This is a genomic window from Bradyrhizobium algeriense (assembly GCF_003062295.1).
GTDB classification, from domain to species: domain Bacteria; phylum Pseudomonadota; class Alphaproteobacteria; order Rhizobiales; family Xanthobacteraceae; genus Bradyrhizobium; species Bradyrhizobium algeriense.
In genome coordinates this window covers 399,051-456,122 of record NZ_PYCN01000003.1, presented here as the reverse complement: position 1 = coordinate 456,122, position 57,072 = coordinate 399,051, and the positions used below count along the sequence as shown (strand labels likewise).

Annotated in this window: 54 protein-coding genes and 2 pseudogenes (2 of these 56 running past the window's edge); 40 read left to right on the top strand and 16 right to left on the bottom strand. The window is 60.9% G+C overall.

What is annotated here, in order from left to right; genetic code table 11:
* The 4 genes from C7G61_RS09755 to C7G61_RS09735 form a co-directional block, all read right to left on the bottom strand.
* On the bottom strand, positions 1-549 hold the 5' portion of the coding sequence (locus tag C7G61_RS09755; protein ID WP_244608218.1) for a response regulator transcription factor. Its footprint begins 222 nt before the window's first position; only the first 549 of its 771 coding nucleotides appear in the window; its start codon is at positions 547-549; its stop codon lies beyond the left edge, outside the window.
* 200 nt (positions 550-749) lie between these two features.
* On the bottom strand, positions 750-1,358 hold the full coding sequence (locus tag C7G61_RS45945; protein WP_244608217.1) for a hypothetical protein: 609 nt from the start codon (positions 1,356-1,358) through the stop codon (positions 750-752).
* Positions 1,359-2,206: 848 nt separating this feature from the next.
* A complete protein-coding gene (locus C7G61_RS09740; protein WP_108513865.1) occupies positions 2,207-3,214 on the bottom strand; it encodes a hypothetical protein in 1,008 nt (335 codons plus the stop codon).
* An 11-nt stretch (positions 3,215-3,225) separates the two neighbouring features.
* Entirely contained in the window at positions 3,226-6,090 is a 2,865-nt protein-coding gene (locus C7G61_RS09735; protein ID WP_108513864.1) for a penicillin-binding protein 1A, read from the bottom strand.
* Between the two features lie 147 nt (positions 6,091-6,237).
* Here C7G61_RS09735 and C7G61_RS43860 point away from each other — a divergent pair, with 147 nt between their 5' ends.
* The 3 genes from C7G61_RS43860 to C7G61_RS09715 all read left to right on the top strand — a co-directional run bounded on the left by C7G61_RS43860 (position 6,238) and on the right by C7G61_RS09715 (position 8,538).
* Positions 6,238-6,816 carry a hypothetical protein gene (locus C7G61_RS43860; RefSeq protein ID WP_145963591.1) on the top strand — a complete coding sequence of 193 codons (579 nt, stop codon included), beginning with the start codon at positions 6,238-6,240 and terminating at the stop codon, positions 6,814-6,816.
* Between the two features lie 379 nt (positions 6,817-7,195).
* Entirely contained in the window at positions 7,196-7,915 is a 720-nt protein-coding gene (locus tag C7G61_RS09720; protein WP_108513861.1) for a CapA family protein, read from the top strand.
* Between the two features lie 290 nt (positions 7,916-8,205).
* A complete protein-coding gene (locus C7G61_RS09715; protein ID WP_145963590.1) occupies positions 8,206-8,538 on the top strand; it encodes a hypothetical protein in 333 nt (110 codons plus the stop codon).
* Here C7G61_RS09715 and C7G61_RS09710 read toward each other — a convergent pair.
* Positions 8,528-8,734, bottom strand: a complete 207-nt coding sequence (locus C7G61_RS09710; protein ID WP_420836745.1) for a DUF2905 domain-containing protein — start codon at positions 8,732-8,734, stop codon at positions 8,528-8,530. The two genes, C7G61_RS09715 and C7G61_RS09710, sit on opposite strands and share 11 nt — an antisense overlap.
* Before the next feature lie 154 nt (positions 8,735-8,888).
* Between C7G61_RS09710 and C7G61_RS09705 the strand changes: the two genes are divergently transcribed.
* The 9 genes from C7G61_RS09705 to C7G61_RS09665 all read left to right on the top strand — a co-directional run bounded on the left by C7G61_RS09705 (position 8,889) and on the right by C7G61_RS09665 (position 19,889).
* Positions 8,889-9,617 carry an SAM hydrolase/SAM-dependent halogenase family protein gene (locus C7G61_RS09705; RefSeq protein WP_108513859.1) on the top strand — a complete coding sequence of 243 codons (729 nt, stop codon included), beginning with the start codon at positions 8,889-8,891 and terminating at the stop codon, positions 9,615-9,617.
* Positions 9,618-10,424: 807 nt separating this feature from the next.
* Positions 10,425-11,924: an amidase gene (locus C7G61_RS09700; protein ID WP_274542268.1), complete on the top strand. Its 1,500-nt coding sequence runs from the start codon at positions 10,425-10,427 to the stop codon at positions 11,922-11,924.
* Positions 11,925-12,088: 164 nt separating this feature from the next.
* Positions 12,089-12,445 carry an Mth938-like domain-containing protein gene (locus C7G61_RS09695; RefSeq protein WP_108513857.1) on the top strand — a complete coding sequence of 119 codons (357 nt, stop codon included), beginning with the start codon at positions 12,089-12,091 and terminating at the stop codon, positions 12,443-12,445.
* A gap of 262 nt (positions 12,446-12,707) precedes the next feature.
* Complete coding sequence (locus C7G61_RS09690; protein ID WP_108513856.1) at positions 12,708-14,678, top strand: AMP-binding protein; 1,971 nt, start codon at positions 12,708-12,710, stop codon at positions 14,676-14,678.
* On the top strand, positions 14,675-15,460 hold the full coding sequence (locus C7G61_RS09685; protein ID WP_108513855.1) for an ABC transporter ATP-binding protein: 786 nt from the start codon (positions 14,675-14,677) through the stop codon (positions 15,458-15,460). Before C7G61_RS09690 ends, C7G61_RS09685 begins: the two co-directional genes overlap by 4 nt.
* Positions 15,461-15,470: 10 nt before the next feature.
* Positions 15,471-16,400, top strand: a complete 930-nt coding sequence (locus C7G61_RS09680) for a branched-chain amino acid ABC transporter permease (protein WP_274542263.1) — start codon at positions 15,471-15,473, stop codon at positions 16,398-16,400.
* Between the two features lie 15 nt (positions 16,401-16,415).
* A complete protein-coding gene (locus C7G61_RS09675) occupies positions 16,416-17,543 on the top strand; it encodes a branched-chain amino acid ABC transporter permease (RefSeq protein ID WP_108513854.1) in 1,128 nt (375 codons plus the stop codon).
* A 108-nt stretch (positions 17,544-17,651) separates the two neighbouring features.
* On the top strand, positions 17,652-18,971 hold the full coding sequence (locus C7G61_RS09670; protein WP_108513853.1) for an ABC transporter substrate-binding protein: 1,320 nt from the start codon (positions 17,652-17,654) through the stop codon (positions 18,969-18,971).
* A gap of 78 nt (positions 18,972-19,049) precedes the next feature.
* Positions 19,050-19,889 (top strand): ABC transporter ATP-binding protein, encoded by an 840-nt coding sequence (locus C7G61_RS09665; RefSeq protein ID WP_108513852.1) that lies wholly within the window; start codon positions 19,050-19,052, stop codon positions 19,887-19,889.
* Positions 19,890-20,557: 668 nt separating this feature from the next.
* On the opposite strand, the gene C7G61_RS09660 is transcribed toward C7G61_RS09665, so the two are convergent.
* Genes C7G61_RS09660 through C7G61_RS09650 form a run of 3 tightly spaced genes read right to left on the bottom strand, consistent with a single transcriptional unit; the run spans position 20,558 to position 22,516 of the window.
* Complete coding sequence (locus C7G61_RS09660; RefSeq protein ID WP_108513851.1) at positions 20,558-20,851, bottom strand: hypothetical protein; 294 nt, start codon at positions 20,849-20,851, stop codon at positions 20,558-20,560.
* A 13-nt stretch (positions 20,852-20,864) separates the two neighbouring features.
* Positions 20,865-21,428, bottom strand: coding sequence for a flavin reductase family protein (locus tag C7G61_RS09655; protein ID WP_108513850.1), 564 nt, complete (start codon positions 21,426-21,428; stop codon positions 20,865-20,867).
* Positions 21,425-22,516, bottom strand: coding sequence for an LLM class flavin-dependent oxidoreductase (locus C7G61_RS09650; RefSeq protein ID WP_108513849.1), 1,092 nt, complete (start codon positions 22,514-22,516; stop codon positions 21,425-21,427). The genes C7G61_RS09655 and C7G61_RS09650 overlap by 4 nt, the downstream gene beginning before the upstream one ends.
* A 128-nt stretch (positions 22,517-22,644) precedes the next feature.
* On the opposite strand from C7G61_RS09650, the gene C7G61_RS09645 reads away from it, so the two are divergent.
* Complete coding sequence (locus tag C7G61_RS09645) at positions 22,645-23,604, top strand: LysR family transcriptional regulator (protein ID WP_108514090.1); 960 nt, start codon at positions 22,645-22,647, stop codon at positions 23,602-23,604.
* On the opposite strand, the gene C7G61_RS09640 is transcribed toward C7G61_RS09645, so the two are convergent.
* Entirely contained in the window at positions 23,591-24,475 is an 885-nt protein-coding gene (locus C7G61_RS09640; RefSeq protein WP_108513848.1) for an SMP-30/gluconolactonase/LRE family protein, read from the bottom strand. The genes C7G61_RS09645 and C7G61_RS09640 overlap by 14 nt on opposite strands.
* A 145-nt stretch (positions 24,476-24,620) precedes the next feature.
* Here C7G61_RS09640 and C7G61_RS09635 point away from each other — a divergent pair, with 145 nt between their 5' ends.
* On the top strand, positions 24,621-25,286 hold the full coding sequence (locus C7G61_RS09635; RefSeq protein ID WP_244608214.1) for a TetR/AcrR family transcriptional regulator: 666 nt from the start codon (positions 24,621-24,623) through the stop codon (positions 25,284-25,286).
* 64 nt (positions 25,287-25,350) lie between these two features.
* On the opposite strand, the gene C7G61_RS09630 is transcribed toward C7G61_RS09635, so the two are convergent.
* The gene (locus C7G61_RS09630; RefSeq protein ID WP_108513846.1) at positions 25,351-26,331 is read right to left on the bottom strand and encodes a Bug family tripartite tricarboxylate transporter substrate binding protein; all 981 of its coding nucleotides are present in this window, start codon (positions 26,329-26,331) and stop codon (positions 25,351-25,353) included.
* Between the two features lie 196 nt (positions 26,332-26,527).
* On the opposite strand from C7G61_RS09630, the gene C7G61_RS09625 reads away from it, so the two are divergent.
* The 9 genes from C7G61_RS09625 to C7G61_RS09585 are packed head-to-tail and all read left to right on the top strand — an operon-like array spanning position 26,528 to position 36,847.
* On the top strand, positions 26,528-27,298 hold the full coding sequence (locus C7G61_RS09625) for an enoyl-CoA hydratase/isomerase family protein (protein ID WP_108513845.1): 771 nt from the start codon (positions 26,528-26,530) through the stop codon (positions 27,296-27,298).
* 2 nt (positions 27,299-27,300) lie between these two features.
* Positions 27,301-29,448, top strand: a complete 2,148-nt coding sequence (locus tag C7G61_RS09620; RefSeq protein WP_108513844.1) for an acetate--CoA ligase family protein — start codon at positions 27,301-27,303, stop codon at positions 29,446-29,448.
* Positions 29,435-30,646 (top strand): acyl-CoA dehydrogenase, encoded by a 1,212-nt coding sequence (locus tag C7G61_RS09615; protein ID WP_108513843.1) that lies wholly within the window; start codon positions 29,435-29,437, stop codon positions 30,644-30,646. The genes C7G61_RS09620 and C7G61_RS09615 overlap by 14 nt, the downstream gene beginning before the upstream one ends.
* Before the next feature lie 5 nt (positions 30,647-30,651).
* A complete protein-coding gene (locus C7G61_RS09610) occupies positions 30,652-31,674 on the top strand; it encodes an acyl-CoA dehydrogenase family protein (RefSeq protein WP_244608213.1) in 1,023 nt (340 codons plus the stop codon).
* Between the two features lie 18 nt (positions 31,675-31,692).
* Positions 31,693-32,463, top strand: a complete 771-nt coding sequence (locus C7G61_RS09605) for an SDR family NAD(P)-dependent oxidoreductase (RefSeq protein ID WP_108513841.1) — start codon at positions 31,693-31,695, stop codon at positions 32,461-32,463.
* Between the two features lie 27 nt (positions 32,464-32,490).
* Positions 32,491-34,074: an SDR family oxidoreductase gene (locus tag C7G61_RS09600; RefSeq protein WP_108513840.1), complete on the top strand. Its 1,584-nt coding sequence runs from the start codon at positions 32,491-32,493 to the stop codon at positions 34,072-34,074.
* Positions 34,071-34,856 (top strand): carboxymuconolactone decarboxylase family protein, encoded by a 786-nt coding sequence (locus C7G61_RS09595; protein ID WP_244608212.1) that lies wholly within the window; start codon positions 34,071-34,073, stop codon positions 34,854-34,856. Before C7G61_RS09600 ends, C7G61_RS09595 begins: the two co-directional genes overlap by 4 nt.
* Positions 34,853-35,332: a tripartite tricarboxylate transporter TctB family protein gene (locus tag C7G61_RS09590; protein ID WP_108513839.1), complete on the top strand. Its 480-nt coding sequence runs from the start codon at positions 34,853-34,855 to the stop codon at positions 35,330-35,332. The genes C7G61_RS09595 and C7G61_RS09590 overlap by 4 nt, the downstream gene beginning before the upstream one ends.
* Positions 35,333-35,347: 15 nt before the next feature.
* The gene (locus tag C7G61_RS09585; RefSeq protein WP_108513838.1) at positions 35,348-36,847 is read left to right on the top strand and encodes a tripartite tricarboxylate transporter permease; all 1,500 of its coding nucleotides are present in this window, start codon (positions 35,348-35,350) and stop codon (positions 36,845-36,847) included.
* 1,191 nt (positions 36,848-38,038) lie between these two features.
* On the opposite strand, the gene C7G61_RS09580 is transcribed toward C7G61_RS09585, so the two are convergent.
* Positions 38,039-38,404, bottom strand: a complete 366-nt coding sequence (locus C7G61_RS09580; protein WP_244608211.1) for a hypothetical protein — start codon at positions 38,402-38,404, stop codon at positions 38,039-38,041.
* A gap of 765 nt (positions 38,405-39,169) precedes the next feature.
* Here C7G61_RS09580 and C7G61_RS09570 point away from each other — a divergent pair.
* Positions 39,170-39,487 (top strand): hypothetical protein, encoded by a 318-nt coding sequence (locus C7G61_RS09570; RefSeq protein ID WP_108513835.1) that lies wholly within the window; start codon positions 39,170-39,172, stop codon positions 39,485-39,487.
* Positions 39,488-39,839: 352 nt separating this feature from the next.
* Here C7G61_RS09570 and C7G61_RS09565 read toward each other — a convergent pair whose 3' ends face one another.
* Positions 39,840-40,142, bottom strand: a complete 303-nt coding sequence (locus tag C7G61_RS09565) for a hypothetical protein (RefSeq protein ID WP_244608210.1) — start codon at positions 40,140-40,142, stop codon at positions 39,840-39,842.
* A gap of 313 nt (positions 40,143-40,455) precedes the next feature.
* Here C7G61_RS09565 and C7G61_RS09560 point away from each other — a divergent pair, with 313 nt between their 5' ends.
* The 8 genes and pseudogenes from C7G61_RS09560 to C7G61_RS47360 form a co-directional block, all read left to right on the top strand.
* Positions 40,456-40,827 carry a DUF1488 family protein gene (locus C7G61_RS09560; protein WP_338026068.1) on the top strand — a complete coding sequence of 124 codons (372 nt, stop codon included), beginning with the start codon at positions 40,456-40,458 and terminating at the stop codon, positions 40,825-40,827.
* A gap of 165 nt (positions 40,828-40,992) precedes the next feature.
* A complete protein-coding gene (locus C7G61_RS09555) occupies positions 40,993-41,376 on the top strand; it encodes a response regulator (protein ID WP_057852771.1) in 384 nt (127 codons plus the stop codon).
* A gap of 107 nt (positions 41,377-41,483) precedes the next feature.
* Positions 41,484-42,263 carry a sensor histidine kinase gene (locus tag C7G61_RS09550; RefSeq protein WP_108514088.1) on the top strand — a complete coding sequence of 260 codons (780 nt, stop codon included), beginning with the start codon at positions 41,484-41,486 and terminating at the stop codon, positions 42,261-42,263.
* A 212-nt stretch (positions 42,264-42,475) separates the two neighbouring features.
* Positions 42,476-42,976 carry a hypothetical protein gene (locus C7G61_RS09545; protein WP_108513832.1) on the top strand — a complete coding sequence of 167 codons (501 nt, stop codon included), beginning with the start codon at positions 42,476-42,478 and terminating at the stop codon, positions 42,974-42,976.
* A 43-nt stretch (positions 42,977-43,019) separates the two neighbouring features.
* Positions 43,020-43,391 (top strand): signal transduction histidine kinase, encoded by a 372-nt coding sequence (locus C7G61_RS09540; protein WP_108513831.1) that lies wholly within the window; start codon positions 43,020-43,022, stop codon positions 43,389-43,391.
* A gap of 53 nt (positions 43,392-43,444) precedes the next feature.
* Positions 43,445-43,696 carry a hypothetical protein gene (locus C7G61_RS09535; RefSeq protein ID WP_108513830.1) on the top strand — a complete coding sequence of 84 codons (252 nt, stop codon included), beginning with the start codon at positions 43,445-43,447 and terminating at the stop codon, positions 43,694-43,696.
* A gap of 39 nt (positions 43,697-43,735) precedes the next feature.
* A complete protein-coding gene (locus tag C7G61_RS43850; RefSeq protein WP_145963588.1) occupies positions 43,736-43,969 on the top strand; it encodes a hypothetical protein in 234 nt (77 codons plus the stop codon).
* Between the two features lie 181 nt (positions 43,970-44,150).
* Positions 44,151-44,387, top strand: a pseudogene (locus C7G61_RS47360) (tetratricopeptide repeat protein); the annotation flags it as partial.
* A 10-nt stretch (positions 44,388-44,397) separates the two neighbouring features.
* On the opposite strand, the gene groL reads toward C7G61_RS47360, so the two are convergent.
* Positions 44,398-46,047: a chaperonin GroEL gene (gene groL / locus C7G61_RS09520; protein WP_108513827.1), complete on the bottom strand. Its 1,650-nt coding sequence runs from the start codon at positions 46,045-46,047 to the stop codon at positions 44,398-44,400.
* A gap of 137 nt (positions 46,048-46,184) precedes the next feature.
* Entirely contained in the window at positions 46,185-46,502 is a 318-nt protein-coding gene (locus tag C7G61_RS09515) for a co-chaperone GroES (RefSeq protein WP_057857355.1), read from the bottom strand.
* A 540-nt stretch (positions 46,503-47,042) separates the two neighbouring features.
* On the opposite strand from C7G61_RS09515, the gene C7G61_RS47355 reads away from it, so the two are divergent.
* The 7 genes and pseudogenes from C7G61_RS47355 to C7G61_RS09480 all read left to right on the top strand — a co-directional run bounded on the left by C7G61_RS47355 (position 47,043) and on the right by C7G61_RS09480 (position 54,331).
* Complete coding sequence (locus C7G61_RS47355; RefSeq protein WP_108513826.1) at positions 47,043-47,288, top strand: DUF6894 family protein; 246 nt, start codon at positions 47,043-47,045, stop codon at positions 47,286-47,288.
* A 615-nt stretch (positions 47,289-47,903) separates the two neighbouring features.
* Positions 47,904-48,095, top strand: coding sequence for a hypothetical protein (locus tag C7G61_RS09505; protein WP_057857267.1), 192 nt, complete (start codon positions 47,904-47,906; stop codon positions 48,093-48,095).
* 439 nt (positions 48,096-48,534) lie between these two features.
* Positions 48,535-48,747 (top strand): hypothetical protein, encoded by a 213-nt coding sequence (locus C7G61_RS09500; RefSeq protein ID WP_244608209.1) that lies wholly within the window; start codon positions 48,535-48,537, stop codon positions 48,745-48,747.
* 48 nt (positions 48,748-48,795) lie between these two features.
* Positions 48,796-48,930 carry a hypothetical protein gene (locus C7G61_RS46980; RefSeq protein WP_256476724.1) on the top strand — a complete coding sequence of 45 codons (135 nt, stop codon included), beginning with the start codon at positions 48,796-48,798 and terminating at the stop codon, positions 48,928-48,930.
* Positions 48,931-49,857: 927 nt separating this feature from the next.
* Positions 49,858-51,432, top strand: coding sequence for an alpha-amylase family glycosyl hydrolase (locus tag C7G61_RS09490; protein WP_108513824.1), 1,575 nt, complete (start codon positions 49,858-49,860; stop codon positions 51,430-51,432).
* Positions 51,433-51,456: 24 nt separating this feature from the next.
* Positions 51,457-52,464: a glycosyltransferase family 4 protein gene (locus tag C7G61_RS09485; protein WP_108513823.1), complete on the top strand. Its 1,008-nt coding sequence runs from the start codon at positions 51,457-51,459 to the stop codon at positions 52,462-52,464.
* A gap of 508 nt (positions 52,465-52,972) precedes the next feature.
* Positions 52,973-54,331, top strand: a pseudogene (locus C7G61_RS09480) (transposase).
* A gap of 659 nt (positions 54,332-54,990) precedes the next feature.
* Here the strand turns inward: C7G61_RS09480 and C7G61_RS09470 are convergent.
* Both C7G61_RS09470 and C7G61_RS09465 read right to left on the bottom strand, forming a co-directional pair.
* Complete coding sequence (locus C7G61_RS09470; RefSeq protein WP_108513821.1) at positions 54,991-55,545, bottom strand: thioredoxin family protein; 555 nt, start codon at positions 55,543-55,545, stop codon at positions 54,991-54,993.
* A gap of 329 nt (positions 55,546-55,874) precedes the next feature.
* On the bottom strand, positions 55,875-56,297 hold the full coding sequence (locus C7G61_RS09465; protein WP_338026066.1) for a hypothetical protein: 423 nt from the start codon (positions 56,295-56,297) through the stop codon (positions 55,875-55,877).
* A gap of 128 nt (positions 56,298-56,425) precedes the next feature.
* Between C7G61_RS09465 and C7G61_RS09460 the strand changes: the two genes are divergently transcribed.
* Positions 56,426-57,072 carry the 5' portion of a DUF4336 domain-containing protein gene (locus C7G61_RS09460; RefSeq protein WP_108513820.1) on the top strand. It continues 109 nt past the right edge of the window, so only the first 647 of its 756 coding nucleotides appear in the window; its start codon is at positions 56,426-56,428; the stop codon falls past the right edge of the window.

Sequence of the window (57,072 nt, the reverse complement as noted above, 5' to 3'; positions counted from 1 at the left end):
CGCCTTCTCCGGCACAATCCTGGTGGTGCCGTTACCCTCGTTAGCTCCGAATAGCTCGGGCGCGTCGGGGCATTCCGATATCGCCTTGAGGCTCGACGCTCCATTTTGCCCAACGATCGGTAACGGTCGGTAGACCCCACCGGCAAGGACAAGCCGTAACCCGGCAACAGCGACTTCGACCGGGATCGATGTCGGGAAAAAGCCGCGCACTCCCCGTTGCATCGCAGCTGAAGCTGTCGCATCGTCGTTGCGATTTGACAACACGGCAACAGACGCTTTCGGGCAGGATTCTGCGAGGAGGGCAAGGCTTTCCTCGATCGAAGGGTCGGTGATCTGCTTGTCCCCGATATTCAGCGCAATCAAGCGGATATCTCTGCCGGACAATGAGTTCAGGCCACTCGTCGTTGCCATCTCGACGATCTCGAATCCAGTGAGTTCTCTCTTGAGGATATTGAGGATGCACGTACGCGCCAGGACATGTTGTTCGATGATCACGAGCACCGGCGGTGACCCATGGGTTAGTTCGGCGAGATTAATGAGATCGTCCATGATATCCTCGAGTTCAGAGAAACGCTGAGTACTCCACCAGTTTTGATTTCCATTTTCCATGGAGCAAGTCTGCCCCACACACTCTGCAGCGAATTGCTGCTGATCGCGACGTGCTTCCGACTTTCAAGTTCGTCAGGAACGTCGTCAGGGACCTTCTGGTCCGTTGCAACAGATCTTGGCAGCGGTTCCGTTGTTCCGGGCTAGCTGCTGCAAATATTGCGATACGCGCTCGCCGCCGCCGAATTCGCGGGACCATCGACGACGTATGCTTCATCTTCCGTCACGAGATATAGAAACGGCCTATCTCCAGTATCTTCGCCCGACGCTTTCTTTCCTTTGACACGGCCGCAAATGGTGTCGACGGATTTTCCGAGCGTATTTTTGCGGATGGCCCGTTTCATCTCACCGAACTCGGCAGATGTCGGGTCCTCCAACTTCGCAGCAATCGTGGTCTTCGCCTTGCTAATGACCGGATCGGACGTCTCAGCGGGCCGACCAGATGCCGGAGCCTCGACTTTCGCTTCGATCATGGCGGACTTCGCCTTTTTCTCAGCGGGTTGGGGCCTGTCGCGGACGTCGGCAATCGACGGCTTTTCCGTCTTCGTCGCGATCGTGGACTTGACTTTTGTTGTCGCGGAACTGGTCCTGGATGACGCTGGCGCCGGTTCAATCGACCGACTGACCGCCATCCCGTTGAGACAGCCGGACCCGCTCGCGTCCATGCACGCGTCCATGCTCGCTTGCGGCGGTAAAAGGCAGCTACAGCCAACCAGGGTCGCAGCCAGAACACCAATGAGAAGCGTTCTCATGCTAATCCCTCATGAGGGGCCTGAGTTCTGCTCGCACTTCTTGCGACGATCTAATGTTGCGCTGGTTGTCTATCATTTGCGCAAAAGTATTAACTGCTCCTTAAACGCCCGTCCTTCGCCGCAGCAAGCTCTTGCATCGTTATGCCGGCACATCATAGTTCACGGTAGGTGAGCACTTTTCGTGGCGGATCGGGCCACGCTGCTCAACAGGTCGATATCCGTTCCACCGTTAGCGATATTATCACGGCCTTGCGGGACATCATTGCGACTGCCACCCTGCGAATGGCGCACGATAGCGTTTGCTCGCGATCACTGAGACATCTGGGAGCGCGCGTCGCTGAAGAACTCTCGGATCGCAGGGGGTGATCGGGTTCGGCTGTTGCTCGCCAGCCGCCATATGTCGCTGTCGGTGAGTTGCGGCACGTCTACCTTTCACAATTCGCGGCGGCTGCGCTCTATGCTGGCGCGTGGGAACGCGCACTATCGCTCCGACCGAAAACGCAACTGCATTTTGCCGCTAACCGGAAGTCACCAATCTTCTTGCGTTCATGGTTGGGGGGCGGACGGAAGCGGCCTGCTCACTCCATCGGTCGTGACCATGCTTCCAGGATTTTGGCTCGTTCTCCAAGCGCCGGACGCAGACGGATCAAAAATTGAGCTGGATCAGTCCGAACGCTCCATGCGCGACCTTTCCCGTTCCGCCGACTGATCTTGCAAGCGGTGGTGGGCAGGAGTCTTGCCCCTGGCTCGGTGACTGTTTGCCAGTTCGCGGGTTTCTTAGACGCCCGTCGACTGCAAACGCGATTTGTCCATCTACCGGCGTCCATTCGCCGCCGCACACGCTCTGCTCATTCCCGCTCCATCAGTTCGGCGATTGCCTTGATGCGGCTTCTGGCGTATTTCGGCAGGCCGGCGCTCAGCGAATCGCCGCTGTTGAAGGAGCTGTTGCCCATGAGCAGTTGCGCGGGCACGAGGTTTCGCAGAATGGGTGTTTTGCTGTGTTCCCTTTGCTTGTTCAGCACGTCGTTCCTGACCGCAATCACGATGTAGACCGTCGCGATGGCGGCTTCCCGCTCGCTCGGATGCTGTTGCAGAACCGCTAGCAGCTTGCCGAACTGGATGACCTGGTTCACCCAAAAGATGTTCTGCTCGAGCCCGCTGGTGACCGTGGAGTCGAGCCCTGTCAGGCTCGGCAGCTCGGCAAGGTGAGGCTGCCTGACCAGCATCATCTCACTCTGAAACTCGATGAAATCCGGAATCGGCTTTTTGCTCTCCTCGCGCAACTTGTTGGCAAGCTGAATGCCCGCCGGAATTTTCCCCTCGAACATGTAGCGGGACTGTACGCAGATCGCCTTCGCGTCCTCGCACCAGTGGCGATTCGGCGGACGGTTGAGCGCGGCGCCGGTGTCCTTGTTGGGAACAGCATCGCCCGCCGTGATCGGCCGGTGCTTGACTGCCGGATCGATCTGCTCGAGGAACGCGACGTTTGCATATCTTGACAGATCCAATGCCGCTGCCGGTCTTGTAAGTCGAAACCGCGCCTCCGCCTGGTAGATCGAGAGCTTCAGCTTGGTTTGTTGGTTGAGCGTGGGCTCAACGAAGCTCGGGAAGAGCGAGAGGAAGCGCTGCTGAACCGGACGTGAGCGGGCCCAATCGTCGAATGGAATGAGCCCGGTCGAGGTATCGGCGAGCTTGTCGTTGCGTTGGTCGGCGAAGATGACCGTGCGCGGTTTGATCTGTGCGATTGGAACGCTGGCGACTGCGGGCACGTCCTCCACCTGGAATTCCTGCGCGGCCGCGCCCGTGCAGGTGGCCAACCAGGCGGCGATGAGGACAGCGGCACGGTGGAGGCTCATGGCGTCAATGCTCAGTTCAGCCGCCGCCAGAAATAATCGGGATCGACTCGGAGCGGCGGTCGCGGGAGGCGGTCCTCGTCATCGGGATATCCGCGCCAGGAGGGATATTCGCGCGGACCAAGACGCCAGTTCGGGAATGGAAAGGGCGGCCGGATATCGCCGTAAAGGCGGTTATCGTGGGACCACTGCTGGAATGGCCCGTCGTCTTCGTCATAACCGCCGCGATGGGCGTAGCGTTCTGCGCGCGAGACGATCCGAAATTGCGTATCATCGATTCTGCCCGCCGGATCCCTCTTGAGGTACTCGGTGAAAGCGCGCCCGGAGCCGGCCGGCGCAGGATCCCCGGTATGGGGATCGATCGACAGAGCAACGAGCTGATGCATGGCTTCACGCGAAGGGCCCTTCAACGCCGTCCTGGGAGCGTGCAGCTCCCAGGCCGCCTGCACGATCGGCTCGAACATCGGCAGCGCCACTTTCCCTCCGGTCTGGCCGGGCCCAAGGGTGCGGCGCGTGCCATCGTTGTTGTCGTAGCCGACCCAGATGGCGATGGTGACGTCATTTGTGAAACCGACGAACCAGGCATCGGCCGAATTATCAGTGGTACCGGTCTTGCCGCCGACATAGGGCGAGAGATGCTTCACCACGCGTGCGGTTCCGCGCGCGAGCACGCCCTGCAGCATTGATTTCAACTGGTAAAACGATGCGCGGTCGGCGAAGCCGATCCAGGACACCGCATGCGGATCGTGGCGGTAGATTGCGCGGCCGTCCTGTTCGATCGTTTCGATCGCATGGGGCTGGGGCCGTGCGCCTTCGTTGGCGATCGCTGCATAGAACGCCGCAAGGTCGATGAGCCGCACCGTTTGGGCACCGAGCACGAACGGGTAGTAGCGCATGCAGTCCTTGTAGAGCTGCGCTTCCATCGCGATCTCGCAGACCCGGTCGAGGCCTCGCTCGGCGCTGACGTCGAGACCGGTCGCCAGCAGTTGCGCGGTGGCGAGATTCCGGGAGTTTTCCAGCGCACGCCGCAGTGTAATGGCGCCCGAAGCGCCGCCCTCGTAGTTCTTCGGCGACCAGAAACCGCGCTGGCGCGCGTGGACCGTCGCCCCGATCGGTGCCAGCGTAATCGGTTCGTCCATCACCAGCGTGTTAGGCTGCAATCCCTTCCGAAGGGCGGCGAGGTAGGTCAGCGGCTTCAAGGTGGAGCCGGGTTGCCGCAGGCTCTGGACCACGCGGTTGAGCTGGCTTGCCGGATACGAAAAGCCACCCGCCATCGCCAGAATGCGGCCGGTTTCGTTCTCGAGTACGAGCGCCGCTCCCTGCACGGTCGGTCGAATGCGCAGATCGGCACGCGCCGCTTGCTTACCACTGGCTTTGCGCACCTGCACGTAGACCACGTCGTACGGCTTGAGACCGCGCCGGATCGCAGTGCTCCAGGTGTTCAGCGGCAGGATGCTTCCATCGGTCAGACCGACGTTGATCGCATGGCCGCTCTTGCCACGCGTACTCTCCAGGATGACCGCCGATTCCCAGTGAACGTCATAGAGAGGTAGCCGCGTCGTCTTCAACGCCACCAGCCAAGCCGGCTCCGTGGCCCTCAGATCAGCCGCTCTGAGACGGACAGCATCGGAAATGTTCGCCTCGGGTCCCTCAAATTTGTAACGATTGGTGTTCAGCTCGTACCGCGCGAGGCCCTCCTGCAATGTCGCTTCGACTATGCGCTGCAAGGCAGAGTTGACGGTCGAACGCACCGTGTAGGAGGAACTGGTGAGAGTATCGAGGCCCGCGACCAGCTTTGCCTCGCGGCCGATGTGATCGACGAAGTGAAAGGCGAAGTCCCGTCGCGTCGGCCGGTACTCGACGAGCTGCGGCAATACTGCTCGCGCCGCGGCGGCGTCGATCATGGCGTCATCCTGCATGCGGCCCAGCACGTAGGCAAGGCGCTCGCGCGCGCGCTCAGGGTGGTGGTCGGGATTGAAGTAGTTAGGTCCCTTGGCGAGCCCGGCGAGCAGCGCGCCCTCGACTGCGGAGAGCGCCTTGGCTGGTTTGCCGAAATAGCTGCGCGCCGCCATCTCGATGCCCCAGGCTCCGCGACCGAGATAAATCGAGTTGAGATAGAGTTCGAGGATTTCCGCCTTGGTCAGGGCGCGCTCCATCCGCGAGGCAACGATCATCTCGCGCAGTTTTCTTTCGTAAGTGATGTCGTTGCCCACCAGCAGGTTCTTGGCGACCTGCTGCGTGATGGTCGAGCCGCCCTGCGGCCGGCTCGGCTGCGTGAAGTTGCCGATGAAGGCGCGGACCAGTCCGCGCTCGTCAATGCCGGCGTGTTGGAAGAAACGCTTGTCCTCGGCGGCGATGAAAGCGTTGCGCACCGCTTCTGGGATATCCGCAAGCTTGACCCAGATGCGGCGATTGTTCGGCGCGTAAATCTCGGCAACGCGCTCGGTCTTGTTGTCGAGGACTACGCTCATGCCAGGAAGCCTGAGGTGCTTAAGCTGCACGGCGTCGGGCAGATCCTTGACCGCGCTGTTGTAGAAAGCGATGACCTGACCAAGATCGACCGGAGATCCTTCCACTTTTTCGACCTTGCAGAACTGCCTGTAGGCCAGGTGGAGGTCGGCCAGATTCAGGCCTTTGAGTGCCTTGATCTCGCTGCTCAACGCCTCCTTGTCATCCATGGCAGTGGCAATCAGATCGTCCAGGTTGATGTCCTCGATGTCGAAAGCCTTGCGCATGTGGGCGCAGCCGGCATTCAAAAGCTGCGCCACCTCGAAGCGGTCGCGCACCGCATCGAACTCCGTCTTGACCCCCTCCGGCCGGGTAGTGACCTGGCTGAAGGCAAGCGCCGTGGCGAAGATCTTGATGAGAATCGAGTCCATGACCTGCCGCCGGTCGAAAAAGCCGCTCCTGTAAGGTCCCGTTTTTCTAGAACACTAAACAAGGCTGTACTGAGGAAAAAGTTCCCTAGCCCCGGAACCAACGCTGCGGCCGGTGCGTTTTAGAGACACCGCATTGGCAGTGCACTCATGAATGCCCGTCTCCCAGTCGTGCTTGCCGCGGCGCTTCTCAGCGCCGCCATCGCCACGATGCCTGCGGATGCTGCTCCTCGAAAAAAGAAAACCCGGGCTCTTGCCGCGGTCCCGCCTGCAGCTAACGTCGCCCAGCCACCCACGGACAGATTTTTGGCCTGCGACGTCCGGGTGCGAGACTATCTTCGCGAAGGCGGAGCCGCGATACGGGTCACCAAGATCGAAGTGGATGATGCCCGACTGCAGTTGAACATTCATCATGAGTACGGAGAGGCGGGAAAGTCGTCTCGAAAACATCTGCGCGGGGACAGCGAAGAAGAAATGCGCAAAAATCTGCGCGGAATATTGGATGAATTCGCGGCGGCTGCGAAGGCCGCAGCAGCTGGTCGCGCTTGGTATGTGATCGCTGCTCGCAAGGTCATGCCGGACCTCCGCGACAATTCGGGCGAGACCACGAGTCCGTGGACGGCCATTGTTCTCGCGGATTTCGAAGGAAAATGCAGACCGATCACGTTCTATCAGTCTGTCGACCGGAACAAGCTCAATCCTGAACTGAGCAAGAAATTGGATGAGTGAAGTGTTGCACTAGTGATTTGCAGTCGTAGCGACCGCGCCCGGATGCCATGAGAGGCGCGGCGAGGATGCTTAACTCAAGATAGCGCCAAGTTGGCAGTTTTGTGTGCCGTCGCCGGTGAGCTTGCAGTATTGGCGGCAAGGCTCGGCTTTTCGTCGCCTTTAGGGCAGGTTTGGGCAGCCGTTTTGAAACGCTTTGGAACGCAATAAGGCATTTGCTGCCCAAACTTTTCTTTAGCTCACTGAAATCACTCACTTCTGCCCGGGTGTCGGCGCGACCTGCGGAGCGGTATCGCAGCCGAAAAGCCCTGTGAAAACCGCGATTTCGCGTCGCCGACGACCGCTGCTTCTGACGGGAGTAATCAAGCATTGAACTACGAATCTGAGCGGTCGGCGTTCGAATCCCTTTGGGCGCCAGTCTCCGCCCGGATGGCCTTCTCGTGTCGGCGCTTCATTTGATGGTGATATTCGACTAGCGCCTGACCGCGCAGGCGGCAGACAAGCGCATCAAGTTTCGAGCGGCATTCCCCCCGACTGGGCGGCAACAGCCCATACACCCGGTATCAATTTGTTGTCCGGGGTGTCCGAACAGGACGCTTCGAGGGTTGCCAATCAAATCGCCGCGCTGAAGCGCCCGAACGATCTTGTCGTCGTTTCAATTCATTGGGGATCCAATTGGGGATTTCATGTTCCAGATGGACAGATGGCCTTCGCTCGAACTCTCATCGACGAAGCAGGGGTATCTGTGGTTCACGGGCATTCTTCGCATCACCCGAGAGCCATCGAAATCTATCGCAATCGTCTCATTCTCTATGGCTGCGGCGATTTTCTGAACGATTATGAGGGCATTCGTGGCTACGAGCGGTACCGTGACGATCTGGCGCTGATGTATTTTGCGGACCTGGAACGAACCAGCGGAAGCCTCCGCGCACTGAACCTGGTTCCCCTGCGGATCAGGAACTTTCGATTATCCTATCCGTCGCGCCAGGACATGGAATGGCTACAACAGACGCTCGATCGGCAATGTCAGCGGTTCAGAACAAGGGTTATGTTCGATTCTGACAGACAGCTTGTGGTGACCCACTCGACACCAGCGACCTGACCCTCCAGTAGGATAAAGGCCAGCGAACAAATGACGACCGGCCGAAGGTCTTCTGTGAAAGCAAGGCAGCGCGGTCGGCACGCCACACGGCTAACCGGTTTCAACCGATGCCGATGAAACGCTACGCGCGCCTCAAGGAGGCGGAGTTCCGTCCTTCCGCAAGGTGCGGCCATGGTCGTGACAGCAAGTCTCCGAGCTTTCATTGCCCGGAATAATGAGCGATAATCAGCAAGCCGGTCGCGGCGGGTGCCCAGCAGGACGGAATCGGTGCACTAAGATGGTAGAGGCCGATGCGTGAGCGGATGTACAGTCCAGACAGCGATATCGATGCCAAAAGAGCAACCGCTCGTTTGCCCGGCCTCGACATCGACATCATTCACCGGCAATCGCCGAATGGTGATTGGGAGCAGATGTCAATCAACCTGCGGGCAACACCGTCCTTCGAAGCGCTCGGGTCCGCGTTCGAGGCAGCTAACCCTTTCTCGTTTTGGGTGCAGGCCACACGACTGATGTGGACGCCGTGGCTGCTCACGGCGCAGACGATGATGCTGCCGGCAGGCCGGCCGCGAACGCTGCCGAGCGCCGTCCATCCCGAGCAAGAGGCGCCGACGGCTAACGGTTAGCGAGCCAAAGGATCAGGGAAAGGATCACGCTAACCAGCAGCGATGTTGCGAGCGGGATATAAACGCGGAAGTTGTCGCGCTCGATGACGATGTCGCCGGGCAGGCGGCCCAAGCCGATCTTGCTGATCACTGGCCATAGCAGCCCAAGCGCAACGAGCGACAAGCCGAAGATGATGAGCAGACGCGAGATCGACATTGCGCCGAGCCTATGATCACAGTGGGCGAGCCGATTGAGGGAGAGCGAGCGGGACCTGGCGTGCTGCTGCGACCGCAGTCCGTCGTACGGCTCGGATGGGTCAGTATAGCGATTTCGAGCGAGATGGACACACGCACTTGGGCGAGCTGACACCATGATTGCGCTGTTCACGGATTTTGGGTTGCACGGCCCCTATACGGGTCAGATGAAGGCGGTGCTGCACCAGATGGCGCCGGGCATACCCATTATCGACCTCTTCGCCGATGCGCCAGTCGGCAATCCCAAGGCATCGGCGTATCTGTTGGCGGCCTATGCCGCGTGGTTTCCGGTGCGAACCGTCTTTCTCTGCGTTGTCGATCCCGGCGTAGGCGGGACTCGGCCATCGATTTTTCTCGAGGCTGACGGCCGCTGGTATGTCGGCCCCGGCAACGGCTTGTTTGAGCTGATCCAGCGCAGAGCCCGAGAAACGCGCAGCTGGGACATCGACTGGAAGCCGAAGCATCTCTCGGCCAGTTTTCACGGGCGCGACCTCTTCGCCCCCGTGGCAGCCATGCTGGCGCGCGGTGATCCGCCCCCCGGCCAGCCACGTCGCGATGGCGCAGATCGCCGGGCAGACTGGCCGGACGACCTCCGCGAGATCGTCTACGTCGATCACTACGGCAATGCCATGACCGGGCTGAGGGCGGCTATGCTGCCGCCCGGCGCAAGGCTGACCGCGGCAGGTCGGGTTCTGGACCGCGCGAGGACCTTCAGTGATCTGCCGCCGGGCGCGGCTTTCTGGTATGAGAACTCCAACGGGCTTGCCGAAATTGCCGTCAATCAGGGGCGGGCGGACCGCGATCTCGGTCTTGCCATCGGCAGCCCGGTCGAGATCGTCGCATGAACAAAGGTCTGCCGCTTTGACCCGAAGGCAGCATTCGACCAAACAGCGCCCTCATCCGCATCGGCCGAAGCCGCCGGAGCGCCGCGACGGGCCGCAGACGAGCACTAACAGGCGCCTTGCTGAGCAGACCCGCAAGATCATGCGCAAGCACTACATGAGCAAATACCGGGTGCAGTGAAATCGTGAAGACTGAACTTTGAAGCAAGCCTCCGATGGTCGCTGGAGACATCTCGCGTGTGGCTTGACTGTGCATGTGTCGCGAAGGTGGAAGTGCTCCGCGACGTGGCTGCCGAGCGCTGACCGGGAAAGATGCAAGCTCTTGAAATCGCCGGTGGCTGCGCGATAATCTGCTGCTGGACGGCGCGTCGCTCCGCAGTCCGCGCGAGGATGCCGGAGGCATCCAGTACAGGCCTTAATTGCCGTCACGATCCGCTCGGCCAAGCCTCACGCCCCAACCTCATGCGGCTGCTGCGCCTCAGCCCTGTCCGAATGCAAGGACTCATTGTGATGTTGCAGCTTGGCACGCCGGCCGCAGCGTCGGCGGCCTCCGCTTGGTGACCGTCGCGGCCACCGACCACCAGACGGTCCCCGACGCTTTAGGGCGGGCGGTGGATTTGAGAAGTCAACCCATTGGTCGAGGGAGGATGTGCTATGAGAGCCTCGCCAGACTATTCGCGTCGTCGCTTCCTTCATGCCGGCGCGGCCGGCGCAGCAGCAACCGTTGTCGCCGCGGCGACAACGCCCGTTCGTGCGGCCGCCGAGGCGGGTACGCAACCGCCACCCTCGACGGCGACGGCGCCGCGGGTTCTGCGCAAGCCACCGCTGCCTGAACTGGAGCGCATCGCCAGATCCTACAACTTGGCTCTCAGCCGCGACGATCTGACGTCGTTCCGCAACCTCATGGACGGTGTGCTGGCGTCGTACCGTCGCCTGGACCAGTTCGCGGAGCCGACATTGGTGGTGAAGTACCCGCGGGACGCGGGGTTCCGACCAGGTGTCTCGGACAATCGGCTCAACGCCTGGTACTGGAGGTGCTCGATCAAAGGCGCAACTTCGGGGGCCCTCGCGGGCAAGAAAATCGCCATCAAAGACAATGTGTGCGTTGCCGGCATCCCGATGATGAACGGTTCCAACGTACTGGAGGGCTACGTCCCCGACGTGGACGCGACCATTGTGACCCGCATCCTCGATGCCGGTGGAGAGATCGTCGGTAAGGCGGTGTGCGAGCATCTTTGCTTCTCGGGCGGTAGCCATACCTCCGACACTGGACCCGTACTCAATCCGCACGATCCGAAGCGATCTGCCGGAGGCTCCTCCAGCGGCAGCGCCGCGCTCGTCGTCGCCGGCGAGTGCGACATGGCCATCGGGGGCGACCAGGGAGGGTCGATCCGAATTCCCAGCTCTTTCTGCGGAGCGGTTGGCCACAAGCCTACGCACGGGCTTGTGCCATACACAGGTGTCTTCCCGATTGAATTGACGCTTGATCATACCGGGCCCATTGCCCGCACCGCCGGCGATGCCGCCCGGCTTCTCGAGGTGCTCGCCGGAGCCGATGGCCTCGACCCGCGCCAACCGGCGGGACTGCGTACGGAAGCCTATACCAAGCAGCTCACCGGAGACGCCCGCGGCCTGCGGATCGGGATCGTTAAGGAAGGGTTTGGCTGGCCCAATTCCGAGCCCGATGTCGACGCCATGGTGCGCGAGGCGGCACAGCGCTTGACGCGAGCGGGAGGGACTGTAAGCGAGGTATCGATCCCTCTCCACCGTGACGGCATCCATATCTGGAATGCCATCGCTGTCGAGGGCGCCACGATGCTGATGGTCGCCGGCAACAGCATGGGAACCAACTGGAAAGGGCACTACACGACTTCGCTGCTGGACTTCTACGGCCGGAGCCGGCGGGTGCGCGCCAACGACCTTTCGGAGACCGTCAAGCTCGTTGTCCTGCTCGGCCAGTACATGCAGGACAATTACCAGGGCCGCTACTACGCGAAGGCCCAAAACCTCGCGCGCGTGCTGCGCGCCGCCTACGATGAGCAACTCAAAGGCGTCGATCTCCTGCTCATGCCGACGTTACCTTTGAAGGCCACGCTACTCCCACCGCCGGACGCGAGCCGCGAGGACTACGTTGCGCGGGCACTCGAAATGATTTCCAACACTTGCCCGTTCGACGTCACTGGTCATCCTGCCGCCACGGTTCCGGCAGGCATGTCGGCAGGGCTCCCTGTTGGCATGATGCTGGTCGGACGCCACTGGGAAGACGGCACCGTGTTGCGCGCGGCTGACGCGTTCCAGATCGTCGGGTAGACAGCAGCAGCGAATTGCCGGCTAACGGCACCGCCGGGGTCCGAGGTTCGGAAACAGGAGGCTCGCGAGACGGCGAGCGACGCGGACTGCCCTGACATCGATGCCAGGCTCGTCTGCCGAGGCGGAGTCGGGGCCTCGTGCCGGGATCATGAGGAGGTCAGGCCATGGAGATCGAACGTACTACATTCGGCACCATCACGATTGACGGGAAGAGCTATGAACACGACGTAATCATTCGTCTGTGCGGCGAAGTGGCAAGGCGGAAGAAGAAGCTGTCGAAGAAGTACTACGGCACCTCGCATGTCCTCTCGAAGGACGAAGCGAAGTTCGTCTTTGAGAAGGGATGTGAGCAGCTAGTTCTAGGTTCGGGCCAGTTCGGCAATGTGCATCTATCGCCGGAAGCTGAGGCGTATTTTGCGAAAAAGGGTTGCACGGTCCTATTGCAGCCGACTCCTGAGGCGATCCATACGTTCAACAACTCTCGCGCGAAGAAGATCGGCCTTTTTCACGTTACCTGCTGAATCGGTGAATTGCGGTCTGCATCCTCGAAGGCCTGCTACTGCAAGTAGCGCGAGCTACGCCACCGTCGGTCGCCCGCTTTCTCATTTATACCAACTGATACCCACCACCAGCGGGTTCGGGTCGGTCAAGCCGGAACTTGTAGGACTTCCGATCCGTTGTAATGTAAGGGATGCATGTGGAATCCGTATGGCTGCTTCCCGAAGGGCGCAGCGCACAATAAGCAGGCGCGAACCAACGTGCCGGTTTTAGATAGAGACCGACATGGCCGTTGGCGGATCGTTTGACACGTTCCCCAAGCTGCTGGCGCGAAATGCCGCGCAGTTTAGCAGCCGTCCTGCGTTTCGGCACAAGGATCTCGGCATCTGGCAGACGTGGACCTGGGCCCAGGTCGCAGAGATAGTGCGCGCTTACGCTGCGGGCTTGCATCGACTTGGACTGCACCCGGGAGACACGATCGCCATCGTTGGTTCCAATCGGCCGAAGCTCTATTGGACGCTGATGGCAGCGCAAGTGCTGCGCGCGATTCCGGTTCCGATCTATTCGGATGCGGTGGCTGACGAGCTTGCTTATGTCCTCGCTCACGCCGACGTGAGGTTTGTTGCGGCGCAAGATCAGGAGCAGGTCGACAAGGTCTTTTCTGTATCCGACCGGGTGCCGCATCTCCACATGGTCGTCTATGACGAGCCGCGTGGCCTCGACGACTACGACCGCGACCGCCTGATCGCAATCAGCGATGTCATCGAAGACGGCCGCACCGCGCTTGCGGCCAGCGCGGCGCTCGGCAGGCAGATCGACGAGTTCATCCGGCAGGGTGAAGGTTCTGACATCTCGATCATCCTCTACACCTCGGGAACAACCGGCGCGTCGAAGGGCGTCATGCTGTCGGCGCGAGGCTGCATCGATGCTGCGACTGATACCGTCAGGTTCGACAGCCTGACCGACAAGGACGTGGCGCTCGCCTACCTGCCGCTCGCCTGGGTCGGCGATCATTACCTCAACTATGCACAGGGCATTGTCGCTGGATTCTGTATGGCGTGTCCCGAGAGCAGTGAGACGATCGAACAGGATCGGCGCGAGATCGGACCAACCTTCTATTTCGCCCCGCCGCGTGGTTTCGAGGCCATGCTGACGCGGGTGATGATCCGCATGGAGGACGCCGCAGCCATCAAGCGGCGCATGTTCAACTACTTCCTTGGCATTGCGCGGCGGTATGGCGAGTCGATTTTGACCGGAAAGTCGGTGCCGCTGTCTGGCCGGCTGCTATATGCGGTCGGGCGCTTGATGGTCTACGAGCCCCTCAAGAACGTTCTTGGCCTGTCTCGCGTGCGCGTCGCCTATACTGCGGGCGAGGCCATCGGTCCGGATCTGTTCGCGTTCTACCGCTCGATCGGATTGAACCTGAAGCAACTGTACGGCCAGACCGAAGCGTTCCTTTACGTTACCTGCCAGCCTGACGGTGAGATCTACTCCGATACGGTCGGCCCGGCTGCACCGAACGTCGACATCCGCATTGCGGAAACAGGCGAGGTGCAGTTCCGCTCACCGGGCATGTTCGTCGGATACTTCAAGGATCAAGCGAAGTCTGCGGAGGCCATGACGTCCGACGGCTACGTCAGGACTGGCGACGCCGGTTACTTCGACGAGAAGACCGGGCACCTGAAGATCATCGATCGCGCGAAGGATGTTGGTCGGCTGGCTGACGGCACGATGTTTGCGCCGAAGTATCTTGAGAACAAGTTGAAGTTTTTTCCCAACATCAAGGAGGCGGTCGTTTACGGCGACTCCAGGGATTTCGTTTGTGCCTTTCTTAATATCGACCCGGTCGCTGTGGCGAACTGGGCCGAACGCAACAACATCGCATACGGTTCCTATCAGGAGCTGGCGGGGCATCCGCTCGTCTACGAAATGGTGGCGAAAGATGTTGCCGAGGTGAACCGCTCTCTCGCGGAGGGAAGGGTGTTGGCGGGCGCGCAGATTCGCCGCTTTCTCATTCTGCATAAGGAACTCGACGCCGACGATGGCGAATTGACCCGCACGCAGAAAGTTCGCCGCGGATTCATCGCCGAGCGCTATGCGCCACTGATCACGGCGCTCTACGACGGCTCGCATAAAGCCGACATTTCCACCGAGGTCACCTTTGAGGACGGTCGCAAGGGCATGATCGCGGCACGGGTCAATATCCGCGACCTGCAAACAATTGGTGCGACAGAACCTTTGGGGAAAGCCGCATGAGGGTGTCGGATACGAGCGAAATTTTGCTTCTGGTCCAGGGCGTATCACTAGCGTTTGGCGGCGTGAAAGCGTTGAGGGACGTTTCGTTTGACATCAGGAAGGGCGAAGTTCGCGCCATCATCGGACCGAACGGCGCCGGAAAAACTTCGATGCTCAACGTCATCAACGGCTTCTATCATCCCAATCACGGCGCGATCACCTTCAAGGGACGGACCCGCGCCCAGATGCAGCCGTTCGAGGCGTCCCGTGGCGGCATCGCGCGTACCTTTCAAAACGTCGCACTGTTCAAGGGAATGAGCGCGCTCGACAATATTATGGCTGGTCGCACATTGAGGATGCGCCGGGGCCTTTTTTGGCAGATGCTGCGCTACGGCCCTGCGCTGGCGGAGGAGATCGAGCATCGGCACCGGGTCGAGGAGATCATCGATTTTCTGGAGATTGAGGCGATCCGCAAGGTGCCGGTTGCGCGTTTGCCATATGGCCTGCAGAAACGCGTCGAACTCGGCCGTGCCCTTGCGATGGAGCCGGATCTTCTTCTCCTCGACGAGCCGATGGCAGGCATGAACCTCGAGGAGAAGGAGGACATGTCGCGGTTCATCATCGACGTGAACAATCATTACGGCACGACTATTGCGCTGATCGAGCACGACATGGCTGTGGTGATGGATCTCTCCCATCGCGTGGCGGTGCTCGATCACGGCGTGAAGATCGCTGACGGCACCCCGGATGAGGTCAAGAAGAATCAGGGCGTGATCGACGCCTATCTCGGCGTCGCGCATTAAGGAGCGTTGCGTGATCGCGTTGGGTCAATTTCTCGAAGTTCTGATCGGCGGATTGATGTCCGGCGTTCTGTATTCGCTGGTCGCGCTCGGCTTCGTGTTGATCTTCAAGGCATCCGGCGTCTTTAACTTTGCGCAAGGCGCAATGGTGTTGCTCGCCGGGCTTGCGCTGGTTCGCTCGCTCGACCTGCTGGTGGCATGGGGTTTCCCGCTTTGGGCTGCGATCATCTTCGGCATTGGCTTCGCTGCCGTGATCATGGCGATAACCGCCTGGCTGATCGAGCGGTTCGTGATCGGACCTCTTGTCAACCAGGACGGCCTCACGCTGTTCATGTCCACCATCGGCGTGACATTCATCATCGAGGGTGCGGCGCAGATGATCTTCGGTTCCGATGCTTACCCTTTGCGGCTGTTTCCGACGGACGCCTGGTTCCTGTTTGAAAATCTCTTTCCCGGTGGAATTCTGGTCAACAAGCTGGATGTTTGGGGCGCCTTTATCGCCGGCATTCTGGTCGCGGGTCTCGCGATCTTCTTCCAGCGAACCAAGACTGGTCGCGCACTCAGGGCGGTTGCCGACGACCACTTGGCCGCGCAGTCGGTCGGGATTCCAATCAGCTGGATCTGGTTCGTGGTCTGGCTTGCTGCCGGTCTCGTTGCGCTGGTTGCGGCGACTGTGTGGGGTACCAAGCTGGGCGTACAGTTCTCCATCACCTTTCTCGCGCTGAAGGCCTTGCCTGTTCTCATCATCGGGGGCTTGACCTCCATTCCGGGAGCCATCGTCGGCGGGCTCATTGTAGGGGCGGGCGAGAAGATCGCCGAGGTGTTCCTGGGGTCGCATATTGGTGGCGGTATCGAATATTGGTTCGCCTATGTGCTGGCGTTGGCCGTGCTGCTCGTGCGGCCGCAGGGGCTGCTCGGCGAGCGGATCATCGAACGTGTCTGAGACGAGGAGCTAGTCGTGCTTTATCGCGAGGCAGGCCAATTCAAGACGACCTACGCAGAGGACATGGCGATCTTCCCGATCCGCCAGGATCGTATTGCGCTCGGTATCCTGCTCGCTATCGCCTTCATCGGGGTGCCGCTGCTGGCCGACTTCGACATTTGGCCGTTCGGCAGCGACTATCTGCTCCGCGCCATTCTGCTGCCCTTCCTGATCCTCGCGCTCGCGGCTATCGGAGTAAACATTCTTGTCGGCTATTGCGGCCAGATCTCGCTCGGCAGCGGCGCGTTCATGGCCATCGGCGCCTACTCTGCCTACAAGTTGGGGACCGGCGTTCATATTCCGCTTGCCTGGCTTGGCTTCGCGATTTCGATTCCGCCGTTGCCCGTACTGTTATCTATTTTGCTCGGCGGGCTCGCGGCGGCGGTTGTCGGCATCCTCTTCGGTGTTCCCAGTCTGCGGATCAAGGGCCTCTATCTGGCGGTTGCAACACTCGCAGCGCAGTTCTTCTTTGACTGGGTGTTCCTGCGGGTGTCGTGGTTCACCAATTATGCGCCGTCAGGGTCGGTCAATGCACCGACACTGGATTTCTTCGGTCTGAACGTAGGCACGCCGATCGAGCGCTATATGCTGTGCCTGATCTTCGTAACGGTGTTCGCGGTTCTGGCGAAGAACCTCGTTCGCGGCAATCTCGGCAGACAATGGATGGCGATCCGCGACATGGATATCGCCGCCGAGTTGATCGGTATCCGGCCACTCTACGCAAAGCTCACGGCCTTTGCGATCTCTTCATTTATCATCGGCGTGGCGGGCGCACTCTGGGCGTTCGTCTATCTGGGCTCGTGGGAGCCGCTCGCCTTCTCGATCGACCGTTCGCTGCAGCTTCTGTTCATGGTGATCATTGGAGGGTTGGGATCGATCATGGGTTCGTTCGTCGGTGCGGCCTTTATCCTCATTCTGCCGATCATGCTGAACCTGATTCCAACCCAGCTCGGTGTGCCGCTGTCGACAGAGACGATTACTCATCTGGAATTCATCATCTTTGGATCGTTGATCTGCTATTTTCTCATCAAGGAGCCACATGGGTTTGCCCGGCTCATATCGATTGGCAAGGAGAAGCTCAGACTTTGGCCGTTTCCCTACTGAAGAGCGATTGGGCTGAGATCGCACGGGGGGTGACGGCCGTTGGTGGAAGGAGTGAGGAAGCAAAGCCCCCGCGACACAAAAGAGGGCTCAGAGAGGAGGACATCAATCATGCTACGCAACAAACTGATGCTGGCCGCAGCTATCCTTTCGGGCGGGGCGTTTGCCTCTCCTGCTGCAGCGCAGAACGAGCAGTTCATCCCGATACTATCCTACCGGACGGGCGCGTACGCCGTGAATGGCGTGCCGTACGCAAACGGCGTGGCCGACTATTACAACCTTGTCAACGAGCGCGACGGCGGCATCAACGGCGTCAAGCTCTTGGTCGAGGAATGCGAAACCGGATACGCCACCGACAAGGGCGTTGAGTGTTACGAGCGTCTCAAGGGCAAGGGCCCAACCGGCGCGGCGTTCATCAATCCGCTGTCGACCGGCATTACATTCGCCCTCACCGAAAAGACCGCGACCGACAAGATCCCGATTATCACGATGGGCTATGGCCGCGCCGATTCCAAGAATGGAGCCGTCTTCTCCTATAACTTCCCGCTGCTCGGCACGTACTGGTCGGCGGCCGATATCGCGATCCAGCACATCGCCAAAGAGGTCGGCGGCTTCGATAAGCTGAAAGGCAAGAAGATTTCGCTGGTCTATCACGACAGCCCGTACGGCAAGGAGCCGATCCCGATGCTGCAGGTGCTGGCACAGAAGCACGGCTTTGAGTTTACGCCGATCCCGGTCACGCACCCCGGTGTTGAACAGAAGTCGCAATGGCTGGCGATCCGCCAGAACCGGCCGGACTATGTTTTACTTTGGGGCTGGGGCGTCATGAACGGCACGGCAGTCAAGGAAGCAGCGGCTGTTGCCTATCCGCGCGACAGGATGATCGGTGTCTGGTGGTCGGGCGCAGAGCCGGATGTAACGCCCGCGGGCGACCAAGCAACCGGCTACAAGGCGCTGATGCTTCAGCATGGCGCAGGCAAATATCCGGTGCACGCCGACCTGGAGAAGTACGTCTATGCAAGGGGAAAAGGGGCGTCGGAGCCTGGCAAGGTCGGCGAGGTTCTCTACAACCGCGGTATGACGAATGCCATGCTCGGCGTGGAGGCGATCCGCAAGGCGCAGGAAAAGTTCGGCAAGAAGCCGCTTACGGGCGAGCAGGTCCGCTGGGGTCTGGAGAACCTCAACCTCTCTGATGCACGCCTCAAGGAACTCGGCTTCGAGGGCATGTTGAAGCCGATCAAGATTTCCTGCTCCGACCATGAGGGCGCGCGGGAGGGGCGCGTACAGCAGTGGGACGGCAAGGGCTGGAAAGTCATCTCCGACTGGTACACAGCCAACCAATCCAACACCGAACCGCTCGTCGACGAAATTTCCGCGAAGTATGCCGCGGACAAGAAGATTCAGCCGCGCGACTGCTCGAAAGAAAGCTGAACACATCTCGGCGATCCGGGAGGAGCGTTCGCCTCCTCCCGGATATATCGAGAGCCGCAACCGTCTGGAGGGAGCAGCGTGTCAAACCCTAAGGCCCCCACGGCAACAGAAGCGGCAGCGCTGTTTCTGTCCGTCAACAATATCGAGGTTGTCTACGATCACGTCATCCTAGTGTTGAAGGGGGTATCGCTGGATGTGCCGCGGGGCGGAATTGTCGCGCTTCTCGGTGCCAATGGTGCGGGCAAGACAACGACGCTGAAGGCGGTCTCCAATCTGCTGCATGCGGAGCGCGGCGAGGTCACCAAGGGCTCGATCCTGTTCGACGGCGTCGAAGTGCAGTCCCTGTCGCCAAACGAGGTGGTGCGGCGTGGCTGCATTCAGGTGATGGAGGGGCGGCGTTGCTTCGCTCACCTCACGGTCGAAGAGAATCTCCTGACCGGCGCCTTCACGCGCAGGGACGGCAAGGCCGCGATCGCGCAGGATCTGGAGCGAGTCTATGCCTATTTCCCCCGTCTCGGGGAGCGGCGTAGTTCGACCGCCGGCTATACGTCGGGCGGCGAACAGCAGATGTGCGTGATCGGCCGTGCGCTGATGTCGCGCCCGAAGATGATCTTGCTCGACGAGCCTTCGATGGGCCTCGCGCCGCAGATCGTCGAAGAGATATTCGAGATCGTGAGGGATCTGAACGTCAAGGAAGGTGTCTCGTTTCTTCTCGCCGAGCAGAACACCAATATGGCACTCAAATACGCCAACTACGGATATATCCTCGAAAATGGCCGCGTGGTGATGGATGGCGAGGCGAGGGCGCTCGCCGCAAACGAGGATGTCAAGGAGTTCTATCTTGGCGTCGCCGGGGAGAAGCGAAAATCATTCCGCGATGTGAAGCACTACAAGCGGCGCAAACGCTGGCTCATTTAGGCAATGGCGCCAAGCGATCGGCGCGCGTTGAGTGGGCTCGCCGCGCGAGTGTGCGCCGAAGGTCTCCGCAACCGATGTAGCGTGGTTGGAAACGCCATCTTGCGATGTCCCGTAAGACAGGTTGACAAGAATATCTTTGATCATGGGTCTGCCTCCAGTTAGGTGATCGCGCATCTACGCGTGTGCACTTCGACTTTCGTGTGCACGCTGTGTGTGCACTGAGAATGCGAAAGCGCGATTTTCGCTTCCAATCTGGACCTATTTGATCCTAGAAGAACTAGGATGCCGATGCTTGGTCGCGCGAAAATTTTTCAGTCGGTCCAATCACACGTAGGATCGAGCGGAAGCGAGATAGATCAATAAAATGAACGGCTTACGCTGGAAAATTCTCTACAGCGCCCATGATGGATTGGAACGAGAGTTTAATTCTTTCAATTAGTTAGAAGGCGGCGTGTGCGCGACGTGTGCACCGGAAGATCAAAGAAAATCTAGCGACGGCCACTGTGAGCAGCGCTGAACGCGTTCAGTGTCGCCAGACCTCTCGGGTTGGATGACGGGGCGGTCGAGTGCTTGAAGAGCAGCGAACTGCTTTACAGGGGTGGCTTGTTCCGGGGGCTGGCGGCGGGATGCTGAACAATCGCATGATCCTAACGTCGCGAGCTTGCTTGTCAGGTCGTCCGTTCGACGTGGGCGCGAATGGCGTTTGCTTGCGCGTCGATCCAGCCGTGCTTGCGGGCGGCTTCGATCATGGCGAGATAGCTCTTTTGCCAGCTTTCGCCGTCGGGCTGGCCGGGTAGTGTGGGGACGAGATCGATTGAAATCAGCGCATTGCGTTCGTCGACGAACGTAATACCCGGGATCTGGGGCGAATGATCTTCACCCTTCAAGAGAAGTTTGAAATTGCGGAAATCGTTTGGCTCCAGGAGTATCAGGCGGCCGCTTGACGAATATTGCACGATCATTGCGCCGATCCGGTTACGTGAAGGGCAGGGTGCGAAGCTCGCCCTGAAAATTGATCACGGGATTACCGGCACCGAGTTGTCGGGTCGCAACAATCCGCCCGATGAAGATGCCGTGGCTGCCGACAATCTGATGCTGCTGTAGCACGCAATCGATGGCGCATATCGCCGTATCCAGCAATGGCGCGCCGGTTACGCCTTCACTCCACGGCGCATTCCTGAATCGGTCCGCACCACTGACGCCGTCAAGGCCCGCGAAATGCCGCGCCAGCGCCTCCTGTCCGGTTCTGAGCAAACTGATGCCAAAGTACCCGTTGGCGAGAATGGAATCGTGTGCCTCCGATTTGGTGTTGACACTGACCAGCAGGCACGGAGGGTCGGCACAGACCGAGGTGACGGAGCTTGCCGTCAATCCGCGGCGGGCGTCGCCCGCGCCTGTGGCGACGATGGCGACGCCACTCGCCAGATTTCGCAGGGCATCACGAAATTCGCTCGCCTCGACCGCTGGAAAATGCGTGAGGTCAACGTCCGCCGGGTGCTGGCCGGTATGCGGTATCGGTGGGGATGGCGCCGCGATCACGCCACGGCACTTTCGTTGTCGCGTTTGGCGTCGCTGACACCCTTGCTTTTCAACTCGCGGCGGACGGCGGGAATGATCCGTTCACCCCAGAGGTCGATCTGGCGCAGCATCGTCTTCTGATCGAAATCGCCGAGTTGAGTCTGCAGCGCGATATGCGAAGGCTTCAGCACGCTGATTTCCTCCAGCAGGCGGTCGATCACCTGGTTGACGCTTCCCACCGGCAGATTCTTGCGCATGGTCTCCAGCGACATGTCGTTCGGGCCGGCTTCCTCCTTGATGAGGTAGCCGTCTTCGCTCTGGGCACGGCGGAACTTGAGGCTTTCCGATACCCGGCGCTGGAAGCGGGCGTTGTCGAGATAGGACATGATCTCGCTCTCGTTGTCGCTGGCATAACCGCAGCGCAGGAAGCCGAAGCGGGTATTGTCGATGGATCGGCCTTCCTTGGCCGCGATTCCTTCCAGCCGCTCGCGCAAGGCTTTCACCGCGTCGAGGCCGTTGAGCAGCGCCGTCACGAACAAATTGTGGTTGTCGCGGATCGCGCGACCCAGCGTCTCTGGATGACCCGACGTTACCCAGATCGGCGGCATCGGCGTTTGCACCGTGCACACCGCGATCGCGGTTGGCGGCATCTTCAGGTGTTTTCCATCGTAGGAGAAGATACGGTCGCGCATGCCTACTTGCAGGATGTCGTAGAATTCCGCGAACAGAGCATGCGAGTCCTTCAGATCGACGCCGAAGCGTTCGAACTCGAATTGCTGGTAGCCCGAGCCGATGCCGAGATCGAGCCGGCCGTCTGAAACCGTGTCGGCGAAACCGATCTCGCCCAGAAGCCTGGCCGGATTGTACAGTGGCAGCACGCAGACCGCGGTGCCGAGTCGGATCCGCTTCGTCAACCCCGCGCAATGCGCGACCATCGTCAGCGGCGAGGGGCACAGGCTGTAATTGTTGAAGTGATGCTCGGCGTACCAGGCGGTGTCGAAGCCCGCGGCTTCCGCCGTCACCGTCTGTTCCACGGCGTTGCGGATCACCTGCTGCGAGGATTGGTGATAGCCGCGTTGCTGGGCGAGAATGAATACGCCAAATTCCATGGGTGTGTTCCTCAGGTGGTTTCTTGATGCGCCGGCGGCGGGGCTATGGAGCGAGGCTAGGGCCTTGCGCATTATCGTACAATCGCTCTATTTTGAGCATGTCTTTTGCAGAATCCGAAAAGATCAAAATGAGCCAGTTGCAGGCGATGGAGTTATTCGTGAGCGCGGCGCGGGAGGGCAGCTTCTCCGCCGCCGGACGCCACAACGGGCTGTCGCCGGCCTCGGTGTCCCGCCGCATCGGCGAACTGGAGGCCCGCCTCGGCGTCCAGCTTTTCAACCGCACCACCCGTCATCTCGCATTGACGGAGGCCGGCAAGGCCTACTTGCAGCGGGTTGAGCCGGCGCTGCACAGCATAGAAGACGCCGAGGCTGCGGCGCTTGCCCTGCAAAGCAGCCCGCGCGGGACGCTACGGGTTCACTCCCGCATGCTGTTCGGCATGACCGTCGTCATGCCCCTGATGCCGCAATTCCAGAAGATGTATCCGGAGCTCAAGGTTGAGTTGAGCCTTTCAGAACGGCGCATCCAGCTTCGCGAGGAGGATTTCGACGTCGATTTGCGGATCGCCGCGCCGAAGGATGAGAGCTTGATGCAGCGGCGGCTGCTCGCCACGGAGCGCATCCTGGTGGCTGCGGCCGACTACATTGCCCGGACGCCGGCGGTGCGTGAACCGGACGATCTTGTGAAGCACAACTGCCTGACTTACTGGATGGGCGCCAACGATGTGGTCTGGCGCTTCATGCGCAAGGGCAAGCTGAAGGAGATGACGGTGCCGTCCTCGTTCAGCGCCAACAACGGCTATGTGCTGCATCAGCTCGCGGTGATGGGACACGGTATTGCGCTGCTCGACGACTACACCGTCTCGGGTGAAATCGAACGGGGCCAGTTACGGCGGCTGCTGCCCGGTTATCGCGTCACCAATTCCACGTTCGACGAAGGCATTTTTGCGACCTTTCTGCAGACGAATTATCTGCCTGGGAAGATCCGCGCTTTTGTCGATTTCCTCGCCGCGAACGTGCCCGGCCAGGTCAGGAAGGCCGGATTGGTGCCGATGCGGTCACAGGCGATCAAGCCTGTCAATACGCGGTGAAGGTATAGGCGGGAAGCCCGCGAACGCCGAGCCCTTCGATGGCGAAGAGCCCGCCCGCATCGGGTTCGGAAGCCGACAGATTGGTGCTCTTGGAGATCGACGTCACGTACAGAATATCGAGCTCGGGTCCGCCGAACGCCACGCTGGTTGGATGCCTGACCGGTAACTCCACCTTGCGATCGAGGCGGCCGTCCGGGGCAAATCTTGCCAGCGCGCCCGCACGCACAAGGACCGACCAGAGATAGCCGTCGGCATCCACGGTCGCGCCGTCCGGCCCCGAGCTGAGGGCGCTCGTATCCGCAAACAGGCGCTTGTTGGCGGGCGGTCCGTCGCGCCGATAGTCGTATGCAAAGATCGAGCGCCGCGCGCTGTCGGCGAAATAGAGGATGGCGCCGTCAGGACTGAAGCATGGGCCGTTGCTGACACCGAAATCAGTGTCGAGCAGCGTCACCGCGCCGGCTTGCAGGCGGTAGAGCCCGCCGAGCGCTGGCTCATCCTGCGCCCGGCCATGGTGCATGGTGCCGGCGATGAAGCGGCCAAAGGGATCAACCTTTCCGTCGTTCAGCCGCACCATCGGGTGATCGCAGCCGATCGACGCAATCGGCGACGTGACCTCGCCCCGTTCAAAATCGTAACGGGCGAAGCCACGCTGCAGCGCCAGCATGGCGCCGCCGTCATGCCGCAGCACCATCGAACCGACAGGCGAGGGGGCGTGAAATTGCTGCAGTTCGCCGCTCACCGGGTCGAGCCGATGGATCACCCCGGCCAGCGAATCGATCCAGTAGAGTCGCTGCGTGCGATCATCCCATACCGGACTTTCGCCGAGTTGATCGCGTGTGCTGCCGATCCGCCTGACGCGCAGTGAACTCATCTCTGTCTTCCTCCTGCTCGCCGCAGCGCGACAGTCCTGCGCGGACTTGACCGGTCGGTCAGCGAAAAATACAGTGAAATTCCGTGGTCGGCGTTCGTTTCGATCCAGAATTCAAGATCAGCTCCGACCGGATGTGATGACCGAGATGTCGACGACAAAGGATGGCCAACCCGACAAGGCCGATGGTTCTGACCGCGTCGCGCAAATTCTTTCCGAAGCCGAGCGCATCTTCGCCCGCAAGGGGTATGCAGGGGCGTCGATGCGCGACATTGCGGTCGCCTGCGGCATCTCCAAGGCACTGCTCTATCACCACTTCGCCAACAAGGAAGAGCTCTATTCTCGTGTCACCGTCGGCTCCACCGACGAGCTGTATCTTTTCGTGCGCGATCGCGTTCCATCAGGCCCGCCCTCAGCCAAGATTCGCGCCTTCATGGTGGCGACCGCCGAGTATTTCCGGCGCTACCGTTGGGCGTGGATCGCGTCGACGACCGCATTCTGGAACGATCCGGATCGTCATCGCCAGAAGGAGCGGATGACGCGGCGAGACCGTTACGAAAACTTCCTGCGTGGCCTGATCGAGGAAGCGATCGAGGCCGGCGAAATCCGTAAGCTCGACGTGCCCATGGCCGGTCGCCTGATCCTTTCGTCGCTGAACTGGATGCATCGCTGGTACAATCCCAACAAGGCCATGACGCCCGAGCAGATTGCCGACGTCTATTTCGACCTCGTGTTCAACGGTCTGCGGGCCGGTGATGTTTCTCTGCAAGCGCCGCCGCCACCGCCCAAGCCGACGCGCCGCAAGCCACGCTGAGCGTTGCCGGCGCCAGCTTTCTCCGATCGTCGTACCTCTGCCTCTGACTCCGTCCGCAGGGCGGTCAATCGAGTACGATGTTCTGCGACTTGATCACCGGCCCCCACAATGCCGCATCCTTCTTGAGCTGCGCATCGAGCAGGTCCGGCGCACCGGTGTCGGCCAGCAATCCGTCGGTCTGCAGCTGACTTGCGATCTCGGGCTTCGCCATCGCCGCATTGGCGGCCGCGTTTAGTCTCGCGATGACATCGGGTGGGGTGCCCGCCGGAGCGTGAAGCGCGGTCCAGAACGAGGCCGTCAGTTCCGGATAGCCGGACTCCGCAAGCGTCGGAACGTCAGGCAGATTTGGCGACCGCTTGTCCGACGACAGCGCGAGGATCCGCAGCGTACCCGCGGTCGCGTGTTCCATCACCGCCACAGGCGTTGCAAAATTCAGATCGCACGCGCCGGAGAGCAGGTCCATGATCGACAACGGATTGTTGCGATAGGGAACATCAGTGACGGCAAATCCCATCGACTTGCTCATCATGATGCCGAACAAATGCGTCACGCTTCCCGGGCCGAGGGTGGCATAGAACAGCGGCTTGTCGCGGCTTTTGGCGTAGTCGACAAAACCCTTCACGTCGGTGACAGGCATTTTCGAGTTGACGGTCAGCGATAGCGGGCCGTGGCAGAGCATGGCGACGGAGGCAAAATCCTCGAGCTTGTAGGGCAGGCTCTTGCGCAGCAGCACGTTCAGCGAGATCGGCCCGGTGCCTCCGGCAAGCAATACCGTCCCGTCCTTCGGCGCCCGCGCTACGTATTGCGAGCCGACGATGCCGTTGGCGCCGGGCTTGTTGTCGACGAGAACCGGCTGCTCCAGCGTCTCCGACATGGCCTTGGCGATGGTTCGCATCATGCCGTCGATCGAGCCGCCGCTCGCGTAGGGCACGATGATGAAGATGGTTTGCGTCGAGCGAGCCTTCACGATCGACGGCGCCGCCAACGGTGCCAGCAGGGTGCCGCCGATCAGCGCGGTGACCTGACGTCGGGTGGTATTCACCATCGGTATCGTCCTCCCTTGATGCTGTTCTTTTTGTCTTGACCAGCGTCTTTAGATCATGACCGATCGGTCAGTCAAGATTTACGAAGTCGGATACTTGTCAGCGTTATTCTATGGTGGTAAATCGTCGATCAGCCTGACCGATCGGTCAGTAAAAATTCAAAGCCTAGGGAAATGGGCCTTAAGTCCGGAGGGAATCGTGTCGGCTGATATCGTCACCCTTGAAGTATCCGATTACATCGCGCTCGTGACCTTGAACCGGCCGCCGGTGAACGCGCTCGACCGCGCCATGCGCGAACGCATCGTGGCGGTGTTCGACGAAATTTCCGAGCGCAGCGATGTCCGCGTGGCGGTGCTGACCGCCAACGGCAAGGTATTCTGCAGCGGGGCGGATCTGAAGGATCGCCCGGATGCCACCCAGCCCGGCGCCTTTCATAGCCACAACCGGATCACGCGCGAAACCGGCAACAGCATTCGCGAATGCGCCAAGCCGGTAATCGCGGCGGTGAACGGGGCGGCGCTCGGCGCCGGTCTCGGGCTGATGGCGTCCTGCGATATCTACCTGGCCTCGGAAGAAGCGGTGTTCGGTATGCCCGAAATCAATGTCGGCCTCGCCGGTGGCGCTTCGATGCTGCGCACGCTGGTTGGCCGCTCGTTGCTGCGGCGCATGTTCTATACCGGGCTGCGCGTGACCGCGGCTGAGTTCTACCGCCGGGGCATCATCGAGGCCTGCACCAGCAGCCAGGATCTCGTTCCGGAGGCGATGAAGGTCGCAAAGGAGATCGCCTCTAAGAGCCCGATCGCGATGAATTACGCCAAACAGGCCGCCAACATGGTCGACCTGGTGCCGCAGCGCGATGCCTACCGGTTCGAGCAGAACATCACGATGGCGCTGTCGAAGACCGAGGACGCCAAGGAGGCCCGCCAGGCGTTCCTGGAGAAGCGCGATCCCGTCTTCAAGGGACGCTAAACATGCGCGTGGGCGAAGGTCTCGAGGCGCTGCTGCGGCCGCGCTCGATCGCGATCATCGGTGCGTCGCAGGATCCGGCCAAGATCGGCGGCCGGCCGCTGCATCTGTTGCGCCGATATGGCTATGCCGGGCAGATCTATCCGATCAATCCGAGAGCGTCCGAAGTGCAGGGGCTGAAGGCCTATCCATCGGTGATGGAGGTACCGGAGGCGCCGGATCTGGCCCTGATCGCGGTGGAGGCCGAAAAGGCGCCGGCCGCCGTCGAGCAATGCGCCGCGCGCGGGGTCCGCGGCGTCGTCGTGTTCTCCTCGGGCTTTGCTGAATTGGGCGAAGCCGGCGCTGCGCTGCAGGAGCGACTGCGTGCCGCCGGGCAGCGCACCGGCATGCGGATCCTGGGGCCGAACTGTCTCGGCGCGGTCAGCATTGCCGACAAGAGCATCGCCACCTTCTCGATCGTTCTCGAGGAAAGCCTGCCGGTCGCGGGTACGCTCGGCATCGTGTCCCAGAGCGGCAATCTCGGCAGCTTCACGATGCGGCTTGCCAGCGAGCGCGGCGTCGGCGTCAGCCGTTTCATGACCACCGGGAACGAATGCGACATCGATATTGCCGATGGCATCGCCTTTCTGGCGCGCGACCCTGCGACGCGGGTGATCCTGTGCTGTCTCGAAACCTGCCGCGACGCCGGCCGCCTGATCGCAAGCCTGGAAGAGGCGCGTGACGCCGGCAAGCCGGTCATTGCATTGAAGATCGGCACCTCGGCTGCCGGTCAGGCGGCTGCCGCGTCCCACACCGGCGCGCTTGCCGGATCGGATGCGGTGTTTGATGCCGTGCTTGCACGCGCCGGCGCGTTGCGCGTTCACAGCATCGAAGAACTGATCAATCTGGGCGATGCCGCCTCGATGTTGCTGCCGGATCGCTTGCCGCGCGGCCCGAGGGTGGCGCTGCTGACCGCGTCCGGCGGTTTCGGGATCTTACTGGCTGACGCCGCCCATGCGGCGGGTCTGGCGATGCCCGAACTGAGCGAGGCGACGCAACGGGCCATTCTGGACGTCGTACCGTTCGCCTCGGCGCGCAATCCGGTCGATGCCACGGCACAGATGTCGAGCCGCCCGGAGATGCTGCAGAAGATATTGTCGGCCGTGGTCGCGGACGACACCTGCGATGCGGTACTGATGCCGTTGCCGTTGTCGCTCCACGTGCCGCGGCTGCGATCGATCTACATCGAAACACTGCGCAGTATCCGGGAGCAATATCCTGATCGCATCCTGATGCTGTGCGTGCGCGGCCCGCAGGACGCGGTCGCCGAACTGCGTGCCATGGGCTATCCGATCATCGACAGTTTTGACGGCTGCTGCGCCACGCTGGCTGCGTTGGCGAGGCTGCGTACGGTGCTGAAGAAGCCGGAGGTGGCATCGGTCGCACCCGCGGGCCAGCGCCCGGCGCCGCTTCCCGCCGATGCGCTGCGCCATGAATTCGGCGCCAAGGGGGCGCTGGCGGCGGCCGGCATTCCCGTCCTGCCCGAGCGTCTGGTGCGGGACGCCGATGCGGCCGCGCGTGCGGCGGCTGAAATCGGCTTTCCGGTGGTGCTGAAGATCGCCTCGCCGGATCTGCCGCACAAGACCGAGGTTGGCGGCGTCAAGGTCGGCCTCGCTTCGGCAGATGAGGTGCGGCAGGCCTTCGCCGAGATGCTGCGAAGCGTCGCTGTCAAGGCGCCGCAGGCTGTGATCGACGGCGTGCTGGTTGCGCCGATGGCCCCAGGAATTGCCGAGCTCATTCTCGGCACCACGACGGATCCGGTATTCGGACCAGTGGTGATGGTAGGGCTTGGCGGCATCTTCGCCGAATTCATCGGGGATGTCGCCGTGCAGATGGCGCCCGTCAGCGAATCCATGGCGATGGAGATGCTGCGGTCGCTGAAGGCGTTCGCGGTGCTGGATGGCGCACGGGGCCGTCCACGGACCGATATCGCGGCGGCGGCACGCGCGATCGCCGCATTGTCGCGCTTTGCAGTCGCACACAGAGAAGCCGTTTCGGAAATCGACATCAATCCGCTGCTGGTGATGCCGGAGGGGCAGGGTGTTGTGGCCCTCGACGCGCTGCTGGTGCCGCCCTCTGGGAGCAAGGGAAGGAATCACGATGACCGTCATTGAAGCGCAGCCGCGCCCCGAGGTCGCCGCAGGGTCGTTGACGGGCGAAGCCTACCGCCTGATGGTGCGAGGCTGGCTTCGCCGCGAACTGCCTGCGAGTTACCGCAGCGACAGCGCGGAATTTTCGCCGCCGACACTGGAACAATCCATCGCCTGGGAAGCGGCGATGCATCGCGCCGGGCTTTCCGGCATCACCTGGCCCACGAATTATGGCGGGCATGGCCGCACTCTGCGCGAACATCTCATCGTCAATCAGGAAATCGGCGCGCTCGCAATGCCAGAGAGCGTCAACTCCATCGGCAAGGAACTCGCGGGGCCAATCATTCTTGCGGTAGGCACCGAGGAGCAGAAACGACGCTTCCTGCCGGCCATCCTCGAGATGACCGACATCTGGTGCCAGGGCTTTTCCGAGCCCGAGGCCGGCTCTGATCTGGCGAGCCTGCGGACCCGTGCTACCCGCATCGGAGACACCTGGCGGATCAACGGTCAGAAGATTTGGACCAGCGGGGCATACCGCGCCCAGCGCTGCCTGGTGCTTGCCCGCACAGGGCCGCTGGAGGACCGGCATCGTGGTCTCGCCATGTTCGCCGTGCGGCTCGATGCGAAAGGGGTGCGCGTGCGCACCATCAAATCGATCGATGGACGCGAGAGCTTTTGCGAAGTGTTCTTTGACGACGTCGAGGTGCTGCAGTCGGACGCCCTGGGTGCGCCGGATGAGGGGTGGGCGGCTGCGATCCGCGTGCTGGAGATCGAGCGCGCGACCAACCGGATGTATCGCGCCTGGCGTTTCGAGAACGAACTGCGTCACCTGATTTCGGCTTGCAAGACCGACCTAGTGCTGGCGGGGTATCTCGCCGACAGCCATTACGCCGTTCGTCTTGGCGAGACGGTCGTGGATATCGAGGTGTTGAAGGCGCACGTGGAAACCGCAGTTGATGTGCTGGTCAACGGTGGATCGATCGGCGCCCGCGGCAGCCTCGCCAAGCTGCACTGGAGCGAGGCACATCAGCGCTTTGCGGCGTTGGCGATGGAGCTGCTCTCGAAAGCATCGCTGCCTGTGTTGCCGGCGGTGCAGGTCGCGCTGCGGCGTTTCGAAGGTATCTACCTGCAATCGCGCGCGGAGACGATTTATGCCGGTACTACCGAAATCCAGCTCGGCATCATCGCCGATCGGATTCTCGCACTTTCCAAAGGTAAGTAATGGCCATGACGGAAGATGGATTGTCGTCGGCCGATTTCGCGGCGACCGCGGTACGCGCGATTGCGGCCTGTGCGGGGCTCACCGCGCGGCAGCAGGCGGAGCGCCTCGGGGGCGACGGCTTGCTGGGGGTGATGGCAGCCGAGGAGGTCGGGGGGCTCGATCTATCGGCGGCCTTCGCCGTTCCGGTTGCCGCGGCCGCCAGTGCGGGATTGCTCGGCTTTCCGCTGCTGGAAACGCTTCTGCTGGGCCGTCCGCTACAGTTGCGGTTACCTGATGTAGCCAGCGCGATCGTGTCGGGCGCGTCATGCGCAACAATCGCCTGGACAAATGCCGTTACAGCCAAGCCGGAAGGTGACCGCATCGTATTGAGCGGTTTCGCCGGCCGCGCACCGTGCGCCGGTGATGCCGACTGGGTGCTTGTACGCGTCGGTGACGACGCCGCGGCACTCGTTCCAGCCACAGCATCGGGTGTCGTTCTGGAAGGGCCGGCCGGTCTGGACCTGGCGATGCCGGAATACGCCGTGCGGCTCGACCACGTCAGCGTCGCCGAACGCAATCTGTTGCCGGCCGGCACATGGTCGCTCCTGCAGTCGGATGCGCTGGTGTTGCGCGCGGCGGCGATCATGGGGTCGGCGGAAGCTTGCCTCGCGATGGCGCAGGAGCATGCCTCGACGCGGCGGCAGTTCGGCCATGCTCTGGCTTATAACCAGGCCATCCGTCACGCGTTGGCGCGGCACAAGCTCGGACTCGAAAGCATCCGCCATGCGATCACGCGCTGCCTCTTTGGCGAAGCCGGCGCGCTGGAACGCTATGCCGCCTTCCTTGCCGCGGCGTCGTATGGCGTGGCGATCAGCCAGGGCGCGCTGCAGATTCATGGCGGCATGGGCTTCACCTGGGACGTGCCGGTGCACCGCCATCTGCGGCGGATCATCGCCCTGCACGCTCAGGGCGATGCCAGCGGCGTATTGCGGGCACTCGGACATCGGTATGTCGCGGAGATCGAGCCTGCATCGGAAGCGGCGGCATAACAGAAAAGGATAAGGGAGATGACGGAGGCTCCAATGAAGGCCCTTGCTGGTCGCGTTGCGTTGATCACTGGTTCCGGAAGCGGCATCGGGCGGGCGACGGCGCTTCGCATGGCATCGCTCGGCGCCGTCGTCGGCGTCAACGATCTGAAACAAGAGGCGGTCGCAGCCGTCGTGGCCGAAATCAAGGCCGCCGGCGGTGCCGCCGTCGCGGTAACGCGGGACGTATCGACGCGCGACGGCATGCGCGAGGCGTTGTTGGGCTTTGCCAAACAGCAGGGACGGCTCGATATCCTTGTCAACAACGCCGCCTGGGTACGTTACCAGTCGGTGCCTGATATCGCGCCGGAGACGATGGAGCGAATGCTCAACATCGGCTTCAAGGCGATCATTTGGGGCATTCAGGCGGCCGCGGAAGTCATGGACGCGGAACGCGGCGGCGCCATCGTCAATGTGGCCTCGGTCGCAGGCCTCGTCTCCGCCAAGAACAGCATCGTCTATAGCGGCATCAAGGCGGGCGTGATGGGCATCACCCGGGCGGCGGCGGCGGAACTCGGTGCGCGCAACATCAGGGTCAATGCTGTCGCGCCGTCAGCCATTCCCACCGAAGGCACCATGCGAAACCGCAACGCTGAGCTCGATGCACGCCGCGTCGCGCGCACGCCGTTGGGGCGGCTCGGCACCGTCGAGGATATTGCGCGCGCGATCTGTTTCCTGGCCGGCGATGACGCCGGGTTCGTGTCGGCGCAGGTCATGACGGTCGATGGCGGAATTACCTTCACCAACATCTAGTTACCAACATCTAGTCTTGGGGTCGGCGTGAAAGCGAAGGTGCGGGAGACGGATTTCAGCGGACGCGCCGTCCTCATTACCGGCGGCGCGGCCGGAATCGGCTGGGCGACGGCGCAGCGCTTCGCTGCCGCGGGCGCGCGGGTATTGATTGCCGATATTGATGCCGACCGGGCCGCCAGGCGTGCGGCCGAACTCGGCGAGGGGCACGGATCCTTTGGCGTCGATCTCGCCGAGGATCACCAGGTCGTCGCAATGGTGGAACACAGCGTCCGCCATTTCGGCAGCCTCGACATTCTGATCAACAATGCCGGGCGTACCGATCCGGCTGGCCTGAGCGCCGTGGACCAGCCGGTCGCCGCCTTCGAACATCTGCTGGCCGTCAATCTGCGCGGAAGTCTTCTCGCCGCGGAGGCGGCAGCCGCAGTGATGAGGAAATCCGGCGGCGGCAGCATCGTCAATCTCGCGTCCGGTGCGGCGCTGCGCCCCGTGCCGTTCCGCAACGGCTACAGCGCCTCCAAGGCCGGCGTGCTGGCGATGACGCGTCACCATGCCTGCGCCTTTGCCGGGGATGGAATCAGGGTCAATGCAGTGGCGCCGGGTTATACGCGCACCGAGCTGGTCGACGAGCTGATCGCGCGCGGTCGTATCGACCCCGCCGCCGTGGCACGGCGAATCCCGCTCGGCCGGATGGCGGTGCCCGATGAAATCGCAGCCGTGATTGCCTTCGTGGCGTCGCCACGCGCGGCCTATCTTACGGGCTCCACGTTTCTGGCCGATGGCGGATCGCAGGTGAGCAGCGGCGGCAGCGGGCCGGTCGCGCCAGACGATGCCGGAAGATCGGCGCCGGCTGGTCGGCCTGTCTATCTTGTCGCCGGGGCGTGCAACCGGCTCGGTGAATCTGTGGCGCAGATGCTCGCCGCCCGCGATGCCACGGTGATCCCAGTCGATCGCGATGAAAGGCCATTGTCCGTGCTGGCGGCTGCGCTTGGCGCGGATCATCCGGTGCTGTCCGTCGACATGTTGGACGAGGCCGGTTTCAGGGCCGGCGTTGAGGCCGTTGTGCAACGTGTCGGGCGGCTCGACGGTGTCGTCAATGCAATCGGCGCCGAAACGCTGATGGCGCCGCGCCGGATGATGGGCGGCGCCGAACCCGCGAGATCTCAGGGTGATGACAGGCAATCTTTCGACGCGCATCTGGTGGGCGCACTGCGGGTTGCGAAAGCGGTTGGGCCGACGTTGTTGAGGCAGGGGTTTGGCGTGCTGGTCAATCTGACGTCGATTGACGCAGATGTTGTGCTGGGCGCGGATGCCGGAAGGGCAGCCAATGCGGCGGCGGTCGCGATGTTCAGCCGCACGCTGGCCTGCGAATGGGCCGGGCATGGCGTTCGCGTCAATGCGATCGCGGCCGGGCTATTCGGGGATGTCCCGTCCGAGGTGTCTGCACGGATCCCGCTCGGGCGCGCGGCATCGCCGCAGGACACCGCCGAGGTTGCGGCTTTCCTTCTGAGTATGGAGGCGGGCTACGTGACCGGAAGCGTCATCGCGGTCGATGGAGGGTTGAGCATCTCCGCCGCGCCCGACCGCTCGCCATTGCAAAGGATGCCATCGTGAACCTGACGCCAGCAGAACAAGTCATGAAGGACGAATTCATCCGGCAGCGCGGCTATTGGCGGCCGTGGACCGAGGGTCTGCTGCGGCTCAATCCGGATTTTCTGTCTGCCTATGCCAGATACGCCGGCTATCCGGCGGCGACCGGTCCGTTATCGCGAAAGATGTGCGAGCTGATCTATGTCGCACTGGATGGTTCGGCCACGCATTTATTCCGACCGGGCCTTGCCCTTCACATGGGGCTGGCTCTCGAAAGTGGCGCGTCGGCGCAGGAGATCATCGAGGTGCTGCAGCTGGCGACCGCCCAGGGACTGGACGGCTGCAACCTCGGCGTCGAGATCCTGGTTGAGGAACTGGCCAACGCAGGTCATGAGGCTGCGGTCCCGCATGGTGAACTCTCGGCCGAACAGAACAAGCTCCGCGACGACTATCAGGCCCGGTTCGGCGACTGGCCCGATTTCTGTGATCATCTGCTGCGGCTCGATCCCGGCTATTTCGCCGTGATGCTGGAGCTGCTCGCCGTGGCGCCGCCCGCCAACGGCCTCGATGAGAAATCGCGCGGCCTGATTTCGCTGGCGCTGAGTGCCTGCTTTACGTCGCTTAATCCGCATGCGCTGCGGCTGCAAATCCGGCGGGCGCTCCGGTCCGGCACCGACCACAAGGAAATCCTGCAGGTGCTGCAGATGACGGCGCATCTCGGCGTTCACGCCTGCGCCGTCGGTGTGCCGCTGCTGCTCGAGGCGATCGGCGAAACACCTGATGGGGGAGGCGGCAGGGCGCCATGAAGAACGTTACGTCACGGCTGACCATCCGCGACCACCGCGCTTTCGCTTCGGGCGCTTTCTTCCTAACCGTCGCCGTTTTCTTCTATGCGGTGGCGCTGGGCTACGCACCGGGCACCGCGGCGCGAATGGGACCGGGTTATTTTCCGCGCCTGCTGAGCATCGTTCTCGCGGCGATCGGGCTGTTCGTGATGGCCGGTGCCATACGGCCGGCGGCGGCGATCCTGCGGTTGCGCGCGTGGGACCTGAAGGGTCTGTTGTGGGTGACCGGTTCGGTCATGCTGTTTGCGTTCCTTCTCTATCCGTTCGGCTTCGTGATCTCACTGTTTGTGCTGATCATGGTTTCCAGCAAGGCCAGCCCCGAGTTCACCTGGAAGGGGGCGCTGGCGAATGCCGCAGTGCTGATCGTGTTGTGCGTCGGCGTGTTCGTCTATGGCCTCGGGTTGCAGTTCCCGGTGTGGCCGACCTTGTTCAAATGAGCCGGAGCATCGGGGATGGATTTCTTTCATAATCTCGCGATCGGCTTTTCCACTGCGTTCCAATTGACCAATCTCTTCTATGCTTTCGTCGGTTGCCTGCTGGGAACGTTGATCGGGGTGCTGCCGGGCCTTGGGCCGCTGGCGACGATCGCCATGCTGCTGCCGATCACCTACGCGCTGACGCCGGAAGCCGCACTGATCATGCTCGCGGGCATCTATTACGGGGCGCAGTATGGTGGCTCGACCACGGCCATCGTCGTCAATCTCCCGGGCGAGTCCTCGTCCGTCGTCACCACCATCGACGGTTATCAGATGGCGAAGCAGGGCAGGGCTGGTGTCGCGCTCGCAACTGCGGCGATCGCATCGTTCTTTGCGGGCACCGTGGCCACGCTGGCGGTGGCCGCGCTCGCCCAGCCGCTGGCCGCCACCGCCTTGCTGTTCGGGCCGAAGGAGTTCTTCTCGCTGATGATCCTTGGCCTCGTCGTCGCCTCGGTGCTGTCCTCCGGTCCGTTCATCGAAGGCATCGGGATGGTGGTGCTTGGTATGCTGCTTAGCCTGATCGGCACCGACATCAACAGCGGCACCCAGCGGTTTGCATTCGGTATTCCGCAATTGTTCGACGGCATCGACTTCGTGCCGCTCGCCATGGGCATATTCGGTTTCGCCGAGATCGTCAGGAACCTCGAGCCGCACGGCGATATCTCGCTGGTCACCCAGAAGATCAAGAATCTATTCCCGACGCGTGAGGATTTCCGCCGTATGATCCCGGCGATCTTCCGCGGCACGGCGCTCGGCACCATACTCGGCGTGTTGCCCGGCGGCGGAGCCGTGCTGTCTTCCTTTGCTTCCTACACGCTGGAGAAGAAACTCTCGAAGCATCCGGAGCAATTCGGCAAGGGAGCGATCGAAGGCGTGGCGGGTCCCGAATCCGCCAACAATGCCGGTGCCCAGACCTCGTTCATTCCCTTGTTGACGCTGGGTATCCCGTCCAACGTGGTGATGGCGCTGATGGTCGGCGCCATGACCATCCACAACATTCAGCCCGGCCCGCAGGTCATGACCAAAAATCCCTCGCTGTTCTGGGGCCTGATCGTTTCGATGTGGATTGGCAATCTGATGCTGGTGATCCTCAATCTGCCGCTGGTCGGACTGTGGGTGAAGCTGCTTTCGATACCCTATCGCTATCTGTTTCCGGCTATCATGGTGTTCTGCTCGATCGGCGTATTTTCGATCAACAACGGCACGTTCGAAGTCTATGAGGCGGCCCTGTTCTGCATCTTTGGCTACATGCTGATGAAGCTGGACCTTCCGGCCGCGCCTTTGCTGCTGGGGCTGGTGCTGGGTCCGGCGATCGAGGAGAATTTTCGCCGCGCCATGGTGCTTTCGCGCGGAGACAGTACCGTATTCCTGACCTCGCCCTTGTCCGGCGGCCTGCTGGCCGCCGCCACCATCGCTGTCGTTCTGATCATGATGCCCGCCATCCGATCCAAGCGCGAAGAGGCATTGAAGGAATAGCCCGTCGTTGCCAACGCCGATTTCAATATCAACTGCCAGAGACCAGATGGCCTGAATTCCGTTTCTGGCTGAGGAAACGACGCGCCAACTTGATGAAACATTGCACGACCATCGACGTCTCTTCTTTCCGAAGACGAGAATACGTCGGCGGACGGTGGCGAGATGGGTCTGCCTACGGTCTCGTCGGTCGCGAAGCGGGCTATTGATTGCGGAGCCAGAGCAACTCCGAAACCTGCTGCGATCTTGTCGGGCACCGACTGCGCATCGGCGACTTGTTGGGATACCCGCGGCTCCTGGCGCTCGTCTCGAAACTGAACATAGGGGCGCCCGAAGGCTTCGCTTAGCGACGATCGTCACGATTGAGACTGAGCTATGAGACTGTAGTCGTTTCCCGAAGCCGGGCGCGAGAGCGGGGGCGCGATTTTGGGAGGCGTGGTCGAAGCTCAAGCAGGGGATTCGGTTCTGGAATGGCTGCTTATGACCGCGAAGCGGGCGTTCGGGCCTGGCTGTTAGATCTGGCTATCTTCCGGTGGCTGGACCTAGCTCAAACTTCCTTATGATGGATTGGAACGAGAGTTCAAGTTTTTCAAATGGTTAGAGGGCAGCGTGTGCACGATGTGTGCACCGAGAGATCAAAGAAGGTCTCAGCACGGCTAACATGCACAGGCGCGGGCCGAACGTGTGCCGCTTGCCGAGAGATGGGCTTGTTGAGCAGGAGAGGTGGCTGAAATTCGCGCGCTGTAGACGCGGGTGACGTTGCAATGAGCGTCTTTTCGCGGAATTGAGCGATTTTGGACTGTCCGCTCTCGGGGGAAGACCTGACATGCCTCGGACGACCTCCATGTCAGCTTATGACCACGGAGCGAACATTTCTCGGAGCGGCACCGATGTACGCTATCGGAAGCAAGCCGATGCGTCGCCGCCTGCGTAGCCTTCCAGACAAAAGAGGCGGCGGATTCACTTGCCGGCGTGGACGTGCCCGTGTGGTTCCCAATGAAAAAGCGCGCGAGGCGTCAACGATTGAGTGTCAGGGTCGGGGCCATGGTTGCGGAATTGTCGTTTTGAAAGCCATTGAGCAGCACATAACCGCCGAATAGGATGACGGCCAACAAGCCATATACAAGGTAGGAAGGCCGTCCGGACCTGAGAGCGCTCATTTCGCTGGATCCTTTCGTGGCGAACCGACCGCGCTCAGCTCTTTGTGGCCGTCTTTGAGAGTTCAGTTTCTACGCCGACTGCGCACGCCCTGGCGAATGAATAGTCCATACTCGTGGAGGCAACTGTCTTCACAAATTCGCTGATGACGTTGTCCTTTGAATAGGAGCCCGCCGCCTTGAACTTGGCGACGGCGCCGTCGGCCGCTGTGAACTGCGCGACGCATATCGGGACCAGGACAGACATCCGACCGTTGGTCTCGGCCATTGCGGTCATGGTTTTGGCGGTGCCGCCCGTGACCCAGCCGCCCCAGAAAAATCCGATCGTTATCGCCGCAACAGCGCCGAAAGCGATTCCCTGGAGGAAGCGGGTCCGCGCCTCACCTTGCAAAATGCCGGGCATTCTCATGATGGTCTCCTTTTTTTTGCGCACAAGCGGGTTGGTAGCCGCAGACGCCGCTTGCGTCCGTGCTTGGCAAAACATCCAGCTCTGTGAGATTGCGCCTTCCGATGGCACGCTAGCTGCCGCTACGATGACGAGCAGCGACTTCGGAAGTCACCGCTTCATGGACAGCTTCAAGGCGAACAACTGCCACCTTGTCGTTCAACGGTAGGCTTTTGTCCTGATGCTGTACAGCACGATCTTGGTCTCCAGTCCAAAGGTCGCAGCGCCATCGTCTCTGGAGAGCGGTCTCAGGCCGTGATCGCAGCTATCAGCGGCTCAACCGAAATGCTTCCGTCTACTGCTGGCACAATGAGAAAAGCCTCACCGTGAGAGCGACTTTCTACATTTGGCATCTTTGAGCGCTACAGCAGGAAGCCGGGGATTGCTTTTCCCGGATGTCCCGCAACGCCACCAAGCATTATTTGGCTTGGCGGCGTTGTGCGTTTGGTTGTCCTGATTTGCCGGAGTGGGTGTCGGGTTAGGACAGCACCGCTCGACCCGCAACGGCCTGATTGAAAACCGCATCGGCCTGTTTTGATTTGAGTCCACTTCGGGTGGTTGCGGCGGGCGGATTCCACCATCCTCATAGGCTCGCGGTGGAAAGCTCCAGAGCATCAACGAGACCGCATTACACGCGAATCCCACAATCACGGACGGCTATTGGAACCATGGCCCCGCCAGCACCTTGACCCGCTGACACAACTACTTTTGGAAAGAGACATAATGAAGAATTTCGTCATCTATCTCGCGGCCGGCGCAAGTGCCCTTCTCATGACGGCGGCTTCCGCCGCACCACTTTCCCCGGACCCATCAGTCCCTCCGGAGAGCGACATTCAAAACGTCCGCATGGTTTGCAATGAGTCAGGCCGTTGCTGGCGTGAACGCGGCGAGCGCCGTGTCATCATCCATGAGCACCGCAATTCATACGGATATGTTCCTCGCCGCGAGCGTTATATCGAGCATCGCGGTTATGAGGAGGGTGGCGGCATCGGCATCCATGCCCCCGGCGTCAGCGTCGGAATCGGTACCGGTCGCTACTGAGCGATACCGGCAATGGCCTACGAAAAAGCCGCGGAGAAATCCGCGGCTTTTTGATGCACACTCAAACGGCTCGGCGCGGGCGATCAGCCGGCATCGAGCCGGCGCTCCGACATCCTGCTCGCAACCATACGGCCTTCACACGTGCGGAGCATTTGCTCCGCGCAAACGTTCCACGAACCAGAAAGCCCAGATCGTAACGAACGAGAGAACGAAAAATCCCCCGCAGCCCAGAAGAGTCGACGCTGCACTCATTTCCATGACGTCCTCCAGATGTTGATCACTTGCAATTGCCTTTCGCAACCAGGCGTCCGCCCCCCGTGTTGCGTCGTCTTGGGTAATCAAAGTGCTGTCGTCATGCGGCCGGTGCGTCGCGCTTGCCGGAGAGAAGTGCGTGAATCTCGACGGCATTCCGAAGCACTATTGCGTTGTGGAGCGCCTCGGTGCGTTCATCCTCCGGCGGCATCTCGCGAGCCTCGTCCAGGGCGATCACCGTCCTGGCGTCCAGATCGTGCGCAAGCGCCGACTGGGTTTGTTTATTCGGAGATAGCCCGTACTGCGGTGTAACCGCGCTACGCTGGATTACCATTGAATAACCATCGCAGCGGCGACCAGCAGCACAAGAAAGATCGGCATCAATACCGGGGGTACCAGCCAATCACGAAAACTGAATGTAGGGAATTTTGGCATATGACCGCCCTTTGGTTGAGGCGGGAGCGCAACACTCTCAGTCACCGATAACAGCCCGGGGCGCGCGGTGATATTTTGAATATAGTGACCATCGACCGAATAGCGAGGAGAATCGCAGTTTGTTTTGGGGCCGGCGTGGCAAGGCTTGTAATGCGGCATTGAGTAGCCATCTAAATCCCTGCGCCCTCGTATTGCTTCAGCATCGCCTTTACGGCAGCGCGAAGCTTAGCCACGCCAAACCTTGTCAACGACATTGACCATTGACCAGCCACATCGCTTCGATGTGCGCTGCTGGTCCGGACAACCCATGGGCATCGAGTATGCCTGGTGCAGCTCGTGCGAATGCCGGCACGCGCGTGGTTCGCCGGCGAGAACTTGATTGGTGCCAATCCATGATTGAGTTTCCAAATCATAGCCGTTCATATGACCAAACCCGGCGAGCCGTGCGGTTCTGGGGGCACGACAGCGCGCTGGAAGCATCATTCTTCATAGACGAAGACGCATTGAGGCGAATTCAACCGGATGCCCGCCCCGACGAGTCCGGCCTCCTGAGCGCGTTCGATTGCAACCGTGATGTGATATGCGCGGCGGCTGCGAAGGTTTACGTCCGTGGGAGCAGAGGCTCCTACAATCTAGCCGCCGCAGATTTTTGAAACGACGTTGGCGTAGGCGCATTCCGCTTGCTGCGAGCCTAATCTGTTGGCGGCGACTTTATTGTGCCATTGTTGATCCAGCGGGGGATCATATGGACAGCGAGATGCTTGTCCCAGATCGAACGCCTGTTCAGTCGATAGCCGTTCCCCCGCGAGCGCTCGATTATGACGCCTGATCACTCATGCATCCCCGCCGTCGTTCTCATTGTCGAGGACGAGATGATGCTGCGCATGAGTGCGGTCGACATGGTGGAAGACGCCGGATACACGCCGCTCGAGGCGCAGGATGCCGCCGAAGCCGTCGCCATCCTGGAATCCCGATCCGACGTCGCGCTGATCTGCACCGATATCCAGATGCCTGGCCAAATGGACGGCGTCGGCCTTGCGCATGCCGTGCATGCGCGTTGGCCGGTGATCAAAATCATCGTGGTATCGGGACAATTGAAGCTGCAGGACCTCGATCTTCCGCCCCGCAGCAGGTTTCTCGGCAAGCCGCTCAATGCCGGGGAAGTGATAGCCGAAATGCGCGACATGATCGGCCACGCCTGAGACAGCAGTGCTTTTCACACCGAACACAGCCTAAATCGCGTGATTGCAGCAGAAACCCAGCCACCGAAGATCAGTGCGGTACCCAGCTCATGATGATACAATCGGCGATGTCTGAAGCCGATCTCCGCGCGGACCCGCGGCCCGCAAGCAGCGCAACACCATACCAGGACGACCTGGCGGCAGAAAATGTCAGCTTGCGGCTTCTGCTCGCGCAGGCCGAGATTGATGCACTGAGTTTGCTTACCACGGCCGGCATCGACGCCAGGGAGCGCGAGGCGTCCGAGAAGCTGCAGAAGCTGATCCTCGAGGAACTGCACCACCGTATCAAGAATACGCTCGCGACCGTTGGCGCCATCGTCTCGCAGAGTCTGCGCGGCCTGCCAGGCGCCGAGCACGCACAGCACGCCATCGAGGGTCGGCTGCTCGCGCTTGGGCGCGCGCACGACCTCCTTTTGCAGGCAAGATGGAGCAGCGCGAACCTTGGCACGATCGTCCGCAGCGCCACCGAAGCCTTCGATAATCCCGACGAGCCTAAATTTTCGATTTCGGGACCCGATATCCGGATGATGTCGGGCGCCGTCATCGCCATCGCGATGACGCTGAACGAGCTTTGCACCAACACCACGAAGTTTGGCGCCCTGTCGGTCCCGCAAGGGCGCGTCGACATCAACTGGACGCTGGATCAACAGGCGCAGCGCCTGCACCTTACATGGACCGAGAGAAATGGCGCAGCAGTCCGCCCGCCCGAAAAGCGCAGCTTCGGGACACGGCTGATCGAGACGCTCGGCAGGCAACTCCGGGGCGACGTGAGGCTGACCTATGAGCCGACCGGGCTCGTCTACACATTCGACGTGCCGATGTCTTCTCTGACTTCGGCGGCGGCATAAGCCCGTATTCGGGCATTGCGGAAGCCAAATCGCAACCTGCATTCGCTCGGACTGCTACGATCTCTCAGGAACGGCTTTTTCCCACGATTAATGACGTCGTGATTTGTCACCGAGCTCGTTATTCGGCCCTGTGATCCCCATATATAGCTCCATCCTCGTCAACCATCGGGATCGGTCGGAACGCGCGGAGACTTCCAACGAGAGGACGCGGCATGTTTAGATCTCAGCAGCACCGCGAAAAGGCCGCCGCATACGGCGAACTGATCAAGCATTCGAGCGGTCAGGGCGAAAGCGACGAACTTCAGAAACAAAGGGATCGCCACTCAGCGCTCGCCGATAACGAGCAGGGATTGGCTGATGACTACGACAGCGCCGTAAGCGCAGCGGAACAGGATCGCGCCCGCGGCCTCGCCCTGGCGGCCGAGGAGGAGCACGTCTTGCGATGTCTCGGCGCGGCCGTCATCATGCAATGGAACGCACTTCCGAAGACGCTGCAACGCGAGATCTTCGACACCGCCGGATCGGTCGGAGAGTTATTGGAGACGGCAGCGCTTCGCGGGCAGATCGCCCGCTTTCTGCACAAGCATAAGAATGATGCCGGCCGCAAAAAGGCGTCGACGGAGGATGCGCATCGCGACGCGAAATCGCGCGCCGCGGCTCTGTCGCGATGGGACGATGAGGGAGGCGCAGTCCCCGACGGACTGCCGAGGTGAACCAACGTCGGCAACAGGAGGATTCCCCATGTCACGTAAAAACATGTCACTGACAAAATTCGGCATCGATGACGGCCCGCACAACATGGACGGGCTGCGGCTTCTCGCGCGGGACGGAACTGAACCGGTCGAAGCGTTCATAGGCCGCAAGGTGATGGACGTCTGGGTCGAATCCATCGAGCACCGCGGAGGACGGCAGAGCCTGTTCCGCGATCAGTACAACGCGTTGGGCAAGCGCAATCTTGCGGCGATCGAGCGGATCGTGAACGCGAAATACCAGCGCGGCGCCGCAATCAACCGCCAGCATCCCTATGTCGAGGTTCTGGTCTCGGACATCACGGAAAGCGGCGAGGTTCTAAATCTAAGTGAACTCGTGCGCGAGCCTTTGCCGCCGGCATTTCATGGGCTGGCTTGAGATCTGCGCCGCGAACAGATGGCGGATGTTTCGTAAGAAGAAGATCTTGTGACATGCCGCTCACGCGAGGAGGATTTCGGCACTACGACTATGACCGGATGGTGGTTTGGAAGTGGCATGCGCTATTCAGCTACGCTGCGACGACCTGGATGGATCAACTGGAAGGTATCCATCACCACATCGCCGGCGTACCTTTTGCGGTACGCTCAAGAGCGGTCTTGAAGAGGGACAACGGCCGTCTGTCGAACGGCGAGAAAGTCAACCGCCTCGCAGGCTTTGTCTTTAAAGCGTGGCGAGTCAGTTGATTTTGGTCGCTATTGGCAGCGGCACATCGAAAGATGTTCATGCCTAAGCAAAAGCTTCATACCCAAGAAGAAGTCTTTAAAGATCATGTCTCCGGTCAGTATGACGAAACCATATTTCGTTTCAGAGTGCCGGGTGGCTGGATTTATACGCACACTATTATCCGGTTTGGTTCGGTCGATAAAAGCTATGTAGCCGATACTTTCGTTCCTGACTCTACAGTGGACGTGGATCTTCCAATTCATCCCACGGATGATCCGCGACGCGATCGGTGACTTGGTCGCGCGCAACCGCTATCGCTGGTTCGGCCGTCGTGACGCTTGCATCCTGCCCAATTCGGATCGTTTCTTGGTCCTCGTGAGCCGCCCCGAAACCGCGGGACGATGGCACCTGGCGCCGGCCGACACGAAGGAAGCAGCGTTACTGCAATTCGACTCAGTCCCAGACGCAGGCAAGCAGTTAAAGGCACTTGGCCAGGACGATTACCCGAACGTGGGCAATCTGATTGGCTATTCCTATCGCAAGCCCGGCGACTACAAATTCTCGCACGCGCGCTGAAAGCCGATCCGAACTATGTATTGACGTCAGTATTACGGCCTGAGGCAAATTGAGCAGGGCAACCGCGATCAAAGGCACGAGAATGCAGAAAGGCCGGGCATCGCTGCCGGGCCGTTCTTTTTCTTTGAGCGCTGAACGGTTGGACTTAGAAGTCCATACCACCCATGCCACCCATGCCGCCGCCCGGAGGCATGCCGCCAGCGCCGGCGTTCTTCTTCGGCACTTCGGCCACCATGGCTTCCGTGGTGATCAGGAGAGCCGCGACGGACGCTGCGTTCTGGATCGCCACACGAACCACCTTGGTCGGGTCGATGATACCCTTGGAGATCAGGTTGACGTATTCGCCGGTCTGCGAGTCGAAGCCGTAGGAATATTGATCCTTCTCGAGGATCTTGCCGACGATCACCGAACCGTCTTCGCCAGCATTGATGGCGATTTGGCGGGCTGGATACGACAACGCCTTGCGGACGATTTCGACGCCGGTCTTCTGGTCGTCGTTCTTGGTGCGAAGTCCCTTGAGATGCTGGGAGGCGCGCAGCAGGGCGACACCGCCGCCCGGCACGATGCCTTCCTCAACCGCCGCACGGGTCGCATGCATCGCGTCATCCACGCGATCCTTGCGCTCCTTCACCTCGACTTCGGTCGCGCCGCCGACGCGGATCACCGCGACGCCGCCCGCGAGTTTGGCCAGACGCTCCTGCAGCTTCTCACGGTCGTAGTCCGAGGTGGTTTCCTCGATCTGCGCCTTGATCTGTTGCACGCGCGCCTCGATGTCGACCTTCTTGCCGGCGCCGCTGACGATTGTTGTGTTTTCCTTGTCGATCATCACCTTCTTGGCGCGGCCGAGCATCTGCAGGGTGACGTTCTCGAGCTTGATGCCGAGATCTTCCGAGATCGCCTGACCACCGGTCAGAACCGCGATGTCCTGCAGCATGGCCTTCCGGCGATCGCCGAAGCCCGGAGCCTTGACGGCCGCGACCTTGAGGCCGCCACGCAGACGGTTGACGACGAGGGTGGCGAGAGCTTCGCCTTCGACGTCTTCCGCTATAATTACAAGCGGCTTGCCGCTCTGCACCACGGCTTCGAGCAAGGGAAGTAATTCATTCAACTGAGATAGCTTCTTTTCGTTGATGAGGACGTAGGCATCTTCCATTTCAACGCGCATCTTGTCGGCGTTGGTGACGAAGTAGGGCGAGATGTAGCCGCGGTCGAACTGCATGCCCTCGACGACCTCGAGTTCGGTCTCGAGCGACTTGGCTTCTTCAACCGTGATGACGCCCTCGTTGCCGACCTTCTTCATGGCGTCGGAGAGGAACTTGCCGATCTCGGCGTCGCCGTTGGCGGAGATGGTGCCGACCTGTGCGATCTCCTCGTTCGAGGTGACCTTCTTGGAGTTCTTGACGAGGTCGGCGACCACGGCGTCCACCGCCAGGTCGATACCGCGCTTCAGATCCATCGGATTCATGCCGGCGGCAACCGCCTTGGCGCCTTCGCGCACAATGGCTGCGGCCAGCACGGTCGCGGTGGTGGTGCCGTCGCCCGCGGCGTCGGCCGCCTTGGAGGCCACTTCGCGCACCATCTGTGCGCCCATGTTCTCGAACTTTTCTTCAAGCTCGATCTCCTTGGCGACGGTGACGCCGTCCTTGGTGATGCGCGGTGCGCCGAACGACTTGTCGAGCACGACGTTGCGGCCCTTCGGACCGAGCGTGACCTTCACCGCGTTGTTGAGAATTTCGACGCCGCGCAGCATCCTGTCGCGGGCATCAACGCCGAATTTGACTTCCTTGGCTGACATAATGATCTCCGTATGCCCATAACCCAAGGGCCGCGCGACTGGGCGGATTCCTGAGGGATGAGATTTCGATTGCAGGTCTCTTCCTTCGAGACGCCGGCTGCGCCGGCTCCTCAGGACGAGGGAACGGGCTAAAGCGCTTAAGCGGCCTTCTTTTTGGCGGCGGGAACGTCAGTGAGAACGCCCATGATGTCGCTTTCCTTCATGATCAAAAGCTCCTGACCATCGAGCTTGACCTCGGTGCCCGACCACTTGCCGAATAACACGCGATCACCCACTTTGAGGTCGATCGGGATCAGCTTGCCGGATTCGTCACGGCTGCCCGGACCAACGGCGATGATCTCGCCCTGCGAGGGCTTTTCCTTGGCACTGTCCGGAATAAGGATGCCGCCTGCGGTTTTGTCTTCGGCATCGATGCGTTTGACCACGACGCGATCGTGGAGCGGACGGAACTTCATGCGATCCTCCATGGCTTTTGTGATTATTTCTGAATTGGCAGTCGCAAGGAGCGAGTGCTAGCCACTCTTCACATAAGCCTGTGACGCGGGGGCGCAAGGGCTTTGGCCCACGAGGTTGCTAATTCAATTCCCATAGTGACCCGGGGCGGACAGCAGGGCTCGGAAGCCGTCGTGTGCTGTCTAACGTGCTCAGGAAATGTCCTAGATTTCGGACCTGTTCTTATAGCCCGGCGGTACTGTCCGTATTTAAGCCCCGGTGTCCTAAGTTGAATTTGGAAGTGTCCTAATTCCGATTCGCGGCGCATAATGAGCAAATGGAAGAGACCCGTCACAGAGCCTGTATTTGCGGAGCGGTCTACAACCGCACCGAGTCAATGGCTCGCGAACGCCAAATCAGCAGCTTCGAGTGTTCGGTCTGCGACCAGACCATGGAAAGCTGGAACACGGCCTGGGTGCCCTCCTACCGCCTAATAGCGGGTCCCGTTAGGCCGCCCCAGATCAGCTAGGAACGCTTTTGGTTTCCTGACGTTCGACGTTGTTATGAAGCGAGATTTTTTCGACTTGCGAGACGGTGACGAACTGACCCGCGACGATGAGGGTCTTGAACTCTCTACCATGGAGGCTGTGCAAGAAGCGGCCGCGCGTTCGCTGGCAGACATGGCGAGGGACGCGTCCTGTAGGCCCCACAATGGAGCGGGACACCAGATGGCTATCGAAGTCAGGGACGACACCGGACCGGTATTACAAGCCAAATTCACGTTCCAGATAGAACGGCTCAAGCACTAAGGCGTCCTCGTTAAAGGATGCTGAGAAGGTAAGCCAGTTCGCGCTGATACCGCTCTGCTGATGAGTTCACCTGCAACCGCTTGCCCTCCAGTCATGTGGAAATTGCCGATCTTGAGCCGAAAAATCGGAATGCCTTTCGCCCGCTGATACGGCCAGATGACGCAAGATTCGTCAGTAATTACGAACGAGTCCGCCGGATTATCGCGATCGAAAAGCTGCCGAATATTTTTCACAACGCGCGCTCAACATACATTCGAGAAGCGCGGTCAGGGGAAGCGCGAAGCTTTTGAACCCACCGTCGTCATAACGATTCTGCACCAAAACAAATTGCGATTCTCTTCGCTATTCGGCAGATAGTCACTATATTTAACGCATCACCGCGCGCCCCGGGTTATTATCGGTGACTGAGAGCGTTGCGCTCCCGCCTTAACCAGAAGGCGGTCACATGTCAGATACCCTCAAATTCGATCTTCGTGATTGGCTGGTGCCTCCGGTGCTGTTGCCGATCTTTTTTGCGCTGCTGATCACCGCCACTGTGATTATTCAGTGGTAGTCCGCCTCAAGTGACATGCCGGCAACAGGAATCCGAGCGCTCAACAGAAAGCAGGAGTCGGAATGGCAAATACGGCGATTATCAGAGACGCATACGGCGTTCCGGCAATGTTCGTTGATTCCAAAACCGGCAAGGATGATGCCGCCTTTGTCTTTATCAGGGTCGGCGATGAGGAACGCCGGATGCGGTGGGCCGAATGGGATGCGCTTCCCGCCTGGACTGGCGTTCGTCCGTCTTGGGCGACCAAGCGCTAATGGACCCAGCAAGGTTGCTATCTGACGCCGGAGTACCCATCTGATCAGTTAGCCCCAGCGGGATCGCGACAAACGCGCACATCCCGTCGCGACGCCTTAGCCACGCCAAATCATATCAACGGTATCGAGCAACGGAATATCGCCTAGATATGCGCGTTACGGGTCAGGACAATCTATGGCCATCGAGCATGCCGCCGTGCAGGTTGCGCGCAAACCGTGGGGGGTACGCGATCTCCATCCAAATGGCTATTCGGGGACGAAGGGCGCACAGTTGCGCAATGCGAGTCTTCAGGTTGCGCCGAACGAACTTCCTGGTTCAAGCCCTGGATCCCACGGTGGGAGATGAATGCAGGCTTGGCGCCACATCCTTTCGGGCGTCGGCTGGACTTGAAAGGGCGCGGTGATGCCTACGCTATCGAAACTCCTGCTTGAGAATGGGTTGCCCGATCTTCCGGTGTTGTTGATCGAGCCGCATCGCAACCACAGGGGAATCTGGCGCATCAAATTCAGCTATGAAACGGGCGAGCCGTTCTCCATGGCGGCGACCCAGGCATCGATCATGGTTTCCCGTCTGCATGAGATCGGGGAAGTCGAACTGGCCGAAGAGATCGACGGCGCGATGAAAATTGCGACGCGCTACGCGACAATGTGAATTCGGCGTGCAATGACGGCGTCATCATCAACCCAAAAGGAGATCGACATGGCCAAGGGCGAGCAAAAAGGTAACCGGGAAGCCAAGAAGCCCAAGAAAGAGAAGATCAAGACAATAGCTGCGGCGCCAAGCCAAAAGGCCGCGGGATGGCAACCGGGCTTTGCGTCTGGCAAGAAGAAATAGCAATGCAAGCGTCGACGTAAAGCTATCCGCTGGACTGACGCATTCGAGCGCGTGCGCAAGGAGACGTTCCCGCAGGCCTTCGTGATCGCGCGGCGCTGGTTGGCCCATTGCGTCGTGGGCGTGGCCTGCGCTTCGTGGGCCCGGCTTGTTCTGACGGTGGCCGTACAAAGCGGGTTGAACTCGAAATGAAGATCGTGAGGTACCAACAGTCGGTGGCCGGACCGCGGACGAGGAACTCCTGAGGCGCATCAGGACTCAGATCGCGGAACTTGAGCAGAAGCTCCGAGAGATCGACGAGTAAGGTCGCTTTGATTGCCCGGGTCGTTGAACCTTATTGCGCCTCCGCAGACAGATAATTGCCGGGGGATTGCACTGTCCGGATTCAGCACAGCGCCACCAAGCATTATTCGGCTTGGGGGCGCTGTCTGCATTAGTAGCCTAGTTTGATCCAGCGAATGGCCGATTTCGGCCGGCACCGGTCGCTAGGTACTGTCCGTGTTTGACCCGAAATTGTCCTAGGCTGCGGGCAGTGTCCTGATCCGTCTTGGATAAGGGTTCGGAGCGTTAAAATCTCTTAAGTTGGCAACCGGACATAAAGGGAATCTACTCGTCCGATCACCGCCCCGCCTTCGGCTTCCATCGGTGACTGAGAGTGTTGTGCTCCCGCCTGTTTCGGAGAGCCACCATGCCCTGCATCCAACCGAAAGCGCCGTTACATGACCGTCTGATGCTGGAGGCCATGCGCCTCAAGGACGAGGCGAACGAACTCCCGCCGGGTCCGTTGCGCGACGCCACGACCAGAAAAGCTCGCCAAGCTGTAACCGCTTCCCATGTGAATGAGTGGCTTTCGTCTCCCGGCCTGCAAGCGCCGCGGTAAGGCCGCCCCAGTTGGCGGCCTCTTTCGGAGTTCTCTGGTGGCAGACGGGTGTGATCTACCAGATCTATCCGCGCTCCTTTCAAGATACGAACGCCGACGGCATCGGCGATCTCAAGGGGATCGAGCGGCGGCTGGACTATCTAGCCAGCCTTGGCGTCGACGCTATCTGGATCTCACCCATCTACCCCTCGCCGATGGCTGATTTCGGCTATGACGTCACCGATTATTGCGACGTCGATTCGCGCTTCGGCGTGCTTGCCGATTTTGACAGTCTGCTTTCACAGGCCCATGCGCGCGGGCTCAAGATTCTGCTCGACTTCGTGCCCAACCACACATCCGACCGGCATCCCTGGTTCGTCGAGAGCCGCGCCTCGCGCGACAATCCGAAACGGGACTGGTACATCTGGCGCGATCCCACGCCGGATGGTGGGCCGCCCAACAACTGGATCAGCGATTTCGGCGGCTCGGCATGGGAGTGGGACCAGGCCTCCAGCCAATATTACTACCACGCCTTCCTGAAGGAGCAGGCGGACCTCAATTGGCGTAATCCGGCTGTGAAAGCGGCGATGTATGGCGTGATGCGCTTCTGGTTCGACCGAGGCGCGGATGGCCTCCGCATCGACGTGCTGTGGCACCTGGTCAAGGCGGCAGACTTCCCGGACAATCCGCCCAACCTTGCCCATCAGCCGGCGATGGGCGACATGCACCGCGTGCTCCAGCTCCATTCGACCGACCAGCCCGAGGTGCACGAGATCGCCGCCGACATGCGCGCCATCGCTGATAGTTATGGCGACAGTGGACGGGGCGAACGCGTACTGATCGGCGAGATCTACCTGCCGGTCGATCGGCTGCTGCGCTATTACGGCCGGGAACGGGCAGAGGTGCACCTGCCGTTCAACTTCCAGCTCATCGATGCGGCGTGGGAGGCGCGCTCCCTCGCGACGCTGATCGCCAACTATGAGGCGGCGCTTCCGCCGGGCGCTTGGCCGAATTGGGTGCTCGGCAACCATGACCGGCCACGCGTCGCAGCCAAGCGTGGGCAGGCCCAGGCCCGCGTCGCAGCGATGCTGCTGCTGACGCTCCGCGGCACGCCCACCCTCTACTACGGAGACGAGTTGGGCTTGAGCGATGTCGCGATCCCGTCCGCCCAGGTTCAGGATCCGCGCGGGCTGCGCGAGCCCGCCCTCGCCTTGGGCCGCGATCCGGTCCGCACGCCGATGCCGTGGGACGGGAGCGAGAATGCCGGCTTCACCACGGCCAAGCCGTGGCTGCCGCTCAATGCCGACGCGCCTATTCGCAACGTTGCGCGGATGGCGCAGGAGTCCCAGTCAATCCTGGCGCTTTATCGCCGACTGCTGGCGGCCAGGCGCGCGCATCCGGCATTGGCGATCGGCGACTTCGCGCTGCTGGACACGGAGGGCGATGTAGTCGCGTATGAGCGCCGGCACGGCGCCGAGCGATTGATCGTAGCACTCAATCTCGGGGGACATTCGCAGCGCCTGGAATTACCGGACTGGGCGAGCGATTGCCGGGCGCTCTTATCCACTGTTGCCGACGCGACGCCGGCCGGAGACGGTGCCGTGCTGTTACGGGCGGACGAGGGCCTGATTCTGACGGCCGATTAACGAAAAGCAACGAAGGACAATCGCGTGCGTATTGCCATGCTAGCTCCGATCTCCTGGCGCACGCCGCCGCGCCATTATGGTCCATGGGAGTTGGTGACGAGCCTGTTGACCGAGGCGCTGGTGGCGCGCGGCATCGACGTCACCTTGTTCGCAACGAAGGATAGCCGGACGGCCGGCAAATTGGCCGGTGTCTGCCCGGCGGCCTATTCCGAGGACCCCACCATCGACGCCAAGGTATGGGAGATGCTCCACGTCGCCCATGTATTCGAGCGCGCCGGTGAGTTCGACCTCATTCACAACCATGCCGATTTCGTGCCGCTCGCATTCTCGCGGTTGGTGGAGACACCGGTGGTGACGACGATCCACGGCTTCTCCTCGGAGCGCATCCTGCCCGCCTTCAAGGCATACGAGGATCGCGTCCATTATGTCGCGATCAGCGATGCCGATCGCCATCCGGACCTGCGCTATGCAGCAACAATCCACCACGGTATTCGGCTGGAGGACTTTCCCTTCGACCCGCACGGCAGCGAAGACCTACTCTTCTTCGGCCGTATCCACCCGGACAAGGGGGCGGCCGAGGCGATTGCGGCGGCAGGTCGAGCGGGGCGGCGGCTGATCATGGCCGGTATCGTCCAGGATCAGGACTATCATAACGAGCAGGTCGTGCCCGCGCTAAACGGGCGTTCTCTGGTCTATCGTGGCCCGGTGGGCGGAGCGGCCCGCACGAACGCCCTGGGCTCCGCCCGCGCGCTGCTCCATCTTATCAATTTCGACGAACCGTTCGGACTATCGGTCGTGGAGGCGCTCGCCTGCGGCACGCCGGTGATCGCCTGCAACCGCGGATCGATGCCCGAGCTGATCGACGATGGCGTGACTGGCTTCTTAGTCAACAACGTCGATGAAGCCGTAAATGCGATCAGCCGTGTCGGCGAAATTGATCGCGCCGTATGCCGAGCAGCGGTGTCTGAGCGTTTTACGGTCGACCGGATGGCTGATCGATATCTGGACTTGTACCGATCGCTCCTTGGCTGAGAACCTTCTCGGCTTCATTGCCTAGCTTCGTCTGCTTGTCGCACTTTTTGAGAAATGCCGGACGGCTTTGGCGATGTCCGTTGACGGGGCCAGACCGGAAGTCGGCCATTCGCAGCCAAACCCCACTCGTTCTTGCCCCATGCTGGATTTGGCCGTCTCTGGCTGGATGGACCTAGCTCAAACTTCCCCATGATGGATTGGAGCGAGAATCTAATCCTTTCAAGCGGTTAGAAGGCCGCGTGTGCACGACGTGTGCACCGAGAGATCAAAGAAAATCTAGCAACAACCAAGCTGAGCAGGCCTTACCGAGCGCGCTGCGGTCTCATCGGGTGGGCGGAAGATGTCATGCACTCGGCAAGCCATCGTTGGCGAAGCCGGCGAGGGGGCAAATCGCAGAATGAGCGGTTATGGAACGGCCGCTCCTGGCGGATTTTGTTGAAAAACTCGGCTGTTGAAGCCGAGGGAGATCGCTGATTCATTTCCCCTTAGTGGGTGGAGATTTGAATCGATGATGGGTCCTCGGCAGGTCGACCAGGCGGCACTGTTTTACGAGTCTCACTTGAGCGACATGTTCCGGCCGGCCACTTGCTGAGGTCGATCGATCGCTTTGTCGATTTGTCAGAGGTTCGGAGCCATCTGGCGCCATTTTATAGCTCGACCGGCCGACCTTCGATTGATCCCGAACTGCTCGTCCGGATGCTGCTGGTTGGCTACTGCTATGGCATTCGCTCCGAACGGCGGTTGTGCGAGGAGGTGCACCTGAACCTCGCCTACCGCTGGTTCTGCCGGCTCGGCCTTGATGGCGAGGTGCCGGACCACTCGACCTTCTCCAAGAATAGGCATGGCCGCTTCCGCGATTGCGATCTGCTGCGCAAGCTGTTCGAGACCGTGGTCCGGCGCTGCATCGCCGAAGGGTTGGTTGATGGGGCTGCCTTTGCGGTCGATGCCAGCCTGATTGCTGCCGATGCCAACAAGCAGCGCTCTGCTGCCGGGTCTGATGACGTCGACTGGGAGGCCGTCGCCAGGACGCGCCGATCCGTCCGGGAATATCTCGATACCTGGATGAGGCTGCCTGGGGCGCAGCCAGCGAGACGGTACCGAAGTTCATCTCCAGGTCGGATCCGGCCGCCCAATGGACCGGCGCTCACAAAGGGGATGCGTTCTTTGCCTACGCCGACAACTACCTGATCGACCTGAAGGCGGCGATCATCGTCGATGTCGAGGCGACGCGAGCTATCCGGCAGGCCGAGGTCGGTGCGGCACGCACCATGATTGAGCGCACTGAAGATCGCCTCGGGCTCTGTCCCGAGCGCCTGGCCGCCGACAGTGCCTACGGGTCAGCCGAGATGCTGGGGTGGCTGGTCAACGAGCGCGCGATCGAGCCGCACATTCCGGTGTTCGACAAGTCCGCCCGCGACGATGGGACGTTCTCGCGCGGGGACTTTAGCTACAATCAGGAAGCCGATGTCTACGTCTGTCCAGCCGGCAAGGCGCTGACCTCTACCGGAACTCTGGTGAATGATGGAGCAACACTGCTCTATCGCGCCAGCAAATATGATTGCGACACCTGCGAGCTTAAGTCGCGTTGCTGTCCGAAGATGCCCGCCCGCAAGGTCCCGCGTTCAATCCACGAACAGGCCCGAGACTTGCGCGCGATATCGCCAAGACTGAGGCCTACGTGACGTCGCGGCGTGAACGGAAAAAGATCGAGATGCTGTTCGCACATCTTAAGCGCATCCTGCGCCTCGACCGACTCAGGCTAAGAGGTCCGTTTGGTGCTCAAGACGAATTCCTCCTCGCTGCCACCGTGCAGAACCTCCGAAAGCTGGCAAAGCTGGTCCCGCTGCCCGCCCCGATGCCGGCCTGATAGCAAACAAGCTCCCGCGCGCCTGGCTCCTCGCGCCACCCAGAACAGCTAAGGCGCCGACTTCTTCAACACAATCGGCGCAAAGCGGCCGTTCAGCGGGATCAGCACGTCGCAGAAAGGACCAACACCGGACATGCAGCGCCGCATCGTCGACCGTGTCGAGCCGAAGACCTTATTCCCCTTCGGAGCGCAGGGCGAACGTCCCCGTGCATGCGGCACCATCCGTTGAGCATCGCCAGTGATTGACACCGGCTCCCGCTTCTGGTTTTCAACCCATAGCGTGGGCTGAAGTACATGGGCAATCGCGTGGGTGGATTCGATCCTGCCTCTGTAAGAACTGTATTGCTGACCGGCTTGCGTTCGGTGGGTGTCACGAGGCAGCCGGGGCGAGCGAAGAGCCGCGGTGGTTCTAAACGCAAAACGCGGGACAGAAGCCCCGCGACAATGTCTCAGTTGGGTCATTTTCGACCGACTTAGCCGGTTATCTCACCGGTTGATGTCCGTGTTGCCCCGGAAGCAGACCTGAAGCAGAAGGGGCGAGTGCGACTTCGGTAGCCGCCGCTGGGCCCTCGTGATGTCGCTAGTCAAATCGCACATGTGCAGCAAATGCTGCCGCACGCGGCGGTCCTAGATACGAAACATGTTGACAGGGCTCGGCTTTATTCATCCTTCCATTTGACCGAGCAGCCAATAGACGCCTTTTGGTCAGCCGGCGCCAGACCGGTGGTCGCAATCGCGCGCATGGCCTCGACAAGCTCTCGGGGCGCCCCCGCGCGAGGCGGAGTTGTGCGGCCTTCGTCGAGGCGGCCGCGATACTTGAGCTTGCGGTCGGCATCGTAACCGAAGAAGTCCGGCGTACAGACCGCCCCATACGCCCGAGCGACTGTCTGGGTCTCGTCGTGGAGATATGGAAACGGGAAATCATGAGCCTTCGCGAAACGCTTCATATTCTCAAATGAGTCTTCGGGATAGTTCGCCGCATCGTTCGAGCAAATCGCCGCAAAGCCTACGCTCTCCGACATCAGCACGCGGGCGTCCGAAACCATGCGGTCGACCACTGCTTTAACATAGGGACAATGATTGCAGATGAAGACGACGACGGTGCCTTTTTCACCCGCAACGTCGTCCAGTGTGTAAGTCTTGCCGTCGGCGGCCGGAAGCCGGAACTCCGCCGCCGGCGTATCAAGAACGACTTGAGTAGCTGTTGTCGCCATATCGCACCTCCTTGTGCCCAAATATATGCTGACGACGGCCTGCCGGGGCAAGCTTCCAAAGCCTGCTCGCCAGTCGCGTCGTTTTGGCCATACGTCAGCTATTTCCGGTCGACCCTTAACAGCCGGCATGTGGACGAGCGACGGGATTTCGTCGGTGGGGGCCACTTTCGGACAAACTTTGCTGAAGAGCCTTCAGGAGAAGCCCATAAATAATCAGCGCCAAGGTTATACGCTACAGCCGCTACCGACCGTCTCGCCACGCGGTCAGGCGCGGGATCCAACGCGGCACATTGATGCGGAAAGCTTCGTATTCCGCCCCGAATGATTTTTTAGCGTCGGCTCCTCGTAGCCCACGATAAACAGGTGGCAGACGAGGCAGAAGGCCGCGCCGTAGGCGAACAGCCGCCAATCGCCAAACAGGACCGCCTGGCCGAAAATGACGGCGCGACCGCCACGTAGAGTGGATTGCGCACATAGCGATAGAGGCCGGTGACGACGAGGTGTTGGGTCGGGACGATCGGCGCTGGCGTGCCGAGCCCCTGCAGCGCGAAACGCCCGAATGAATCCACGAGCCCGGATACGCCGACAAGAATTAGCGCGGAGCCGACGAAGCGGGTGAGCTCGGCGCCGGGAAACGACAACCTAAACTTCCAGTTTGAAATCCACCACGGCACTACCCCGGCCACCACGCAGGGCACGAACACGAAGAAGATGGCGGTGCCGATGACGGCGGCGGTTCTTCGCATGGACACGAGCCATTCCTTGCTATTATAGCGCTCCGCACCGGGAGCGTCAGGTCGGCCTTGGATCAAACCCGGATGTGGAGGCCGCTCGGCCTTGCCCTGCCCAAATCCGCTATATCGAATAGGCGATTAGAACCATGGTTGGTGCCGCGTCAGAGGTCTACGAACCCCTAAATCAACACAAGCCGGTCGCCCGGAACATCGGTATCGTGGACGGTCCTTTCGAGTATTTGACGACGGCCGGAGTAAGGCTTCCGTTGCCGTTTACTACTCGGATGACCGCGGTGCGGCTCGGCAACGGCGACCTGTTCATCCATTCCCCCGTCGCATTCGAGCCTGCGCTCGCTGACCACCTGCAGGCGATGGGCACAGTCCGCCATCTCGTATCGCCGAACCAGTTCCATTACGCGCACATTGGCGAGTGGTCGCGTGCGTTTCCGGGGGCGGTTGCCTGGGCCTCTCCGCGCGCACGCAAGCGCGCCCGCTCGCGCGGCATCGATGTGCATTTCGATAGAGAGATCGGCATCGAACCGCCGGAGGAATGGCGCGCCGAAATTGATCAGACCGCCGTTCCCGGAGGAATTTCCGGGGAGATTGTTTTCTTCCACAAGGAGTCGAAAACCCTCATATTGGCTGACACCATCATAAACCTTGAGCTTGATATGATCAGGCAGCCATGGCGGTTCGCCGCCAAGTTGACCGGAATGTACTATCCGCGCGGCCAAATATTCTTCGGGATGCGGTTGCCGCTTCTTTTGCATAAACGAAAGACGCGAGCGGCGGT

What these genes read in the sequence shown, in the direction of transcription:
- C7G61_RS45945 (WP_244608217.1), bottom strand. Translation starts at nt 1,358, where the DNA reads ATGAGAACGCTTCTCATTGGTGTTCTGGCTGCGACCCTGGTTGGCTGT.
- C7G61_RS09740 (WP_108513865.1), bottom strand. Translation starts at nt 3,214, where the DNA reads ATGAGCCTCCACCGTGCCGCTGTCCTCATCGCCGCCTGGTTGGCCACC.
- C7G61_RS09735 (WP_108513864.1), bottom strand. Translation starts at nt 6,090, where the DNA reads ATGGACTCGATTCTCATCAAGATCTTCGCCACGGCGCTTGCCTTCAGC.
- C7G61_RS43860 (WP_145963591.1), top strand. Translation starts at nt 6,238, where the DNA reads ATGAATGCCCGTCTCCCAGTCGTGCTTGCCGCGGCGCTTCTCAGCGCC.
- C7G61_RS09715 (WP_145963590.1), top strand. Translation starts at nt 8,206, where the DNA reads ATGCGTGAGCGGATGTACAGTCCAGACAGCGATATCGATGCCAAAAGA.
- C7G61_RS09710 (WP_420836745.1), bottom strand. Translation starts at nt 8,734, where the DNA reads ATGTCGATCTCGCGTCTGCTCATCATCTTCGGCTTGTCGCTCGTTGCG.
- C7G61_RS09705 (WP_108513859.1), top strand. Translation starts at nt 8,889, where the DNA reads ATGATTGCGCTGTTCACGGATTTTGGGTTGCACGGCCCCTATACGGGT.
- C7G61_RS09695 (WP_108513857.1), top strand. Translation starts at nt 12,089, where the DNA reads ATGGAGATCGAACGTACTACATTCGGCACCATCACGATTGACGGGAAG.
- C7G61_RS09690 (WP_108513856.1), top strand. Translation starts at nt 12,708, where the DNA reads ATGGCCGTTGGCGGATCGTTTGACACGTTCCCCAAGCTGCTGGCGCGA.
- C7G61_RS09685 (WP_108513855.1), top strand. Translation starts at nt 14,675, where the DNA reads ATGAGGGTGTCGGATACGAGCGAAATTTTGCTTCTGGTCCAGGGCGTA.
- C7G61_RS09670 (WP_108513853.1), top strand. Translation starts at nt 17,652, where the DNA reads ATGCTACGCAACAAACTGATGCTGGCCGCAGCTATCCTTTCGGGCGGG.
- C7G61_RS09660 (WP_108513851.1), bottom strand. Translation starts at nt 20,851, where the DNA reads ATGATCGTGCAATATTCGTCAAGCGGCCGCCTGATACTCCTGGAGCCA.
- C7G61_RS09650 (WP_108513849.1), bottom strand. Translation starts at nt 22,516, where the DNA reads ATGGAATTTGGCGTATTCATTCTCGCCCAGCAACGCGGCTATCACCAA.
- C7G61_RS09645 (WP_108514090.1), top strand. Translation starts at nt 22,645, where the DNA reads ATGAGCCAGTTGCAGGCGATGGAGTTATTCGTGAGCGCGGCGCGGGAG.
- C7G61_RS09640 (WP_108513848.1), bottom strand. Translation starts at nt 24,475, where the DNA reads ATGAGTTCACTGCGCGTCAGGCGGATCGGCAGCACACGCGATCAACTC.
- C7G61_RS09635 (WP_244608214.1), top strand. Translation starts at nt 24,621, where the DNA reads ATGTCGACGACAAAGGATGGCCAACCCGACAAGGCCGATGGTTCTGAC.
- C7G61_RS09630 (WP_108513846.1), bottom strand. Translation starts at nt 26,331, where the DNA reads ATGGTGAATACCACCCGACGTCAGGTCACCGCGCTGATCGGCGGCACC.
- C7G61_RS09620 (WP_108513844.1), top strand. Translation starts at nt 27,301, where the DNA reads ATGCGCGTGGGCGAAGGTCTCGAGGCGCTGCTGCGGCCGCGCTCGATC.
- C7G61_RS09615 (WP_108513843.1), top strand. Translation starts at nt 29,435, where the DNA reads ATGACCGTCATTGAAGCGCAGCCGCGCCCCGAGGTCGCCGCAGGGTCG.
- C7G61_RS09610 (WP_244608213.1), top strand. Translation starts at nt 30,652, where the DNA reads ATGACGGAAGATGGATTGTCGTCGGCCGATTTCGCGGCGACCGCGGTA.
- C7G61_RS09605 (WP_108513841.1), top strand. Translation starts at nt 31,693, where the DNA reads ATGACGGAGGCTCCAATGAAGGCCCTTGCTGGTCGCGTTGCGTTGATC.
- C7G61_RS09590 (WP_108513839.1), top strand. Translation starts at nt 34,853, where the DNA reads ATGAAGAACGTTACGTCACGGCTGACCATCCGCGACCACCGCGCTTTC.
- C7G61_RS09585 (WP_108513838.1), top strand. Translation starts at nt 35,348, where the DNA reads ATGGATTTCTTTCATAATCTCGCGATCGGCTTTTCCACTGCGTTCCAA.
- C7G61_RS09580 (WP_244608211.1), bottom strand. Translation starts at nt 38,404, where the DNA reads ATGCCCGGCATTTTGCAAGGTGAGGCGCGGACCCGCTTCCTCCAGGGA.
- C7G61_RS09570 (WP_108513835.1), top strand. Translation starts at nt 39,170, where the DNA reads ATGAAGAATTTCGTCATCTATCTCGCGGCCGGCGCAAGTGCCCTTCTC.
- C7G61_RS09560 (WP_338026068.1), top strand. Translation starts at nt 40,456, where the DNA reads ATGTGCGCTGCTGGTCCGGACAACCCATGGGCATCGAGTATGCCTGGT.
- C7G61_RS09555 (WP_057852771.1), top strand. Translation starts at nt 40,993, where the DNA reads ATGACGCCTGATCACTCATGCATCCCCGCCGTCGTTCTCATTGTCGAG.
- C7G61_RS09550 (WP_108514088.1), top strand. Translation starts at nt 41,484, where the DNA reads ATGTCTGAAGCCGATCTCCGCGCGGACCCGCGGCCCGCAAGCAGCGCA.
- C7G61_RS09545 (WP_108513832.1), top strand. Translation starts at nt 42,476, where the DNA reads ATGTTTAGATCTCAGCAGCACCGCGAAAAGGCCGCCGCATACGGCGAA.
- C7G61_RS09540 (WP_108513831.1), top strand. Translation starts at nt 43,020, where the DNA reads ATGTCACTGACAAAATTCGGCATCGATGACGGCCCGCACAACATGGAC.
- C7G61_RS09535 (WP_108513830.1), top strand. Translation starts at nt 43,445, where the DNA reads ATGCCGCTCACGCGAGGAGGATTTCGGCACTACGACTATGACCGGATG.
- C7G61_RS43850 (WP_145963588.1), top strand. Translation starts at nt 43,736, where the DNA reads ATGCCTAAGCAAAAGCTTCATACCCAAGAAGAAGTCTTTAAAGATCAT.
- groL (WP_108513827.1), bottom strand. Translation starts at nt 46,047, where the DNA reads ATGTCAGCCAAGGAAGTCAAATTCGGCGTTGATGCCCGCGACAGGATG.
- C7G61_RS09515 (WP_057857355.1), bottom strand. Translation starts at nt 46,502, where the DNA reads ATGAAGTTCCGTCCGCTCCACGATCGCGTCGTGGTCAAACGCATCGAT.
- C7G61_RS47355 (WP_108513826.1), top strand. Translation starts at nt 47,043, where the DNA reads ATGAAGCGAGATTTTTTCGACTTGCGAGACGGTGACGAACTGACCCGC.
- C7G61_RS09505 (WP_057857267.1), top strand. Translation starts at nt 47,904, where the DNA reads ATGGCAAATACGGCGATTATCAGAGACGCATACGGCGTTCCGGCAATG.
- C7G61_RS46980 (WP_256476724.1), top strand. Translation starts at nt 48,796, where the DNA reads ATGGCCAAGGGCGAGCAAAAAGGTAACCGGGAAGCCAAGAAGCCCAAG.
- C7G61_RS09470 (WP_108513821.1), bottom strand. Translation starts at nt 55,545, where the DNA reads ATGGCGACAACAGCTACTCAAGTCGTTCTTGATACGCCGGCGGCGGAG.